The sequence below is a fragment of the Nocardioides sp. genome, from assembly GCF_035697785.1.
Lineage (GTDB): Bacteria > Actinomycetota > Actinomycetes > Propionibacteriales > Nocardioidaceae > Nocardioides_B.
The window spans coordinates 1-48,600 of the sequence record NZ_DASSCL010000007.1; the positions used below are offsets into that span (position 1 = coordinate 1).

Annotated in this window: 47 protein-coding genes and 1 tRNA gene; 30 read left to right on the forward strand and 18 right to left on the reverse strand. The window is 72.0% G+C overall.

The features are described 5' to 3' along the window. A partial coding sequence (locus VFH10_RS00870; protein ID WP_325125059.1) for a CoA-transferase occupies positions 1–507 on the forward strand: 507 nt, incomplete at its 5' end. Positions 508–667: 160 nt separating this feature from the next. On the opposite strand, the gene VFH10_RS00875 is transcribed toward VFH10_RS00870, so the two are convergent. The 3 genes from VFH10_RS00875 to VFH10_RS00885 all read right to left on the reverse strand — a co-directional run bounded on the left by VFH10_RS00875 (position 668) and on the right by VFH10_RS00885 (position 4,432). Next, positions 668–1,618 carry a type IV toxin-antitoxin system AbiEi family antitoxin domain-containing protein gene (locus VFH10_RS00875; RefSeq protein WP_325125061.1) on the reverse strand — a complete coding sequence of 317 codons (951 nt, stop codon included), beginning with the start codon at positions 1,616–1,618 and terminating at the stop codon, positions 668–670. A gap of 131 nt (positions 1,619–1,749) precedes the next feature. Beyond that, on the reverse strand, positions 1,750–3,468 hold the full coding sequence (locus VFH10_RS00880) for a flavin reductase (protein WP_325125063.1): 1,719 nt from the start codon (positions 3,466–3,468) through the stop codon (positions 1,750–1,752). 181 nt (positions 3,469–3,649) lie between these two features. Continuing rightward, positions 3,650–4,432: an alpha/beta hydrolase gene (locus tag VFH10_RS00885; RefSeq protein ID WP_325125065.1), complete on the reverse strand. Its 783-nt coding sequence runs from the start codon at positions 4,430–4,432 to the stop codon at positions 3,650–3,652. A 46-nt stretch (positions 4,433–4,478) separates the two neighbouring features. Between VFH10_RS00885 and VFH10_RS00890 the strand changes: the two genes are divergently transcribed. From VFH10_RS00890 to VFH10_RS00905, 4 genes are read left to right on the forward strand one after another with little or no spacing between them, the layout of a single operon-like run. Continuing rightward, positions 4,479–4,643, forward strand: a complete 165-nt coding sequence (locus VFH10_RS00890; RefSeq protein WP_325125067.1) for a DUF4177 domain-containing protein — start codon at positions 4,479–4,481, stop codon at positions 4,641–4,643. Beyond that, on the forward strand, positions 4,640–5,110 hold the full coding sequence (locus VFH10_RS00895; protein ID WP_325125069.1) for a RidA family protein: 471 nt from the start codon (positions 4,640–4,642) through the stop codon (positions 5,108–5,110). The genes VFH10_RS00890 and VFH10_RS00895 overlap by 4 nt, the downstream gene beginning before the upstream one ends. Before the next feature lie 6 nt (positions 5,111–5,116). Next, positions 5,117–5,995, forward strand: coding sequence for an NUDIX hydrolase (locus VFH10_RS00900; RefSeq protein ID WP_325125071.1), 879 nt, complete (start codon positions 5,117–5,119; stop codon positions 5,993–5,995). Further along, positions 5,992–6,792, forward strand: coding sequence for an MBL fold metallo-hydrolase (locus VFH10_RS00905; protein ID WP_325125072.1), 801 nt, complete (start codon positions 5,992–5,994; stop codon positions 6,790–6,792). Before VFH10_RS00900 ends, VFH10_RS00905 begins: the two co-directional genes overlap by 4 nt. Before the next feature lie 98 nt (positions 6,793–6,890). On the opposite strand, the gene VFH10_RS00910 is transcribed toward VFH10_RS00905, so the two are convergent. Next, entirely contained in the window at positions 6,891–7,568 is a 678-nt protein-coding gene (locus tag VFH10_RS00910; RefSeq protein WP_325125074.1) for a Crp/Fnr family transcriptional regulator, read from the reverse strand. A gap of 120 nt (positions 7,569–7,688) precedes the next feature. Here VFH10_RS00910 and nth point away from each other — a divergent pair, with 120 nt between their 5' ends. Genes nth through VFH10_RS00930 form a run of 4 tightly spaced genes read left to right on the forward strand, consistent with a single transcriptional unit; the run spans position 7,689 to position 10,991 of the window. Continuing rightward, positions 7,689–8,405 carry an endonuclease III gene (nth, locus tag VFH10_RS00915; RefSeq protein ID WP_325125076.1) on the forward strand — a complete coding sequence of 239 codons (717 nt, stop codon included), beginning with the start codon at positions 7,689–7,691 and terminating at the stop codon, positions 8,403–8,405. Then, entirely contained in the window at positions 8,402–9,028 is a 627-nt protein-coding gene (locus tag VFH10_RS00920) for a TlpA disulfide reductase family protein (protein WP_325125078.1), read from the forward strand. The genes nth and VFH10_RS00920 overlap by 4 nt, the downstream gene beginning before the upstream one ends. A gap of 56 nt (positions 9,029–9,084) precedes the next feature. Then, the gene (locus VFH10_RS00925) at positions 9,085–9,822 is read left to right on the forward strand and encodes a CoA pyrophosphatase (RefSeq protein ID WP_325125080.1); all 738 of its coding nucleotides are present in this window, start codon (positions 9,085–9,087) and stop codon (positions 9,820–9,822) included. Beyond that, positions 9,819–10,991 carry a MarP family serine protease gene (locus VFH10_RS00930; RefSeq protein ID WP_325125082.1) on the forward strand — a complete coding sequence of 391 codons (1,173 nt, stop codon included), beginning with the start codon at positions 9,819–9,821 and terminating at the stop codon, positions 10,989–10,991. The genes VFH10_RS00925 and VFH10_RS00930 overlap by 4 nt, the downstream gene beginning before the upstream one ends. A 94-nt stretch (positions 10,992–11,085) precedes the next feature. Here VFH10_RS00930 and VFH10_RS00935 read toward each other — a convergent pair whose 3' ends face one another. After that, positions 11,086–12,015, reverse strand: coding sequence for an alpha/beta hydrolase (locus tag VFH10_RS00935; protein WP_325125084.1), 930 nt, complete (start codon positions 12,013–12,015; stop codon positions 11,086–11,088). A gap of 15 nt (positions 12,016–12,030) precedes the next feature. After that, complete coding sequence (locus VFH10_RS00940) at positions 12,031–12,459, reverse strand: phage holin family protein (protein ID WP_325125086.1); 429 nt, start codon at positions 12,457–12,459, stop codon at positions 12,031–12,033. 95 nt (positions 12,460–12,554) lie between these two features. On the opposite strand from VFH10_RS00940, the gene VFH10_RS00945 reads away from it, so the two are divergent. Then, complete coding sequence (locus VFH10_RS00945) at positions 12,555–12,971, forward strand: hypothetical protein (protein ID WP_325125088.1); 417 nt, start codon at positions 12,555–12,557, stop codon at positions 12,969–12,971. Between the two features lie 48 nt (positions 12,972–13,019). On the opposite strand, the gene acs is transcribed toward VFH10_RS00945, so the two are convergent. From acs to VFH10_RS00985, 8 genes are all read right to left on the reverse strand, one after another. After that, on the reverse strand, positions 13,020–14,993 hold the full coding sequence (gene acs, locus VFH10_RS00950; RefSeq protein ID WP_325125090.1) for an acetate--CoA ligase: 1,974 nt from the start codon (positions 14,991–14,993) through the stop codon (positions 13,020–13,022). A gap of 136 nt (positions 14,994–15,129) precedes the next feature. Next, positions 15,130–16,737 (reverse strand): cation acetate symporter, encoded by a 1,608-nt coding sequence (locus VFH10_RS00955; protein ID WP_325125092.1) that lies wholly within the window; start codon positions 16,735–16,737, stop codon positions 15,130–15,132. After that, positions 16,734–17,087, reverse strand: a complete 354-nt coding sequence (locus tag VFH10_RS00960; protein WP_325125094.1) for a DUF485 domain-containing protein — start codon at positions 17,085–17,087, stop codon at positions 16,734–16,736. The genes VFH10_RS00955 and VFH10_RS00960 overlap by 4 nt, the downstream gene beginning before the upstream one ends. 374 nt (positions 17,088–17,461) lie before the next feature. Continuing rightward, entirely contained in the window at positions 17,462–18,991 is a 1,530-nt protein-coding gene (locus VFH10_RS00965) for a cation acetate symporter (RefSeq protein WP_325125096.1), read from the reverse strand. Between the two features lies 1 nt (position 18,992). After that, positions 18,993–19,376 carry a DUF485 domain-containing protein gene (locus VFH10_RS00970; RefSeq protein WP_325125098.1) on the reverse strand — a complete coding sequence of 128 codons (384 nt, stop codon included), beginning with the start codon at positions 19,374–19,376 and terminating at the stop codon, positions 18,993–18,995. Then, positions 19,373–20,140: a LytTR family DNA-binding domain-containing protein gene (locus tag VFH10_RS00975; RefSeq protein WP_325125100.1), complete on the reverse strand. Its 768-nt coding sequence runs from the start codon at positions 20,138–20,140 to the stop codon at positions 19,373–19,375. The genes VFH10_RS00970 and VFH10_RS00975 overlap by 4 nt, the downstream gene beginning before the upstream one ends. Before the next feature lie 13 nt (positions 20,141–20,153). Next, positions 20,154–21,278: a sensor histidine kinase gene (locus VFH10_RS00980; protein ID WP_325125101.1), complete on the reverse strand. Its 1,125-nt coding sequence runs from the start codon at positions 21,276–21,278 to the stop codon at positions 20,154–20,156. A 10-nt stretch (positions 21,279–21,288) separates the two neighbouring features. Continuing rightward, entirely contained in the window at positions 21,289–22,116 is an 828-nt protein-coding gene (locus tag VFH10_RS00985) for a class I SAM-dependent methyltransferase (RefSeq protein ID WP_325125102.1), read from the reverse strand. Positions 22,117–22,546: 430 nt separating this feature from the next. Here VFH10_RS00985 and VFH10_RS00990 point away from each other — a divergent pair, with 430 nt between their 5' ends. Next, the gene (locus tag VFH10_RS00990) at positions 22,547–23,068 is read left to right on the forward strand and encodes a hypothetical protein (protein ID WP_325125104.1); all 522 of its coding nucleotides are present in this window, start codon (positions 22,547–22,549) and stop codon (positions 23,066–23,068) included. Between the two features lie 20 nt (positions 23,069–23,088). After that, positions 23,089–23,808: an oxidoreductase gene (locus VFH10_RS00995; RefSeq protein ID WP_325125106.1), complete on the forward strand. Its 720-nt coding sequence runs from the start codon at positions 23,089–23,091 to the stop codon at positions 23,806–23,808. Positions 23,809–24,094: 286 nt separating this feature from the next. Here the strand turns inward: VFH10_RS00995 and VFH10_RS01000 are convergent, their stop codons facing one another. Continuing rightward, positions 24,095–24,907, reverse strand: a complete 813-nt coding sequence (locus tag VFH10_RS01000) for an HAD-IB family hydrolase (protein ID WP_325125108.1) — start codon at positions 24,905–24,907, stop codon at positions 24,095–24,097. A 356-nt stretch (positions 24,908–25,263) separates the two neighbouring features. Here VFH10_RS01000 and ssd point away from each other — a divergent pair, with 356 nt between their 5' ends. From ssd to VFH10_RS01035, 7 genes are all read left to right on the forward strand, one after another. Then, positions 25,264–26,385: a septum site-determining protein Ssd gene (ssd, locus tag VFH10_RS01005; RefSeq protein ID WP_325125110.1), complete on the forward strand. Its 1,122-nt coding sequence runs from the start codon at positions 25,264–25,266 to the stop codon at positions 26,383–26,385. Then, positions 26,382–27,566 (forward strand): TadA family conjugal transfer-associated ATPase, encoded by a 1,185-nt coding sequence (locus tag VFH10_RS01010; protein WP_325125112.1) that lies wholly within the window; start codon positions 26,382–26,384, stop codon positions 27,564–27,566. Before ssd ends, VFH10_RS01010 begins: the two co-directional genes overlap by 4 nt. Continuing rightward, positions 27,563–28,393, forward strand: a complete 831-nt coding sequence (locus tag VFH10_RS01015) for a type II secretion system protein (protein WP_325125114.1) — start codon at positions 27,563–27,565, stop codon at positions 28,391–28,393. The genes VFH10_RS01010 and VFH10_RS01015 overlap by 4 nt, the downstream gene beginning before the upstream one ends. Continuing rightward, on the forward strand, positions 28,390–29,118 hold the full coding sequence (locus tag VFH10_RS01020; RefSeq protein WP_325125116.1) for a type II secretion system F family protein: 729 nt from the start codon (positions 28,390–28,392) through the stop codon (positions 29,116–29,118). Before VFH10_RS01015 ends, VFH10_RS01020 begins: the two co-directional genes overlap by 4 nt. A gap of 152 nt (positions 29,119–29,270) precedes the next feature. After that, entirely contained in the window at positions 29,271–29,483 is a 213-nt protein-coding gene (locus VFH10_RS01025; protein ID WP_325125118.1) for a DUF4244 domain-containing protein, read from the forward strand. Continuing rightward, positions 29,480–29,896, forward strand: coding sequence for a TadE family type IV pilus minor pilin (locus VFH10_RS01030; RefSeq protein ID WP_325125120.1), 417 nt, complete (start codon positions 29,480–29,482; stop codon positions 29,894–29,896). Before VFH10_RS01025 ends, VFH10_RS01030 begins: the two co-directional genes overlap by 4 nt. Continuing rightward, the gene (locus VFH10_RS01035) at positions 29,893–30,261 is read left to right on the forward strand and encodes an Rv3654c family TadE-like protein (RefSeq protein ID WP_325125123.1); all 369 of its coding nucleotides are present in this window, start codon (positions 29,893–29,895) and stop codon (positions 30,259–30,261) included. The genes VFH10_RS01030 and VFH10_RS01035 overlap by 4 nt, the downstream gene beginning before the upstream one ends. Positions 30,262–30,275: 14 nt before the next feature. On the opposite strand, the gene VFH10_RS01040 is transcribed toward VFH10_RS01035, so the two are convergent. After that, complete coding sequence (locus VFH10_RS01040; RefSeq protein ID WP_325125125.1) at positions 30,276–30,710, reverse strand: hypothetical protein; 435 nt, start codon at positions 30,708–30,710, stop codon at positions 30,276–30,278. A 74-nt stretch (positions 30,711–30,784) separates the two neighbouring features. Further along, a complete protein-coding gene (locus VFH10_RS01045) occupies positions 30,785–33,100 on the reverse strand; it encodes a DEAD/DEAH box helicase (protein WP_325125149.1) in 2,316 nt (771 codons plus the stop codon). A gap of 168 nt (positions 33,101–33,268) precedes the next feature. On the opposite strand from VFH10_RS01045, the gene VFH10_RS01050 reads away from it, so the two are divergent. The 9 genes from VFH10_RS01050 (at position 33,269) to speB (ending at position 46,951) form a co-directional block, all read left to right on the forward strand. Then, entirely contained in the window at positions 33,269–33,607 is a 339-nt protein-coding gene (locus VFH10_RS01050; protein WP_325125127.1) for an anti-sigma factor antagonist, read from the forward strand. A gap of 11 nt (positions 33,608–33,618) precedes the next feature. Beyond that, a complete protein-coding gene (locus VFH10_RS01055) occupies positions 33,619–34,017 on the forward strand; it encodes an ATP-binding protein (protein WP_325125129.1) in 399 nt (132 codons plus the stop codon). A 213-nt stretch (positions 34,018–34,230) separates the two neighbouring features. Further along, positions 34,231–36,531, forward strand: a complete 2,301-nt coding sequence (locus tag VFH10_RS01060) for a sodium-translocating pyrophosphatase (RefSeq protein WP_325125131.1) — start codon at positions 34,231–34,233, stop codon at positions 36,529–36,531. 115 nt (positions 36,532–36,646) lie between these two features. Beyond that, entirely contained in the window at positions 36,647–38,122 is a 1,476-nt protein-coding gene (locus VFH10_RS01065) for a DUF7059 domain-containing protein (protein ID WP_325125133.1), read from the forward strand. A 101-nt stretch (positions 38,123–38,223) separates the two neighbouring features. Next, positions 38,224–40,932 carry a type I DNA topoisomerase gene (topA, locus tag VFH10_RS01070; protein WP_325125135.1) on the forward strand — a complete coding sequence of 903 codons (2,709 nt, stop codon included), beginning with the start codon at positions 38,224–38,226 and terminating at the stop codon, positions 40,930–40,932. 67 nt (positions 40,933–40,999) lie between these two features. Continuing rightward, complete coding sequence (tmk, locus tag VFH10_RS01075) at positions 41,000–43,135, forward strand: dTMP kinase (RefSeq protein WP_325125137.1); 2,136 nt, start codon at positions 41,000–41,002, stop codon at positions 43,133–43,135. Then, positions 43,132–44,298: a DNA polymerase III subunit delta' gene (locus VFH10_RS01080; protein WP_325125139.1), complete on the forward strand. Its 1,167-nt coding sequence runs from the start codon at positions 43,132–43,134 to the stop codon at positions 44,296–44,298. The genes tmk and VFH10_RS01080 overlap by 4 nt, the downstream gene beginning before the upstream one ends. Before the next feature lie 72 nt (positions 44,299–44,370). Continuing rightward, on the forward strand, positions 44,371–45,933 hold the full coding sequence (locus VFH10_RS01085) for an alpha/beta hydrolase (RefSeq protein WP_325125141.1): 1,563 nt from the start codon (positions 44,371–44,373) through the stop codon (positions 45,931–45,933). Between the two features lie 16 nt (positions 45,934–45,949). Beyond that, a complete protein-coding gene (speB, locus tag VFH10_RS01090) occupies positions 45,950–46,951 on the forward strand; it encodes an agmatinase (RefSeq protein WP_325125143.1) in 1,002 nt (333 codons plus the stop codon). 25 nt (positions 46,952–46,976) lie between these two features. Here speB and VFH10_RS01095 read toward each other — a convergent pair whose 3' ends face one another. Next, entirely contained in the window at positions 46,977–47,903 is a 927-nt protein-coding gene (locus VFH10_RS01095; RefSeq protein WP_325125145.1) for a LysR family transcriptional regulator, read from the reverse strand. A 103-nt stretch (positions 47,904–48,006) separates the two neighbouring features. On the opposite strand from VFH10_RS01095, the gene VFH10_RS01100 reads away from it, so the two are divergent. Together VFH10_RS01100 and VFH10_RS01105 are read left to right on the forward strand one after the other, a co-directional pair. Then, a complete protein-coding gene (locus VFH10_RS01100) occupies positions 48,007–48,189 on the forward strand; it encodes a hypothetical protein (protein WP_325125147.1) in 183 nt (60 codons plus the stop codon). A 98-nt stretch (positions 48,190–48,287) separates the two neighbouring features. Then, positions 48,288–48,360 (forward strand) — tRNA-Thr (locus VFH10_RS01105). Positions 48,361–48,600: the final 240 nt, after the last annotated feature.

Here is a 48,600-nt window from a genome sequence, read left to right on the forward strand (position 1 = left end):
GCGTACCCGACCGAGGATGCGGTGGACCCGGACCTGATCAACGCCGGCAAGGAGACGGTGACGCTGCGCAAGGGCGCGTCGTTCTTCGACTCCGCGACCAGCTTCGGGATGATCCGCGGCGGCAAGATCGACGCCGCGATCTTGGGCGCGATGCAGGTCTCCGCGCACGGCGACATCGCGAACTGGATGATCCCGGGCAAGATGGTCAAGGGCATGGGCGGCGCGATGGACCTGGTGCACGGCGCCAAGAAGGTGATCGTGCTGATGGAGCACGTCGCCAAGGACGGCTCGCACAAGATCCTGACCGAGTGCGACCTGCCCTACACCGGCCGCGGCGTGGTGCAGCGGATCATCACCGACCTCGCCGTCATCGACGTGATCGACCCCGAGACCGGTGAACCCGCCGCCCCCGGCACCCACGGCGAACGCGCCCTCAAGCTCGTCGAGCTCGCCCCCGACGTCACCGAGGACGAGGTCCGTAAGAAGACCGAACCGACCCTTCTCTGACAGCGAGACCGCCGAGGAGTCAGATGTTCAGGCCTCTCGGCGGTGTGTCGGTGCACGAGTGACCCCTCGCCGGGGAGGTTGCGGTGGTCTGTCGGTCGGTGAGGCAGGTGCACCGCCACGGTGACCGGGGTGTGGTCCGGTCGCGATGCGGGGTCTTCGCTCAGGCGGTACGACGCAACCGCCGCTCGGCGTGCGCGACGCCGGCCCGGAACATCTCGACGGCCCGCCCCGGGTGCCGGAACACCTCGTCGGCGCCGACCACGTCGATGATCCAACCGCGCTCGTCGCGCAGCCAGGCACGACGCCGCCGGTCGCGGACGCGCTGGGCCGGCGAGCTGTGCCAGGCGAGACCGTCGTACTCCGCGGCGTACCGGATCTCCGGCAGCCCGAGGTCGAGCCGGTAGGCCTCCCAGCCGTCGTCGTCGGTCACCGGGATCTGCAGGACGGGCGGGGGCAGGCCCGCATCGAGCCACAGCAGCCGCATCACGGACTCGGCCGGCGACTCCGCCCGCCAGTCGGCCAGCGGTGCCAGGGTGCGCAGCCGGACCACGCCGCGGAATCCCTTGAAGCGCCCGACCTCGCGCAGCATCTCCTCGCGGGTGAAGTCGCGGGTGCGCAACATCGCATCGAGGGCGGCGATGCCGCGCGCACGGGACCGCGTGCGGGCCAGGTCGAGCCCGGTGCGCAGTGCCGTCGTGGCCCGGACACCGTGCAGGTGCTCGACATCCCGCGGCAGCAGCAGGCGGCGACCGCCGTCCGCGCCGGGCTTGCGCACCCGGGTGCGTTCGAGCGGCTGCACGATCGACAGCGGTGGCGGGATCACGTGGTCGCCCCGGGCGACCAGGTCGACTCCGCGCAGCCAGGCGGCGCACTCGTCGGTGACCACGGCGGTGGGAGGTACGACGAGGGACAGGGCCCGGGCCCGGAGCAGCAGGTCGTCCTCGGTGGCCGCGTCGACGTACACGCCGCGGAACACGCGTCGCAGCACGCCTTCCCGGGTGAGCCGGTAGAGCTGGGTCCGGGTGACGCCGTGGTGGAGCGCCTGGGCCGCGGTGAACGGTGCGCCGAGGGGCAGCCGGCCGTAGGCGACGAGGGGGAGCATCGAGTCCATGGCGGCACGATGCCGCGGCCGGGCGGCGCGTGCGGGTTGTCCACAGGCGCGGTTTCGGCGAGGGGTCAGCTGTGCAGCGACACGCCGGCCACGAGGCTGATTACCTGACTCCTCGGCGGACAGAGTCAGGGTCAGAGGTCGGGGTGCTTGGTGGCGAGGTGGTAGAAGCCGGAGTGGAAGACGAGCGGCTCGCCGCCGGGGGCGTCGTAGCTCTCGATCTCGCCGAGGAACACGACGTGGTCGCCGGCGTCCACGCGCCCGCGCTCGCCCGGCAGCCGGCGGCAGACGAAGTGCGCGACGGTGCCCTCGAGCAGCGGCGGGCCGTCGCCTGGGAGCAGGCGCACCCCGTCGAACTTGTCGGGACCGGAGGTGGAGAACTGCCGGGACAGGTGGTGCTGGTCGGAGGCGAGCACGTTGACCGCGAACCGCTCGGCCGCCTCGAACGCCCGCAGGCTGGGCGAGGACCTGGCGGCGGCCCACAGCACCAGCGGCGGGTTCAGCGAGACCGAGGTGAACGAGTTCGCCGTCATCGCGTAGTACCCGCCGTCGACCTCGGTGGTGACGACGGTGACGCCGGTGGCGTACTGACCGAGCGCCCGGCGCAGGTCGCGGGTGTCGAACGGCCCGGCCGCGGCGGCGCGCTGCTCGTCGAGGAACGTCCGGGCGGCCGCCGCGTCGTACCACCAGGGGTCGAAGAGCCGGGCGTCGTCGAAGCCGGCGGCGATGCGTTCGGCGACCCCGGGCACGGTCGTGGCGGCGAGCAGCGCCTGGCGCTGGTGCGGGGCCGGCGGTCGCAGCCAGTCGTTGGTCCACCTGGTCGCGAAGTGCGCCCAGCCGCGCCAGAAGTTCGCGAACGTTCGCTCCATCCAGCCGGCGTCGAACGCGCCGCGATGGGTGGTGATCGCGTCGAGGTAGAACGCCGCGGACTTGATCGCGTTGTTGGACCCCTGGCTGGTGAGCGCGTCGTTGAGCACGACGACGTCGGCCATGCCCAGCGCGTGCGCGCCCGACGGGAGGGTGCCGACCGGGTGGCGTACGACGGGGGTGAAACGGCCGCGCAGCGTCGAGCCGGGATCGACGAGCTCCGCCCGCCCGAGCCGCTCCGCCTCGCCGGGGAAGTGCTCGGCCAGCACGGTCCGCAGCCGGGACAGGTGGTCGTCGGGCGACGCGACGTCGGCCCAGACGTCGAGCGGGCCACCCGGGACGCCGGTCACCACGACGATGTCGCACGGGCCGTCGACGGTGAGCGCGGGACAGGTGAAGCACTCGCCCACGCCTTCGACGAGGTGGTACCGGAAGCGCGTGTCGCTCGACCCGCCGCGCAGGTAGGTGAGGGCCGCGGTGCGTTGCGGCTCGGCGTACGGCGACCGGTCCTGGTCGACCGGGAACAGGTCGACGAGCCCGCCGCGTCCGGTCGACACCACGACCAGGTCATGGCTCGCGGCGAGCTCCTCGACGTCGTCGACACCGGCGCTGCGGACCACCACCTTGCCGCCGAGCCGTTCGACCGCCTCGAGCAGGGCGGGCACCTTCACGCGGAGGTCGACCGAGCGCGCCGCCGCCGGCAGGGGTACGTCGAACGCGGCGGACGTCCCGTCGCCGAAGCGCACGTCGAACGCCATCCGCTCGATCCGCGGTGCCGGTGGCAGCAGCGCCGGGATGCCGAACGCCGCCTCGACCTCGAGCGCCGACTCGAACGTCACCTGGCTCGACATCACCGAGCCGCCCCGGATCTCCTCGGCGGTCCGGTCCGTCATCAGCGTGACCGTGCAGCCGTGCTGGAGCAGGCCGAGCGCCAGCGTCGTACCGGCGGGACCGGCTCCGACGATCGCGACACTCGGGCTGCTCACGGCACCAGCGTCTCACCCACCCGCGCCACTGGGGGTTGACCGTCCGGCCGGGGCCACGGGCGAGGAGTCACTCGTGCAGCGACACACCGCCCACGAGGCTGAAGAGCTGACCCCTCGCCGGAGCTGTCCGGGCGTCGGCGACCATGAGGCGGTCGCCGAACGGGACCTCCGTCGTCATGGGTCAGCCGTCGCCCTGGCCGGTGATCGCGACGAGCACCTGCGGCCACACCTGCGACGTCGGGTCGATGACGTCGAAGTGGTCCGCGTCGAGGACCCGCAGCTCCACATGCGGGTGCCGGTCGGCGAGAGCGCGGCTCTGCGACAGCGGTACGACGTCGTCGCGGCTGCCGTGCAGGATGACCAGCCCGGCCGTGCGCGGTGTGGTGTCGAGCAGGCGCATCGGGTCTGCGTCGGCGTACGCCTCGGGGACCTCCTCCGGCGAGCCGCCGAGGAGGGCCTGGGTGGCGCCGTCGCCGAGGCGCTCGCGGGCGGCCGCCCGCAGGTCGGCGACCGGGGCGAGCGCCACCACCCGGTCGCAACGGTGGTCGAGCTCGTCGAGACCCGCCAGCCAGAGCGCCAGGTGGCCGCCCGCGGAGTGCCCGACCACCGTCGTGGTGGTGGTCGCGACGCCGAGCCCGGTGAGCAGCCCGGGCAGGCTTGTGAGCGCGGCGGCGAGGTCGTCTCCGGTGGCCGGCCACCCGCCGCGGCCGCCCACCCGGCGGTACTCCGGCGCGGCGACGACACAGCCGGCGTCGACCAGCGCGCGCGCCATCGGACGGATGTGTCGGCGGTCGTACTCCTGCTTCCAGAAGCCGCCGTGGACCAGCACCACCAACGGCCGCGGCAACGCTCGTGCGGGCAGGTGCAGCTCGACCACGCCGTCCTCGTGGTCGGCGTACCGCAGCACCGCGTCCGGCATCGCCGCCGCGCGGGTCAGCACGTCCTGGGACGGCGGAGGGGTCACGGGGGACACCGTAGTGCCCGGCGGCGCGTGCCCTAAGGTCAACCGCATGAGCGAGACGACCAAGTGGGAGTACCTCACCGCCCCGGTGCTGGTGCACGCGACCAAGCAGATCCTCGACAACTTCGGCCAGGACGGGTGGGAGCTCGTGCAGGTCGTCCCGGGCATGAACCCGGAGAACCTGGTGGCCTACTTCAAGCGGCCGGCCCAGTGAACAGCACCGGCAGCACGCCCGAGGAGCGCCTCGCGTCGTTGGGGCTCAGCGTCCCCGACGTCGCCAAGCCGGTCGCGGCGTACATCCCGGCGCTCCGCACCGGCAACTACGTCTTCACCTCCGGCCAGCTGCCGATGCGCGACGGGCAGCTGATCACCACCGGCAAGGTCGGCGGCGACGTGAGCCCCGAGGAGGCGGTCGAGTGTGCCCGCCTTTGCGCGCTGAACGCGATTGCCGCGGTCCGCGCCGTGATCGGCGACCTGTCCCAGGTCAAGCGGATCGTCAAGGTGGTCGCGTTCGTCGCCTCCACCCCCGACTTCACCGGCCAGCCGGGCGTCGCCAACGGTGCGTCCGAGCTGTTCGGCGACGTGTTCGGCGAGGCGGGCCAGCACGCCCGCTCGGCCGTCGGCGTACCCGTCCTCCCCCTGGACGCGCCGGTCGAGGTCGAGCTCATCGTCGAGGTCTAGGCCCCGATGGACCCGGCCACCCGGCTTCCCGACCACCTGGTCGAGGACGCGCTGGCCTTCGAAGGCGGCGAGCGCACCCCGGTCGAGCCGAAGCACGCGTCGACGGTCGTGCTGATGCGTGCCGGGTCGGGCGGTCCCGGCTCGCTCGAGGTCTACCTGCTGCGACGGCACGTCGACATGGCGTTCGCGGCGGGCATGTGCGTGTTCCCCGGCGGCGGCGTGGACCCGCGCGACTTCGACCACGCGATCGGCTGGGCGGGGCCGTCCCCGGCCCAGTGGGCGGGCCTGATGGGAGTCGACGAGGCGCGCGCCCGGGCGCTGGTGTGTGCGGCCGTGCGGGAGACGTTCGAGGAGTCCGGCGTCCTCCTCGCGGGGCCTTCCGCCGGCGAGGTCGTCGCGGACACCACGGGTGCCGACTGGGAGGCGGACCGGATCGCTCTGGAGTCGCGCGAGACGTCGTTCACCGACTTCCTGTCACGGCGCGGGCTGGTGCTGCGCACCGACCTGCTCCGGCTGTGGGGCTCGTGGGTGACGCCCGCCTTCGAGCCGCGGCGCTACGACACCCAGTTCTTCCTGGCCCGGCTTCCCGAGGGGCAGGTGACCCGCGACGTGTCCACCGAGTCCGACCGGGTGCTGTGGTCGCCGGTGCGCGAGGCGATCCGGATGGTCGACCGCGGCGAGATGTTCATGCTGCCTCCGACGTACATCACCTGCGCGGAGCTGTTCGAGTACGACGACGTCGGGGCCGCGCTCGCGGCCGCCGAGCACCGTGACCTCACGCCGGTCCGGCCCGCAGCGGTGCGCGACGGCGACGCGGTCTACCTGTCGATGCCCGAACAACTCGTCCAGGTCGGCCGCGACGTGTCCGCGCGGATCCGGGGATGACGGCGGAGATGAGCTGGTCCGGAGGCGCGTTCGGCGACCGTGCGCGGTGCGTGCTCGCGCCGAACCCGGACATCATGACGCTCGACGGCACCAACACCTGGGTGCTCCGCGAGCCGGGCGCGCGACGGTCGATCGTGGTCGACCCAGGGCCGGAGATGCTCGAGCACCTCGACGCGGTCGCGGAGGCGGCCGGTGACGTCGCGGTCGTCCTGCTCACCCACGGCCACCTCGACCACGCCGAGGCGGCCCGGCCGTTCGCCGAGCGGATGCGCTGCGGCGTACGCGCTCTCGACCCCGGGCACCGGCTCGGCGAGGAGGGCCTCGTGGACGGTGACGTGGTCGTCGTCGACGGCCTGGAGGTGCACGTGGTCGGCACGCCCGGCCACACGTCCGACTCGCTGTCGTTCTTGCTGCCGCAGGAGCGGGCCGTGCTCACCGGCGACACCGTGCTCGGCCGGGGCACGACGGTGGTCGCGCACCCCGACGGCAAGCTCGGCGCCTACCTCGGGTCGCTCGAGCGGCTGCACGCGCTGGCCGAGGCGCGCGAGGTGACCGAGGTGTGGCCCGGTCACGGCCCGGTCATCACCGACGCGCTCGCCGCCCTCGACTTCTACCTCGCGCACCGCCAGGAACGCCTCGCCCAGGTCCGCGACGCGCTGGCGTCGGTGGAGGACCGGGCCGCGGACGACGTCGCACGCCAGGTGGTGGAACGGGTGTACGTCGACGTGGACCCCGTGCTGTGGGGTGCCGCGGAGCTGAGTGTGCGCGCCCAGATCGAGTACCTGCGCGGGGGGTGAATTACCACGGGACCGTGGTAATCCCCCGCTTCCCGGTGTGAACTCTCCGCGGGGAGCGGCCAATTACCACGGTCCCGTGGTATTTGGCCCCAGGGGCCTCAGCGGGCCCGACGCGACAGCCGCTCGATGTCCATGATCACCACGGAGCGCGGCTCGAGGCGGACCCAGCCGCGCGACGCGAAGTCCGCAAGCGCCTTGTTGACGGTCTCGCGGGAGGCACCGACGAGCTGGGCGAGCTCCTCCTGCGTCAGGTCGTGGTGCACGTGCACGCCGTCGTCGGCGGTGCGGCCGAACCGGTCCGCGAGGTCGAGCAGCGCCTTGGCGACCCGGCCGGGCACGTCGGAGAACACCAGGTCGGCGACCACGTCGTTGGCCTTGCGCAGCCGGCCGGCGAGCTGCGCGAGCAGGCCGCGCGCGACGGCGGGTCGGCCCTCGAGCCAGCGGAGCAGGTCCTCGTGGGACAGCGAGGAGAACGTCGTGTCGGTCACGGCGGTGACCGTGGCCGAGCGCGGGCCGGGGTCGAAGAGCGACAGCTCGCCGAACATCTGGCCCGGGCCGAGGATCGCCAGCAGGTTCTCGCGCCCGTCGGAGGAGGTCCGGCCGAGCTTCACCTTGCCGTCCGTGACGACGTACAGCTTGTCGCCCTCGTCACCCTCGTGGAACAGCACCTCGCCGCGACGCAGCCGGGTGTCGGCCATCGACGCACGCAGGGCGGTGGCGGCCTCGTCGTCGAGTGCGCTGAACAGGGGCGCCTGACGCAGCACGTCGTTGTCCACGGGTGGTCCTCCTCGTCGACGCCACGCCGGATGCGGGGCGGTTGTGCAGGTCACAGTCTGTCGTATACCCGCTCGGATGGCGAAGAAGCCCGTGTCGGCACGGCCTCGTACTCTGGCCTCGTGCCCGCCACCCCCGCCCTCCCGCGCCCCGCCACGTCTCTCGTCCGCCGGGCGCGCAAGATCGACCGGGTGCTCGCCGAGACCTACCCCGACGCCCGGTGTGAGCTCGATTTCGACAACCCCTTCGAGCTGCTGGTCGTCACCGTGCTCTCCGCCCAGACGACCGACAAGCGCGTCAACGCCGTGCGGCCGACCCTGTTCGCGGCCTATCCCGACGCGCACGCGATGGCCGCCGCCGAGCGCGAGAAGCTCGAGCAGATCATCCAGCCCACCGGGTTCTTCCGCGCCAAGACCGAGTCGCTGCTCAAGCTCTCGCAGGCACTCGTGGAGCGGTACGACGGCGAGGTGCCGGCCCGGCTCGAGGACCTCGTGACCCTGCCCGGGGTCGGCCGCAAGACGGCGAACGTCGTGCTGGGCAACGCGTTCGGCATCCCCGGCATCACCGTCGACACCCACTTCGGCCGGTTGGCGCGACGGTTCGGGTTCACCGAGGAGACCGACCCGGTGAAGGCCGAGCACGAGGTCGGCATGCTGTTCCCCCGCAAGGACTGGGTGCTGCTCTCCCACCACCTGATCTGGCACGGCCGGCGCGTGTGCCACGCCCGCAACCCGGCCTGCGGCGCCTGCCCGGTCGCGCGCTGGTGCCCGGCGTACGGCGAGGGGCCGACCGACCCGGTCAAGGCCGCCAAGCTGGTGCGCACCGAGGGCCGCGCATGATCCGAGCCCTCGCCACCGCGGGGTGCGTCGCGCTGCTGGCCGGCTGCTCGGTCGGCGTACCCCCGGTGGACGACGACCGCGCCGGCACGTCACCGCCTCGGAGCAACGTCGACGTCGACACCCCCGAGCTGCGCGAGGCCAAGGCCGTGGCCGGGATCGAGCCGTGCCGGCCCGGACCGGCCACCAGCCCCCCACCTAGCGACCCGCTGCCGGACGTCACGCTGCCGTGCCTCGGCGGCGGCCCGGCCGTCGAGCTGAGCGACCTGCGCGGCCCGGTGGTGGTCAACCTGTTCGCGCAGTGGTGCGAGCCCTGCCGCGACGAGCTGCCGTACTACCAGCGGCTCCACGAGGAGGGCGGCGACGACGTCAGCGTGCTGGGCATCGACTACCTCGACACCCAGCCCGAGGGGGCGATCGAGCTCGCGAGGGCGACCGGTGTCACCTTCCCCCTGCTCGCCGACCCCGACGGGGCCCTGCGCTCCGAGCTCCGGGTCCGCGGGCTGCCCGGTGTGGTCCTCGTCGACGCCGACGGCCAGGTCGCCCACGTCGAGTACACCGTGATGCGTTCCTACCGGCAGCTCACCGAGCTCGTCACCGAGCAGCTCGGCGTCACCGTCAGTTGAACCCGCCGCACGGCCGCAGACGTCTTGCGTCAGACACACTAGGTACCCTCGATCGCGTGTCCGAGAGTGCGCCAGGCGAGCCATCCGCCCTGCCTGCCTGGCTGGAGCCGGTACGTCGGGCCGCTCGGGAGATCACCCCTGAAGAGCTGACCCGGTTCGTGCCGCCCGAGGACGCGGAGGCCCGCGAGGGGGCGGTGCTGATGCTCTTCGGAGAGGGTCCCGCCGGCCCCGACCTGCTGCTCACCGAGCGCGCCCACGACATGCGCTCGCACCCGGGCCAGGTGTCGTTCCCCGGCGGCTCGTCCGACCTCGAGGACCCGGGGCCCGAGGCCACGGCGCTGCGCGAGGCGCAGGAGGAGACCGGCCTGGATCCGGCCGGGGTCGACGTGTTCGCCACGCTGCCGCGGCTGTGGCTCCCGCCGAGCAACTTCGCGGTCACCCCGGTGCTCGGCTGGTGGCACACCGCCTCGCGGGTCTCGGTCGTCGACCCGCGCGAGGTGCACACCGTCCTGCGCGTGCCCATCGACGAGCTCCTGGACCCCCAGCACCGGGTCACGGTCCGACACCCGTCGGGCTGGCGCGGTCCGGCGTTCCTCATCGGCGACGACAAGGACCTGATCCTCTGGGGGTTCACCGCCGGCATCATCTCGAGGCTGTTCGACTTCCTGGGCTGGACGCGCGAATGGGACGAGGACGTCATGCGCGACCTCCCCGACCACATGCTGGTGGCCACCCGTGAGCCGGGCGCCGCGCCGCCCCCAAGCGCGCGCTTCGATGAGCGGGGTGGCCGGTGAACTTCCTCGACTGGTTCCTGGTCGTGCTGGTGCTGGCGTACGCCGTCTCCGGCTACTGGCAGGGCTTCATCTCCGGCGCGTTCGCGACCGCGGGCCTGCTCCTCGGCGGGCTGCTCGGCATCCTGGTCGCGCCCAGACTCCTCGGTGACGCCGCGCCCGCCCTGTGGGTGTCGCTGGCCGCGCTCTTCGTGGTCCTGGTCTGCGCGTCGTTCGGCCAGGCCCTGCTGCAGTTCGCGGGCGCGCGGATCCGCGACCGGATCACCTGGCAGCCGGTCCGCGCCCTCGACGCGGTCGGCGGGGCGGCGCTCAGCATGGTGGCCGTGCTGGTCGTCTCGTGGGCGCTCGGCGTCGCGGTATCCGGCGCCAAGCTGCCGTGGGTGAGCACGCAGGTCCGCGAGTCGACCGTGCTCGGCCGGGTCGACGACATGATGCCGACGCGGGCCGTGAGCGCCCTGGACTCCTTCAACGATGTGGTGGGCTCCAGCTTCTTCCCGCGCTACCTCGAGCCGTTCGCGCCCGAGCGGATCATCGAGGTCGGCCCACCGCCCGGGAAGATCGCCCGGGACGCCGACGTACAACGCGCCGCGGCCAGCGTGCTCAAGGTGCGCGGTGAGAACTCCTGCAACCGTGGCGTCGAGGGCACCGGGTTCCTGTACTCGCCGACCCGGGTGATGACCAACGCCCACGTGGTCGCCGGTGTCGACGAGCCGAGCGTCCTCGTCGGCGAGACCGAGATACCCGCCCGGGTCGTCTACTACAACGAGGACCTCGACATCGCGGTGCTCGCGGTCGACAACGTCGGTCGCCCGTTCCTCCGCTTCGACACCGAGGGCAGCGAACGACAGGCCGGCGCGGTGCTCGGGTACCCCCAGGACGGGCCGTACGACGTCCAGTCCGCCCGGATCCGCAGCCAGCAACGGCTGCGCAGCCCCGACATCTACGGCGAGGGCACCGTGATCCGCGAGGTGTACTCGCTCCGCGCCCTGGTCCGCCCCGGCAACTCCGGCGGGCCTATGGTCTCGCGCGACGGGGACGTCCTCGGCGTGATCTTCGCGGCCTCCGTCACCGACGACGACACCGGCTACGCGCTGACCGCCGAGCAGGTGCAGCGCAGTGCCGCGCAGGGCGCCACCTCCGGCGTCACCGTCGACACCGGCCGCTGCGCCTGACCCCCCACCACCGGAACACCCGGATACGACGCGACGTACTTGTCGTGATCGGGCGTGGAAAACAGCAATCCTGTCGCGTCGTATCGGGAGGGGGTCAGAGGTTGTCGAGCCACCGGACCAGCAGGCCGCTGAACGTGGCCGGGGCCTCCTCGGGCGGGAAGTGCCCGACTCCCCGCAGCACGTGCTCGGTCAGCGGCCCGGAGACATGACGGCGGGTGGCCCGCATCGCCCCCCGCGGCAGCGCCGGGTCGTCGGCCCCGTAGACGGCCAGCACCGGCTGGGTCACCGGAGCACGCATCGCCCGGTCGAACGCGCGCCCGTCGCCCCGCACCCGCGACCGCACCAGCCAGCGGTGGTACTCCAGCGCGCAGTGCGAGGACGGCCAGACGCCGATCGCCGACTGGTAGGTCTCCACGGAGGCCGCGTCCGGGAACGCCGATGCCGGGGACGACCACGCCTCCAGGTGAGCGCCGACGTACCCGCGCCGGGCGTCCGCGAGCCGCCGCTCCGGGAGGTACGGCACCTGGCTCGCGAGCACGTGCCGCAGCGCCGCCGCGCCCGGCTGCCGGCGCAGCCCGCTGAGCATCGCGGCCGGATGCGGGGCTGCGGCCACCGCCAGCGCGGACACCTCGCGAGCCCGGTACGTCGCGGTCGCCCACGCGACGTACCCGCCCCAGCCGTGCCCGACCAGCACCGCGCTGCGCCTCCCGAGCGCCTTGACCACGCCGGAGACGTCCTGCGTGAGCGTCACCGGGTCGTAGCCGTTGGGGGTCTTGTCGGAGCCGCCGTAGCCGCGCAGGTCCATCGCGACGCCGTGGTAGCCGGCCGCGGCCAGCGCCGGCAGCTGGTCGCGCCAGCACCACCAGTGCTCCGGGAACCCGTGGAGGAGTACGACGAGCGGGGCGTCGGCGTCGCCGGACGCAGGAGCCGACTCGACGACGTGGAACCGCGCACCGTTCGCGGCGACGTACCGGTGGCTCCACGGCCCCGCGATCTCGACCGCGCGGTCACCAGGACGCGCCACGGCCGGCTCTCTCGGTCAGGAGCGCTTGAGGAGGGACTTCGCCTCCTGCGCCTGGTGGATCGCGCGCTCCGGTGCCTTCACTCGCTTGACCTTCTGCATGCCGAGGAAGCCGAGGAGGGCCGCGACCAGCAGGTAGACGCCGAACACGATCAGGAAGCTCCAGGCCAGGTGCAGCCCGGTCATGGAGACGAAGTAGGCGAGCGCGACCGAGAACATGATGATCGCGAGCAGGGCGATGAACGCCGCGCCGGCGAACAGCCCGGCGCCGGTGCCGCCGGCCTTGATGCTGACCTTGAGCTCGGACTTGGCCAGCGCGATCTCGTTGCGGACCAGGCTGGACATGTCGCGGCTGGCGTCGGCGAACAGCTTGCCGATCGTCGGGTCCTCCGGGGAGGGCACAGCGGGTTTGCGGTGGCGGGCCGGTTCGGGTGCGTTGCTCGTCATCGGGTCTCCCTTCCCGGGCGACCCTACCGGTGCGCCGCGCCGATCCGCTGCCGCGGCACGGAACCCGTCCGGGGGTGTGCTTCGTTGGACTCCTCATGCGGCTGCCACGCCAGGACCCGCCGTGGCCGGTGCTGGTCTACCACCAGCTCCGGGGCGACGACGACGACCGCTACCGGCGGGCGCGGCTGCGCGAGCTCGCGGCCGGCCTGCCGGGCGACGTCGTCGGGTCGTACGTCGACCGGCCGGGTGAACGCAGCCGGTGGCAGCAGTACCTCAACGCGCTGTGGCGCTGGCCCGGACCGCACCGCGTCGTGCTGACCTTCGACCTCGAGGACGTCGGAGTCGGCGCGCCGGACGGTCGCTTCGAGACCGCGCTGCAGGTGTGGGAGCAGACCGGCGGAGGGGTGGGCGTCACCACCCGCCTGGTCCTGGAGCTCGACGACCCCACGGGAGAGGACGCGACGATGCTGACCGCACTGCACGCCCAGCGCTGCCGCGAGCAGCACGGCTAGGGCGGAGCTGCGCCGCCCCGGACGCCACCGCTCACCCCGCCGCTGGCGTCACTCCTCCGTGCCGCTGGTGCTTTCCAGGTTCTTCGAGATGAGGTCCATGACCGTCGAGTCGGCCAGCGTGGTGACGTCGCCGACCTGGCGGTGCTCGGCGACGTCCTTGAGCAGGCGACGCATGATCTTGCCCGAGCGGGTCTTGGGCAGCTCGGGCACGACCATGATCTGTCGCGGCTTGGCGATCGCGCCGATCTCGTGGGCCACGTGCTTGCGCAGCTCCTCGACGATGTCGGACCCGCCGTCGCCGGCCTCCTCCCGCAGGATCACGAAGGCGCACACGGCCTGTCCGGTCGTCTCGTCGGCGGCGCCCACGACGGCGGCCTCGGCGACCTTTGGGTGCGAGACCAGCGCGGACTCGATCTCGGTGGTGGAGAGCCGGTGGCCGGAGACGTTCATGACGTCGTCCACGCGCCCGAGCAGCCAGATGTCGCCGTCCTCGTCCTTCTTCGCGCCGTCACCGGCGAAGTAGTAGCCCTGGCTCTTGAACCGCGACCAGTAGGTGTCCTTGTACCGCTCGTCGTCGCCCCACAGCGTGCGGAGCATCGCGGGCCACGGCTCGGTGAGCACCAGGTAGCCCCCGGACCCGTTGGGGACCGGCGCGCCCTCGTCGTTGACCACCTCGGCGCCGACGCCCGGGATCGGGGTCATCGCGGAGCCGGGCTTGCCGTGCGTCACGCCCGGCAGCGGGCTGATCATGATCATGCCGGTCTCGGTCTGCCACCAGGTGTCGACGACCGGGACGTTGTTGCCGCCGATGTGCTCGCGGTACCAGATGTAGGCCTCGGGGTTGATCGGCTCCCCGACCGAGCCCAGCACCCGCACGCTCGACAGGTCGAACTTCGCGGGGATCTCGTTGCCCCACTTCATGAACGTCCGGATCGCGGTCGGCGCGGTGTAGAAGATCGTCACTCCGTACTTCGCGATGATCTCCCACCAGCGTCCCTTGTGCGGGGTGTCCGGCGTGCCTTCGTACATCACCGAGGTGGCGCCGTTGGCGAGCGGGCCGTAGACGATGTAGCTGTGGCCGGTGACCCAGCCGATGTCGGCGGTGCACCAGTAGACGTCGTTGTCGGGCTTGAGGTCGAAGATCGCCCAGTGCGTGTACGCCGTGCCGACCAGGTAGCCGCCGGTGGTGTGCAGGATGCCCTTGGGCTTGCCGGTGGTGCCCGACGTGTACATCACGTACAGCGGGTGCTCGCTGTCGAAGGACTCCGGTCGGTGCTCGGTGGACGCGCCGTCCACGACGTCGTGCCACCACACGTCGCGGGAGTCGTCCCAGTCGACGTCCTGGCCGGTGCGGCGTACGACGACGACCTTGCGGACCACATCGCCGGACTTGGTGACCGCCTCGTCCACGGCCGGCTTCAACGCCGACGGGGCGCCGCGCCGGTAGCCGCCGTCGGCGGTGACCACGACGTGCGCATCGCAGTCGGTGATCCGGCTGGCCAGGGCGTCGGCCGAGAAGCCGCCGAAGACGACCGTGTGCGGGGCGCCGATCCGGGCGCAGGCCAGCATCGTGAAGACCAGTTCCGGGATCATCGGCATGTAGATCGCGACCCGGTCGCCCTTGCCGACGCCGAGGTCGGTCAGGGCGTTGGCCGCCTTGCAGACCTCGTCCTTGAGCCGGGCGTAGGTGATGGTGCGGGTGTCGTCCTCGGGCTCACCCACCCAGTGCAACGCGACCTTGTCACCCTTGCCCGCCGCCACGTGCCGGTCGACGCAGTTGACCGAGGCGTTCAGGCTGCCGCCCACGAACCACTTCGCGAACGGCGGGTCGTCCCAGTCGAGCACGCGGTCCCACTTCTGGTCCCAGTCGAGGCGCTCGGCCTGCTCGGCCCAGAAGCCGAGGCGGTCGTCGTCAGCCCTGGCGTACCAGTCCTCGGTCGCGTTGGCGTTGGCGGCGAGGGCATCCGGCGGCGCGAACCGACGCTCCTCGTGCAGCAGGTTGGACAGGGTCTCGTCGCTCACGAAAACTCTCCTCGGCGTCGTCAGGTGTGTCTGGTCTGGCCGGTTGGTTCGCAACCTACCCGTCGACCGGTGCCCGCACGACCCTCCCGTGGGGCGGCGGAGGGTGCGCGCGGGCACCGGTGCGGGTGTTCCTCGATCAGTGCGTCGTCACCACACCCTCGGCGCCCGCACCGGTCAGCGACCGGACCTCGAGCTCGGTGTACGCCGCTGCGGCCTCCGGCTCGTTGGACGTCACGGTGCCGAGCCAGCCGAAGAAGAAGCCGGCCGGGATCGAGATGATGCCGGGGTTGCTCAGCGGGAACCACGACCAGTCGTGGTTCACGAACAATGCCGTCTCCGACCCGGAGACCACCGGCGACGAGGCCACGAGCACCAGGCAGGTGACCAGTCCGCCGTAGATGGCCCACGTCGCGCCGCGGGTGTTGAACTTCCGCCAGAACAGGTTGTAGATGATCGACGGCAGGTTGGCCGACGCCGCCACCGCGAACGCCAGGGCCACCAGGAACGCGATGTTCAGCTTCTGCGCCGGGATTGCCAGGGCGATGGCGATGCCGCCGATCACGAACGCCGCGATCTTCGCGACCCGCACCTCGTCCTTCTCCGACGCGGTCCCCTTCTTGAAGACGTTGGCATAGAGGTCGTGCGCGACGGATGACGCCGACGTGAGGGTCAGGCCTGCGACCACCGCGAGGATGGTGGCGAAGGCTACGGCCGAGATCAGCGCCAGGAGCACGGCGCCGCCGGTCGAACCGGCACCGCCTCCGACTGCCTCGGCGAGCAGCGGCGAGGCCAGGTTGCCGCCGCTGGTGGCGACGGCGCTCTCCGGGCCGGTGTCGAGCAGCGCGGCCGCACCGAAGCCCAGCGCCAGCGTCATCAGGTAGAAGGCGCCGATGAGGGTGATCGCCCACAGCACCGAGGTTCTCGCGTCCTTGGCGGTCGGGACCGTGTAGAAGCGGATCAGGATGTGCGGCAGTCCGGCCGTCCCGAGCACGAGAGCCAGCGAGAGGCTGATGAAGTCGATCTTGCTGGTCATGTCGATGCCGTACTTCAGCCCGGGGTTCAAGAAGGCCTCGCCCTTGCCAGTGTTGTCGGCGGCCGCACCGAGCAGCTCGGAGAGGTTGAAGTTGAACTGGGCCAGCACGAGCACGGTGATCAAGATGGTGCCCGCCATCAGCAGCACTGCCTTGACGATCTGCACCCAGGTGGTGCCCTTCATGCCGCCGACGGTGACGTAGAAGATCATCAGCAGGCCGACGCCCACGATCGTCAGCGCCTTCAGGGTCTCGCTGTCGACGCCGAGCAGCAGTGCCACCAGGGCACCCGCGCCGACCATCTGCGCGAGCAGGTAGAAGATCGAGACCACGACGGTCGACGTCGCGGCCGCGGTCCGCACCGGCCGCTGCTGCATCCGGTAGGCGAGCTGGTCTGCCATCGTGTAGCGGCCGCTGTTGCGGAGCAGCTCGGCGACGAGCAGCAACGCGACCAGCCAGGCGACGAGGAACCCGATCGAGTACAGGAAGCCGTCGTACCCGCTGAGCGCGATGGCGCCGGAGATGCCGAGGAACGACGCCGCGGACATGTAGTCACCGGAGATGGCGAGACCGTTCTGCACGCCGCTGAACGAGCGCCCGCCGGCGTAGTAGTCGGTGGCGCCGTGGGTCTGCCGGCTCGCCCAGAAGGTGATCCCGACGGTGACGAGGACGACGAGGACGAACAGGACTGCGGTGAGGGTTTCGCTGCTCATCGTCCGACCTCCTGGTTGTAGCGCAGCTCGAGTCGACGGGCCAACGGATCGAGGGCCTTGCCCGCGTGCCGGGAGTACAGCCAGGCGATGAGGAACGTCGACGCGAACTGGAGCAGTCCGAAGACCAGCGCGACGTTGATGTTGCCGACGAGGCGGATGCTCATGAAGTCCGTGGCGAAGATCGAGAGGACGACGTAGAGCAGGTACCAGACGAGGAAGGCGACGGTCCAGGGGATGGCGAAGGCGCGGTAGCGCGTTCTCAGCTCTTTGAAGTCGTCGGTCGCGGACAGCTCCTCATAGATCGCGTGTCCGGAAGTCTGATGCGGTTGCTGGTGGTTGGTGTCACTCACGGGCTTCACCTCGAGGGGTATCGGGCCGGTGACGCCCACCGGCCGGTCCAGCTGTGATCGCTGTCACCGTAGGAAGGTGGCTTCTTTCCGAGTACCCCGTGAGTCAGAAGGTTCGCCCAGCGGCGACTGAGTTTGCGACGACCGGCATGCCCCGCACGATGAACGGTCGCCGCGGTGCGTCCGACGCGGTCCGTCCGCCCACCGGGCCCGTCGCTGCGGCGGCGCGTCGGCCGGACGCTTCCTGCCGAGGGAACCTGGGCGGCGACCGCCGCGGCCAAGCCGCTTGACGCTCCCGGGCCCGGCAGTCGGCCGACCCGCGTCGGCCAATCCCGTGGTCGGGACGCAACCCGGGGGTCGAGCCCGTCGAGACCTGGCTACAACGGCCAGGGGCCGCGGTCGAGCTCGACGGCCTCAGGGGTGTGCAGCCTGACCATGGTGCGGCTGACATGGCGGGGCAGCCGGTGCTGGGTGGCGAGGGAGACCAGGGTCATGGTGAGAAACGTGAGCGGCACGGTGACCGCCGCTGGCTGGGTGAGGATCGCGCCGGCCCAGCCGCTGGGGGTGACTGCGAGCAGGGTCGCGACCACGGCACCGCCGGACAGCAGGCCGCCGACCAGCAGACCGGCGATCGCACCGGCGTCGGTGAGCCGTCGCCACCAGATGCCGAGCACGAGCAGGGGGCAGAAGGTGGAGGCCGCGACCGCGAAGGCCAGGCCGACCGCCCGGGCCACGCCGACGCCTTCGGCGGCGACCGCGAGCAGGAGAGGAACAGCGACCGCGACCACTGCGGCGGCCTGGAACGCACGCACACCGCGGAAGCGACGGCCCATCACGTCCTGGCTGATCACGCCGGCCACCGCGATGGTGAGTCCGGACGACGTGGAGAGGAACGCCGCGTACGCGCCGGCAGCCGTGAGGGCGGAGAGCAGCTCGCCACCGAGACCGCCGACCATCCGCGCCGGGAGCTCCAGCACGACGGTGTCGGTGGCCCCGGAGGCGATCAGGTCGGGCGTGTACAGCCGCCCGAGCGCGCCGTACAGCGGTGGCAGCAGGTAGAAGACGCCGAGCAGCGCGAGCACGATCAGCGTCGTGCGGCGGGCGGTGCGGCCGTCGGGGTTGGTGTAGAAGCGCACCACCACGTGCGGAAGCCCCATCGTGCCGAGGAAGGTGGCGATGATGATGGAGTACGTCGTGAACAGCGGATGCTCGCTCGCCGATGTCAGCGGCGACGACCACAGGTCGCCCGGGACGCCGCCGGAAACCACCGAGGGGTCGGCCGGCGACGTGGCGCCGTCGCCGACCCACACCGACAGCAGGAACATCGCGGGGATGAGCAGCGCGGTGAGCTTGAGCCAGTACTGGAACGCCTGCACGAACGTGATGCTGCGCATCCCGCCGAAGAACACGTTGACCAGCACCACCGCGCCGACGACTGCGCCGCCGACCCACGGCTCGGTGCCGGCGACCGTGCCGAGCGAGAGTCCGGCGCCCTGGAACTGGGGCATCAGGTAGAGCCAGCCGATGCCGACGACGAGCAGCGACGAGAGGCGGCGCACCGACCGGGACTCCAACCGTGCCTCGGCGAAGTCGGGGAGGGTGTAGGCGCCGGACCGTCGCAGCGGGGCGGCCACCAGCACCAGGAGGATGAGGTAGCCGGCGGTCCAACCGACCGGGTACCACAGCATGTCGGTGCCGAAGGCGAGCGCGAGCCCGGCGACGCCGAGGAAGGACGCCGCGGAGAGGTACTCGCCGCCGATCGCCGACGCGTTCAGGGCCGGCCGCACCGAGCGGGATGCCACGAAGAAGTCGCTTGTCGTGCGCGAGAACCGCCAGCCGTAGGCGCCGATGCCGAGGGTCGCGAGCGCGACGAACGTCACCGCTATCAGGCCATACGTCGAGTTCACGTCAGGACCGTTCGACCACGTCGGTGAAGTCCTGCTCGGTGCGCTCGGCCGCGCGCACGTAGAGCCAGCCCAGCAGGAACAGGAACGGGTAGACGGCGAAGGCCAGCAGCACCCACGACAGCGGCATGCCGAGCACGTGGGTGTCCATCAGGTCGGGGAAGACCCGGAACGCCAGCGGCAGGCCACCGATGAACACCACGACGGCTCCGATGACGAGCGCCGCGAGACGGAGCTGGGCCCGCAGCAGGGAGGTCATGTAGATCTCCCCGAGCTGGGTCTGCGCGTCGATCTCGGACGTGCCGGTGACACGGCGGCGCACCGCCCCCGTGCGCGGGCTGGTGACTCGCACCCGCCGCGGCGGCTCCTGGCTCCCCGTCGGGGTCATGTCTTCGCCGCGCCCCCGGGGCGCGCCCTGCGCACCAGGAGGTCACGCAGCTCGCGGGTGTGTCGTCGGCTGACCGCGAGCTCCTCGTCGCCGACGACGACGGTGCAGCGTCCCGAGTCGATGCGCACCTCGACCACGTGCGGCAGCGCGACGAGCAGCGACCGGTGGATCCGTACGAAGCCGGCCTCGCGCCACTGCTCCTCGAGCGTGGTGAGCGGGCTGCGGATCAGGTGGCTCCCGTGGGCCGTGTGCAGACGCGCGTAGTCGCCGTGCGCCTCGACGTACTGCACCTCGGACCGGGGGATGAACCTGGTGACCCCGCCGAGCTCGACCGGGATCTGGTCCGCGGCGACCTGCGAGTCGCCGCCGTGGAACTCGCAGACCCGGCGCACCGCCTCGGCCAGCCGATCCTCGCGCACCGGCTTGAGCACGTAGTCGACCGCGTTGAGCTCGAACGCGTCGACGGCGTGGTCGTCGTGGGCGGTGATGAACACGACCGGCGGCGGGGCCTTGAACCGGGAGAGCACGCGGGCCAGCTCCAGGCCGGTGAGCCCCGGCATCCGGATGTCGGTGAAGACCGCGTCGACGCCGCCCTCCTGCAGCACCCGCAGCGCCTCGGCCGCATTGTCCGTGGTGGTGACCCGGCCGATGCGAGTGTCGCGGCGCAGCAGCCAGGCCAGCTCGTCGAGCGCTGGCCGCTCGTCGTCGACGACGAGCACGCGCAGGCTGTCGGCGGAGGGGGCGGTCGAGACCCTGCTGCTCATCAGGGGACCCTGTTCATGAGTGGACTCCGGGAGCGTACTTCGGCACCCGAACGATAACCCTGGTGCCGGCTCCCGGGGCGGTCTCGACGACGAGGCCGTAGTCGTCGCCGAACGTCGACCTCAGCCGAGCGTCGACGTTGCCCAGCCCCACCGAGTCCATCGCCTCGTCGCCCGCCAGCGCCCGGCGTACCCGCTCGGGATCCTCGCCCACCCCGTCGTCCTCCACCGAGATCACCGCCTCGCGGTCGAAGTCCTCGGCCGTGATCTCGATCCGTCCCGGGCCGTCCTTCTGCTCCAAGCCGTGCCGGACGGCGTTCTCGACAAGGGGTTGCAGGGAGAGGAACGGTACGACGACGGGCAGCACCTCGGGCGCCACCCGGAGCGTCACGTGGAGGCGGTCCCCGAACCGCGCCTTCTCGAGGACGAGGTACCGCTCGATGGAGTTGAGCTCCTCGGCCAGGGTGGTGAACTCGCCGTGCCTTCGGAACGAGTAGCGCGTGAAGTCCGCGAACTCCAGCAGCAGATCGCGGGCCCGTTCGGGATCGGTGCGCACGAACGATGCGATCGCGGTGAGCGAGTTGTAGACGAAGTGCGGGCTGATCTGCGCCCGCAGCGCCCGCACCTCGGCCTCCATCAGCCGGGTGCGGGACGCGTCGAGCTCGGCCAGCTCGAGCTGACCGGAGACCCAGTCGGCGACCTCCTCGGCCGCACGCACCAGGCCGGCCGACGCCGAGGGGGCGAAGACCTGGAACGTGCCGATCACCCGCTCGTCAACCGTGAGCGGAGCGACGATCACGAAGCGGAGCGGGCAGGACAGGTCGTCACAAGGGATCCCGCTCTGCCCGAGCACTGCGGTCGCACCGTCGGCGACCACGGGACGCGCGAGGTCGGCGCACTGTTCTGCGTGGTGGTGCTGGCCGCCGTCCCAGGCGAGCAAGGCATCGGTGTCGGTGAGCGCGACGGCCGGTGAGGCGAGCAGGCTCCGCAGGTGCCGGATCGACCGTTGCGCTGACGCCTCGGTGAGACCGCCGCGCAGGGCGGGCGTCGCCAGCGCGGCTGTGTGGAGGGTGCGGAAGGTGGCCCGGTCGGCTTCGGTGCCGAGGTGACGGCGGCGCAGCCAGCCGAACCAGGTGCTCACGCTCGCGGTCTCACTGGAAGTCGATCAACAGGGTGTCGGCGTCATCGTCGTCGGTCGGCGGACCCGGGGGTCGGTCGTCGTCCTCGTCTGGGTCGGCCTGCGCACGCACGACGGCCTTGAAGCAGTGCGTGACGTAGGGCAGAAGCATCCCGTCGTGGCCGCGGCCGTACTCGTCGTACAGCGCGTCGACCTGCGCCATGACAGCCTCCCGCTCGGATGCCTCCATGACCGCGATGTTGGAACGCGACCGCACCAGGTCGCGGAGCCGGTCGCGGTCGAGAGGCTGCCAGAACCGGAACTGCGCCTTCTCCACGAAGCCGAACAGGTGCGAGGACAGCAGGTCCTGCGTCGGGTCGGTGTTCTGCTCCTGGGTCCCGATCAGCCGGCCGAGCCGCTTCACCCACGGGATCCGCTCGTCGCGCAGGTTCCACACCAGCGCGATCCGTCCGTTGGGCTTGAGGACACGGGCGATCTCGGGGAGCGCTCGGTCCAGGTCGAACCAGTGGTAGGCCTGCGCACAGACGACGACGTCCGCCCACCGGCTGCGGACCGGGATCTGCTCCGCGCGCCCGATGGTGGGGATGGCGCCGGGGCAGGAACGCGACAGGTGCTGCAGCATCGGCTCGAGCGGGTCGGTGGCGACGACGCGGTGGCCGGCGCCGAGGATCCCGGAGGTGAGTTTGCCGGTGCCGGCGCCGAGCTCGACGACGCGTGCCGGGTCGGTGCCGGTGAGCCAGGTGGTGGCTTCCTCCGGGTACGACGGTCGGGCCCGCTCGTAGGCGTCCGCCACGCCCGCGAACGACAGGGCGTGCATGGATGGGTCGGCGGGCTGGCTCATTGCCCGGAGAGTACAGCGACACGGGTCGTGAGCACGTGAGGGCGCCTGACATGAAACCGGTAGCCGAGGGGTCCGTTGGTCATCCGGGGGAGCGCAGCGAAGGAGCGGGAGCAACTGATCACTCGGCGACTCGACCCGCGGGCACCGCACTTCTGCGCGGAGGTCACCACGGCTGCTTGACGGTGGACGAAGCCGCCCACCCAACACGGGCGCGCCGGCCGCCCGCCGACGCGGTCGCTGCGGCGGCGGCCACCACAGGTCAAACGCTTGTGGTTGGTGTCAGGCACCTGTGGTTCCGACCGGCGAGAACGCTCGGGCTGGCGTCGGTCACCCTCGCCGAGACGTCAGTTCGCGATTCCCCGCTCCGCTCCTCCTCGCGAACGGACCTCTCGGCTACCGGTTTCATGTTGAGCGACGTAATGTGGATTACATGATTACAACGGAGCAACAGGAGCGGGTCCGGGGTTGGTTCACCGGGCGGCTCCCGGAGGAGTGGAAGGTGGAGCCGCCGGAGGTGACGGTGGACCGAGACGAGATCACGGTCATCCTCACCATCGACGACGTGGACGTGGCCGACGACGCGTCGGAGGCCGAGCGCGACGAGGCACGTGCAGGGCGGGTGCGGGCGTTCCGCGAGGACACCCGTGAGCGGCGGATCGAGGTCGCCCGGGAGGCGGAGCGTCGCTACGAGCGCAAGGTCTCGTGGGGGGTGAAGGTCGGCGACTACGGCGAGATGTTCACCCATCTCGCCGCGCCCGTGATGACCCGGCTCCGGCAGCCGCAGCGGCAGGTGCTGGATACCCTCGTCGACGCCGGCGTCGCCCGGTCGAGGTCGGAGGCGCTTGCCTGGTGCGTCCGCCTGGTCGGGCAGCACGAGGAGGACTGGCTGGCCGAGCTGCGCGAGGCCATGAGCCACGTGGCCGACGTGCGGACGAAGGGCCCGGCCGCCTGACCCCGTTACGCTTCGCCGCTGTGACGGACTCCGACCCCCTGGCCAGGCTCGCCGCGCTCGAGGGAGTGGCGTCCGCGATGGCCGCGACGCGGGACGGCATCGATGCGTTGCTGCGCGACCGCGGGCTGCGTCGTACGACGCCCGACCTCACCGCGGAGTCGCTGCTGCGCGGGGCCCATGCCAGCGCCGTGCTCGAAGGTTCCGACGCCTCGCTCGACGCTGTCCGCGCCGACGGCGGTGACCACACCTCGCAGGCGGCGCTGCGGGTCAGCACTGAGCTGCTCGGCCTGGTGCCGGTGCTGGCGAAGACGCCGCTGCAGGCCGTCGCCCGGATCCACACGCTCGCCGCGAAGGGCGTCGTCGACGACATCGACCTCGGCCGTCCTCGGGACGCCGTCGCCGCAGCTCGCCTGCAGGACCTGGGCGGCACCCTGTCCCGACCCACGACCGGGCCAGCACTCGTCGTGGCCGCGGTGGCGCATGCGGAGATCGCCACGGTGGCGCCGTTCGTGTCGCACAACGGGATCGTGGCCCGCGCGGTCGAGCGGCTCGTGCTCGTCGCCCGCGGCGTGGACCCCACCTCGCTGACCGTTCCCGAGGCGGGACACCTCAGGCTGCGCCGGGAGTACGAGTCGAACCTGCGCGGCTACGACCAGGGCGGCGCCGCGGGCGTGCACGGGTGGCTGCTCTACGCGGCCGAGGCATACGCCGCCGGCGCAGAGGCGAGCCCGCTGTCCTGACGGGCGGCACCACATGCGAGCGGCACCCGTGGGAGATCCCAGGATGCCGCCGCTGACACATGAGACCGATGGCTACCAAGCGTGCACCGGATAGTTGTCGTCCCGGGTAAACCCAAAGATCGACGCCCAATAGGAAGGGTAGGTCGCCGCGTGGGTACCTGGCTCATGTGCGGGTCTGGAGTTGTGTCTCCTTTGTACGCCGCGCCTCCGGCACGGGACAAGGGCCCTCGGAGATGGTCTAGGTGGAGTTACGAGGGATTGCGGCCAACTGGTCTATGACCGCCCGTCACGCTCCGCGTGCGACACGCCGACGGGCTGCGAGGTACACCGCGCCGCCGACCGCGGCCGCCGTACCGACAGCCAGCGCAGCCAGCGTCGGCTTGCTCTGCGGCAGCCGCATCCGTGCTCTTAGTGCCACCGGGCGGGTGAACACCAGCACCGGCCAGCCGCGCTGGGTGGCCTGCCTGCGGAGCTCCTTGTCGGGGTTCACCGCGTAGGGGTGGCCGACGATCTCGAGCATGTGCATGTCGGTGATCGAGTCGCTGTAGGCATAGCTGCGGGACAGGTCGTAGCCCTTGTCCTCGGCCAGCCGCGCGATCGCCGTCGCCTTGTTCTCGGCGTAGGCGTAGAAGTCGATCCGGCCCGTGTAGCGGCCGTCGACGATCTCCATCCGGGTGGCGATGACGCCGTCGGCACCGAGCATCTCGCCGATCGGCTCGACGACCTCCGCCCCCGAGGCGGACACGATCACCACGTCGCGGCCGGCGAGCTGGTGCTCCTCGATCAGGGACACCGCCTCGTCGAACACGAGTGGGTCGACGATCCGGTGCAGGGTCTCCGCCACGATGTCGCGGACCGTCTGAACCTCCCAACCGGCGCTCAGGTCGGAGAGGAAGCCGCGCATCTTCTCCATCTGGTCGTGGTCGGCGCCGCCCACCAGGTAGACGAACTGGGCGTAGGCGCTGCGCAGCACCGCCCGCCGCGAGATCAACCCCCCGGCCTGGAACGACCTGCTGAACGCGAGCGTGCTCGACTTCGCGATGATCGTCTTGTCGAGGTCGAAGAATGCGGCCGGCCGACCGGTGGCCCGAGGAGCCATCGTCCGCCTCCGTCTCGTGAGTCGTCGCCCGCTGCCCGGACCGATATCCGTTCGTAGCATAGTGACGACGACAGCGGGTAAAGGCCGCGCTACCATCGATCTGCGCCCGGGGGTCACCCCGAGACGACCAGTTTCCAGGATCCCAGCGGCATCCCCCCAGTCGCTGGTCGAGGGTCGGGCTCTCCCCCGAGCCCGGACCCGAAGCGGCCCCCGGTCATTCCCCCCGATCGGGGGCCGCCCCGTCCCCGGCCGGCTCCAGGCCGGGTTCCGTCCACAACAGGTGTCCGCCGCGCCGCGTCCCCAGGTCGGTCCGGGACGCCGCCCCCAGGGCGGCACTCGCGGGCATTGTCGCGCGCATGACCACCGCCATCCCGACCACCGCCGCAAGGTCCCACCCCGGGGCACCGACAACCCTGCCGGTCCTGCTCGCCACCCGTGACGACGGGCTGCTCGACGACGTCCTCCGGCTGGCCGCCGCGGCAGGCGTGACCCTCGACGTGGCGCACGACACCGGCAGCGCAATCCGCTCCTGGTCCGCCGCGGCCCTCGTGCTCGTCGGGTCCGACCTCGTCGAGGAGCTCGCGGAGCGCCGGCCCTCCCGCCACGACGACGTGCACGTCATCGGCGTCGGACCCGTGCCCGACCGGACCTTCCGTGCCGCGCTCGGTGTCGGTGCGCGAGCCGTGGTCGAGCTTCCGGAAGGGGAGTCCTGGCTGGTCGAGCTCCTCGGTGACGTCGTCGACGGTGGTCGCGCCCAGGGTGGTGTCCTGGGCGTGATGCCCGGCTCCGGCGGTGCGGGAGCGAGCACGTTCGCGGCGGCCGTCGCCCAGGTGGCCGCCCGGTCCGCGCCCGCAGTCCTGCTCGACCTCGACCCGTGGGGGCCGGGACTCGGCCGGACGCTCGGGTTCGACGAGGTCGAGGGCATCCGCTGGGACGTTCTCACCGCGGCGAGCGGGCGGCTCGCCTCCCGGTCCCTGCGTGCCGCGCTCCCCACTCGTGACGGACTGTCCCTCCTGACGTACGGCGCCGGACCGCCGCCGACGGTCGACGAGGGATCGGTGCGCGAGGTGGTTGCGGCCGCCCAGCGGGCCGGGGACCTGGTCCTGCTCGACCTGCCCCGCACATCCGCCGGCGCGACGACGGGCGCAGACCCGGCCGCGGCCGCGCTGAGCCGCTGCGAGCTGCTGGTGCTGGTCGTGCTCGGGACGGTCTCGGGGGTGGCGTCCGCGGCGCGCGTCGCCACTCGGCTGGCGGCCGAGCGCGCCGAGGTCGGCGTCGTCGTGCGCACAGTCAGCGGCGCGGTGGCACCGGAGGCCGTGGCCGGCGCGCTGGACCTCAGTTTGGTGGCCGACTACCCCAGCCGGAGACGAGTCGTGGAGCAGGTGGACCTCGGGCTCGGACCGGTGCGGTCCTCACGCTCGCCTCTCGCCCGGGCGGCCCGCGACGTCCTGGCCTGGGCCGCGCAGGTCGGGCCGTGAGACCCGCCGACGGGCGGCTCGCTCCGGGCGGTGACGTGGTCGAGGCGGTCCGCGAGCAGCTGGCCCGCCAGGGTGCCGAGGTCACCCCCGCACGGGTCGCCGCCGCCCTGCGCGACCAGGGTCGACCCGTCGGCGACGCCGCCGTCCTCGCCGTGCACGACCGGCTGACCGCGGACGTCCTGGGCGCCGGCCCGCTCGAGCCGCTGCTCCGCACACCCGGCGTCACCGACGTCCTGGTCAACGGACCCCATGCGGTCTACCTCGACCGCGGCGAGGGGCTCGAGCTCACCACCGTTCGGTTCCCCGACGACGACGCCGTCCGGCGGCTCGCCCAGCGCCTGGCGGCCGCGGGCGGCCGGCGCCTCGACGACGCCACCCCGTACGCCGACCTCAGGCTCCCCGACGGCACCCGCTTCCACGCGGTGCTGGCACCGCTGTCCCGCCCCGGCACCAGCGTGTCGCTCCGGGTGCCGCGCCGCCGGGTGTTCACTCTCGACGAGCTCGTCGCCGCCGGGTCCCTCGATCCACTCGGGGCCCGGTTGCTGCGCCGGGTGGTGGCCGCCCGCCTCTCGTTCCTGGTCAGTGGCGGCACCGGCACCGGCAAGACGACGCTGCTCTCCGCCCTGCTCAGCCTGGTCGACCCTGGCGACCGGTTGGTGCTCGTCGAGGACGCCAGCGAGCTGCGGCCCGACCACCCGCACGTCGTCGGTCTGGAGAGCCGCCCGGCCAACGTCGAGGGCGCGGGCGAGGTGCCGATGCGCGTGCTGGTACGGCAGGCGCTGCGGATGCGGCCGGACCGTCTGGTCGTCGGCGAGGTGCGAGGCGCCGAGGTCGCCGATCTGTTGGCAGCGCTGAACACCGGTCACGAAGGCGGCTGCGGCACGCTCCACGCCAACTCCGCGGCGGACGTGCCGGCCCGGGTGGAGGCGCTCGCGATGGCCGCCGGGCTGCCGCAGGCAGCGGTGCACTCCCAGCTCGCGTCAGCCGTCGACGTCGTCGTTCACCTGGGCCGCGACCGCGCCGGGCGACGACGGCTCGTGGAGGTGGCCGTCCTCGACCGCGCGGCCGACGGTGCGGTGCGGGCGATCGCCGCCGCTCTTGCCGGCGGCGACGGCGCCACCGTCGAGGGTCCGGGAGCGGGACGCCTCGGCATGCTCCTCGACGACCGGTCGAGCACGTGACACCCGTCTCGGCGACCGGGCCCGGTGTGCCGGCTGCGCTCGGGCTGGTCGCGGCCCTGCTCGCCGCCGGGTCGGTGCTCGCCCTCGTCCCCCGGCCGCCTGCGCTCCGGAGCGGTCCGGCCGCCGGGGTGGCGCCGGGCGGCGCGCCCTCGGTGCGCTGGGTGGTCCTCGGTGTCTGCACGGTTGCCGCGGCGGCCGTCCTGCTCGACGGTGCCGCGCTGGTGCTCTCCCTCGTGGTGGCCGGCTGCGCGCTGGCGACGGCACAGGCTTGGCGTCGTCACGTCGGCGCCAGGGTCCGCGACGAGCGTCGCGCCCGCGTGGTCGAGGTGGGCGAGGCGATGGTCGGCGAGCTGCGTGCCGGCCAGCCTCCCCAGATCGCGCTGGCCCGCGCGGGCGAGGTGTGGCCGGACCTCTCGCCCGTGGTGGCCGCGGCCAGGCTCGGTGCCGACGTCCCCGAGGCCCTGCGTGACCGCGCTCGGCTCCCCGGCGCCGAGGGACTCACCGACCTCGCCGCCGCCTGGCAGGTGTCCCAACGTTCGGGTGCCGCGCTCACCACGTCGCTCGGCCAGGTCGTGGCGTCGGCGCGGGCGCGCCAGCTCGCGGGGCACCTGGTCCGCGGCGAGCTCTCGTCCGCACGCGCAACCGCCCGGCTGGTCGCCCTGCTGCCGGTGGGCACCCTGGCCATGTCGACCGGGATCGGCGGCGATCCGTGGGCGTTCCTCTTCGGGCACCCGGTCGGCCTGGGCTGCCTTGCGGCCGGGGCGACGCTGGTGTTCGCCGGCCTCGCCTGGATCGATCGGATGGCCGCGGCCGTGGACCGGACGTGACCGGCATCGTGCTCGCCGCAACTCTCGCTGCCGTCCTCGCCGCGGCGGCCGTGCTCCTGTCGACCCCGCCCGGGGCCGCGCTGCCCGCGCGGTCCCGGGACGCTCCTGGCCCGTCGCCCGACCGAAAGCGGCTGCTGCCCGTGCTGGCCGGGGCGGGCGCGATGCTCGCGGTCACCCTCTTCATCGGCGGCCCGGTCGGCCTCGGCATGGGCGCCGTTGCCGCGGTCGGCAGTCACCTCGCCGTTCGCCGGATGGAGCCGCCGGCCGCCCGGCGACGTCGGGAGGCGTTGGTCGCCGGCCTCCCGCACGTCGTGGACCTGCTCGCGGCCTGCCTCGCCGCCGGGCAGTCTCCCGGCACCGCCATCGACGAGGTGGCGGCCGTCGTGACCGGCCCGCTCCGTGACGAGCTCGCGGCGGTGTCCGCGCGGCTGCGCCTGGGCGTCGACCCGGTCACGGTGTGGCGTGAGCTGTCACGACACCCAGAGCTCGGGGTCTGGGGGCGCTGCATGTTGCGCGCCGCCGACAGCGGTGCCTCGGTGGCGGACGCGATGGCCCGCCTGGCCGAAGACCTCCGGCTGAGCGCTCGGGCAGCTGTCGAGGCCCGGGCCCGCGCCGTCGGCGTCCGTGCGGCGCTGCCGCTCGGTGCGTGCCTGCTGCCGGCGTTCGTGCTGCTCGGCGTGGTTCCGCTGGTCGCCGGCTCGCTGTCGGTGCTGTCGCTTCCGTGACCGCCCGTTCCCGTCCACAGCGGGGCGCGTCGTCGCCCGGTCCCCAGCCGACCCGACGGCCGCCCGCCGACCGCCTCGCCGCGACGAGAGTCGGACTCACACATCCACCGCCCGCCCGGCAGCGGCCGGGCAGGCCCTTCGAGGAGGAACACATGACCAGGTCACCCGTCGCACACATCCGCCGGATGCCCGCCGGCCGGCGGCGCCGCAACCAGCGCGGAGTCGCCAGCGCGGAGTACGCCGTGGCCACCGCCGCCGGCTGCGGCCTCGCCGCCGTGCTGATCAAGCTGCTCACCAGCGACTGGGGGCAGAGCCTGCTGAAGACGCTGTTCGACCTGATCTTCAAGGTCATCGGCCTCGGATGACGCAGCCTCACGTGCACAGGGCGGCGCGGGCGGACCGGATCCGGTCCGCCCGCGCCGCGGGGCAGCGTTCCCAGCGCGGTGCGGTGACAGCCGAGACCGTGATGGTCATGCCGGTCCTCGTGCTGCTCACCCTGGCGCTGGTCTGGCTGCTCACGCTCGCGGCGGCCCAGACCCGGGTGGTCGACGCGGCCCGGGAGGTCGCCCGCGCGGTTGCCCGTGACGAGCCGCGGGGGGCGGCGCTGGCACTCGGGCGCCGGGTCGCACCGCCCGGAGCCGACATCCGAGTGCGCACCGGCGACGGGCAGGTCGTGGTCGACGTCTCCGCGGCCGTTCGCGGGCCAGGCGGGCTCGTCCGCTTCGTTCCCGGCGTCACCGTTGCCGGACAGGCCGTGGCCGCGACGGAGACGCCATGAGGCAGCCGCGGCGGAGGGACGAGCGTGGATCGGCGACCACGATGGCGATGCCGTTCCTCGGGATCCTCGTCCTCGTGACCGTATTGATGGCGTTCCAGGGCGGCGTGGTGGTGGCACAGCGCAGGGTGCAGGCGGCCGCCGACCTGGCCGCCCTCGCCGGCGCGGCGGCAGCTCAGAGGGGCGACGACGCCTGCGCGGCCGCGGCGACGGTGGCAGCACGCAACGCGGCCCGGCTCTCGACCTGCAGCGTCGAGGGGCCGACCGCCCTCGAGGTGCTCGTGGCGGTGAGCCGCGACGGCCCGCGGCTGTTTGGCCGCTCCGTGGTGGTGCATGCCTCGGCGCGTGGCGGCCCGGTGCCGCCGTGACACTGTTCGGCCGATCAGGTCCGGGTGGCGCCGTTTCCGTCGGTCCGGGTCCCGGTGCCGGAGTCGGTTGCGGTGTCCTGCGCGGTGTCGCCGGCCGCGGGCAGGGTCTGGGTCTCGGACGTGGCCCGGGTGCTCGTGTCCGTCTGGGAGCCTTCCCCCGTGCCCGCGCCGGCGGGCGCCTGCCCGGTCCCGGGTTGCTCCCGCTTGAGCCGGTCGAGCTCCTTGCGGTCCTTCCGACGTTGGCCGGCCCGACGGGTGCCGACGCGCAGCAGCGCCAGGCCGGCGACCAGGAGCAGCAGGGTCAGGGCGCCGAGCAGGTAGATCGTCAAGGTGTTCACGGTGACGTCGAGGACACCGCTGTCGAACGTGACCTCCTGCGTGCCGGAGGAGAGAAAGCCGATCAGCAACGCCGCCGCCAGCAGCAGCAGGATCAGTCCGAGAACGAGCATCGTCTTCCCTTCGTCGCGAGCGCGGCTGCGCTCACCGGACTCTAGGCCTTACAGGGTTCCCGCACGCGACGCGTCTACGCCTGGGACAGCAGCAGGTCGAGCAGGTCGACGGCGGCGGCCTTGTCGAGCGGCGCGTTGTTGTTGCCGCACTTCGGGGACTGCACGCAGGAGGGGCACCCCTCGGGGCAGCGGCACCCGGCGATCGTCTCCCGGGTGGCGGCGAGCCACTCCCGGGCGGCGCGGAAGCCTCGCTCGGCGAACCCGGCGCCGCCCGGGTGCCCGTCGTACACGAACACCGTGAGCCGCCCGGTGTCCGGGTGCAGCGCCGTGGAGACGCCACCGATGTCCCAGCGGTCGCAGGTCGCGAACAGCGGGAGGAGGCCGATCGACGCGTGCTCGGCCGCGTGCGCCGCGCCCGGCAGGTCTCGGCCCGCCAACCCGGCTCCGGCGAGCGCGCCGGCGGGCAGGGTCCACCACACCGCCTTGGTCTGGAGCACCCGCTCCGGCAGGTCGAGCTCCTCCTCGTCGAGCACCTCACCGCTGCCGATCCGCTTCCGGAGGAACGACACCACCTGGTGTGACACGCGGACGTCACCGACGACGACGTCGGCCAGCCCCCACGCCTGGCGCTCGGACTCGCCCGTGATCTCGATGTCGGTGACGTCCCGGGCCGAGGTGGAGTAGTCGGGGTCGGCGGCCTCGAGGACCGCGACGTTGTCGTCGAGGTCCAGCTCGTTCACGAGGTAGGTCTCCCCCTGGTGGAGGTAGACCGCGCCGGTGTGCACGGTGCCGTGGGCGGAGCCCTGGTCGACGGTGCCGACCAGACGCCCGGTCGAGCTCTCGACGAGGCGCACCGGGGGGCCGCCCGACGAGCGGATGTCGGCGAGGTCGCTGGCCCGTCGACGGTCGGTCCAGAACCAGCCGGCAGCCCGGCGGCGCAGCAGGCCCGCGGAGGTCAGCGCGTCGACACCCTCCCTGGCCCCTGGGCCGAACATCGGGAAGTCGGCCTCGGTCAACGGGATCTCCTCGGCGGCGGCGCAGAGGTGCGGCCCGAGAACGTAGGGGTTGTCGGGATCGAAGACGTTGGCCTCGACCGGCGCTCCGAGCAGTGCCTCCGGGTGCGTGACCAGGTAGGTGTCGAGCGGGTTGTCCGTCGCGACCAGCACGCCGAGCGCATCCTGCCCGCCACGACCGGCCCGGCCCACCTGCTGCCAGAACGCCGCGCGCGTGCCGGGGAAGCCGGCGATGAGCACCGCGTCGAGGCCGGCGACGTCGATGCCCAGCTCGAGCGCGTTGGTCGCGGCGACGCCGAGGAGCCGCCCGCCGCGAAGGTCCTGCTCGAGCACCCGCCGGTCCTCGGGGAGATAGCCGCCGCGGTACGCCGCCACCCGATCGCCGAGCCCCGGCTGGACCTCCTCCAGGAGGCGCCGGGCGTTGAGGGCCACGGTCTCGGCACCGCGGCGGGACCGGACGAAGGCCAGCGTGCGCACCCGGTCGACGACCAGGTCGGTCATCAGGTCGGCGACCTCGGCATTTGCGGAGCGACGCACGGGAGCCCCAAGCTCGCCCGTCCACGCCGTGAACGGCGGCTCCCACAGCGCCACCGTGACCGCTCCCCGGGCGGACCCGTCGCCCGTGACCGCCTCGACCGGCAGCCCGGTGAGCCGCCCGGCCGAGACCTCCGGCTCCGCGACCGTGGCCGAGGCCAGCACGAAGGTGGGCGAGGCGCCGTAGGCCGCGCAGACCCGCCGGAGCCGACGCAGGATCTGCGCGACGTGGGCACCGAACACGCCGCGGTAGTGGTGGCACTCGTCGACGACGACGTACGACAGCGAGCCGAAGAACCTCGACCAGCGGGCGTGACCGGGCAGCAGCGACCGGTGCAGCATGTCGGGGTTAGTGAAGACGTACTCGCCGTGGTCGCGCGCAAACTCCCGCTGCTCCCGCCCGGAGTCGCCGTCGTGGGTGGTGGCCGCCAGGCCGGGGACCTCCAGCGCCAGCAGGGAGGAGAGCTGATCCTGGGCGAGCGCCTTGGTGGGGGAGAGGTACAGCGCCGTCGCGCCGCGCCGGCCGAACCGGTCCCGGGACTCGAGGATCTTGGTGAGCACGGGCATCAGGTAGCCGAGCGACTTGCCGGACGCGGTGCCGGTCGACAGCACGACGTGGCGTCCGGCGCGTGCCGCTTCGGCCGCCTCGACCTGGTGAGTCCACGGGCGGGCGACTCCGCGCGCCGACCACGCCTCGCGGAGCGGAGCCGCGAGCCACTCCGGCCAGTCGGCGGCAGCGCCCGGACGGGCCGGCAGCACCTCCAGATGGGTCAGCCGCTCGTCGTCGGCGTCTCGAGCCGACAGGCTCCGCAGCAGGCGGCTGGGCCCGGCTTCGGCGTACATCGGCACCTGGGAAGTCTCGCAAACGGCACCGACCGACGCGCTGCACGGACCTCGATCCATCTGGCAGAGTGATCGTCGGGCCGCTCGGGTGCATGATTGAATGCACGGTGGGGGGTCCGGGATCCGGACATGACCGTTTTTGTACGGCGAGTTTCTAGGGAGTTGGGCGTGGACCTGTCACTTGAGACGCGCCACGAGGGTGGGCAGACCATCATCGAGGTGGGCGGCGAGATCGACGTCTACACCGCGCCCAAGCTGCGCGACAAGATCACCGAGCTTGTCGGCAACGGCGAGTACAACCTGGTGATCGACATGGAGAAGGTCGACTTTCTCGACTCGACCGGTCTCGGGGTCCTGGTCGGCGGTCTGAAGAAGGTGCGGGCACACGACGGCTCGATGCGACTCATCTGCAACCAGGAGCGGTTGCTCAAGATCTTCCGGATCACCGGCCTCGCCAAGGTGTTCGTGATCCACGGCTCCCAGGCCGACGCGCTCGCCGAGCGCTGATGAGGCGCGGGGTGACACGCACCTCCACCGGCATCACGGTCTCGATCGCTCGGGACCCTGCCCTGGTGCGGACAGTGCGGCTGATCGCGGCGGCGGTGGCGCGGCGCGCCTCCCCCGACGAGGAGTTCGTCGAAGAGGTACGCCTCGCGGTCGGGGAGGCGTGCGCCCTGATGGTCGGTGAGAGCGCCTCCGATGCCGGTCCGGTCACCGTCCGGCTGGCGCTCGACACCCGGTTGTGCGTCGACGTCGTCGCCGCCGGGCCGGTCGCGATGGCCGACTCCTTCGACAGCGACGTCGACGGTGTCGAGCCGTGGGCGCTGCTGCGCGGCCTGATCGACGACCTGTCGATCGAACGGGACGGGGACAGCACGACGCTCTCCATGTCGTGGCCCGTGTCTGCGGTGGCCTGAACGGCTCTCGCCGGGCCCGAACGCCCGCCTGTCACGCGAAATGTGGCAGATGCCACACACCCCTCCGTCCCATAGCGCCGGGACGTGCGTAGACTCCCGCACACCAACGCGCGTGAGGCAGGTCACGTCCTGCTCACACCCGGGTGGAATCAGGCCTCTGGGTGTGCGCGCCAAAGTCTCGTTGGGCTCTAGCGCCCATGCGGAGGAGGACGTATGTCCAGGCACATCTTTGCTGCCGAGATCGGCGGCGAAGCTGCGACCGTGGACCTGTCCGGCGGCAACATCACCTTCGTCTACATCGTCCTCGCCATCGCGGTCGTCGCGCTGGTGCTGGGGTCGATGTTCCGGAGGCAGGTGCTCGCGGCCGGTGAGGGCACGACCAACATGCAGAACATCGCGCAGGCGGTGCAGGAGGGGGCGAACGCCTTCCTGGCCCGCCAGTTCCGGACTCTCGGCGTCTTCGCCGTGGCGGCCTTCGTGCTGCTGTTCCTGCTGCCCGCGGAGGGCGGCACGGACGTGCGCATCGGGCGCTCCATCTTCTTCCTGGTCGGGGCCGGCTTCTCGGCGGCGATCGGCTACCTGGGGATGTCCCTCGCGGTGCGCGCCAACGTGCGGGTCGCGGCGGCGGCCCGTGAGGAGGGTCGCGACCCGGCGATGCGGGTCGCGTTCCGCACCGGTGGGTTCGTGGGCATGGCGACGGTGGGCCTCGGCCTGCTCGGTGCCGCCCTCGTCGTACTGCTCTACAAGAACGACGCACCGACCGTCCTCGAGGGCTTCGGCTTCGGCGCGGCGCTGCTCGCGATGTTCATGCGGGTCGGCGGCGGCATCTTCACCAAGGCCGCCGACGTCGGCGCCGACCTGGTCGGAAAGGTCGAGAACAACATCCCCGAGGACGACCCGCGCAACGCCGCCACGATCGCCGACAACGTCGGCGACAACGTGGGCGACTGCGCCGGCATGGCCGCCGACCTCTTCGAGTCCTACGCCGTGACGCTCGTCGCCGCGCTGATCCTCGGCAAGGCGGCGTTCGGGGCCGAGGGCCTGGTCTTCCCGCTGATCGTGCCGGCGCTCGGTGCGCTGACGGCCATCCTCGGCGTCTTCATCACCAAGCCGCGGCCGGGCGAGAACGGCCTGACCACGATCAACCGGTCGTTCTACATCTCGGCCGGGGTCTCGGCGGTGCTGTGCACGATCGCCGCCTACGCCTACCTGCCCGGGTCCTTCGCCGAGCTGACCGGGGTCTCCGACAGCCTCGCGGCGTACGACGGTGACCCGCGCCTGATCGCCACGATCGCCGTCCTGATCGGCATCGCACTCGCCGCGGTGATCCTGTCGCTGACCGGCTACTACACCGGCACCGACCATCGTCCGGTGAAGGACGTCGGCCTCACCTCGCTCACCGGCGCCGCGACCGTGATCCTGTCGGGTCTCTCGGTCGGGTTCGAGTCCGCGGTGTTCACCGCGCTGGTGATCGGCGGTGCGGTGTACGGCGCGTTCCTGCTCGGCTCCGGTGTCGTGGTCATCTCGCTGTTCGCGGTCGCGCTCGCGGGCTGCGGCCTGCTCACCACCGTCGGGGTCATCGTCGCGATGGACACCTTCGGGCCGGTCTCCGACAACGCGCAGGGCATCGCAGAGATGTCCGGCGACGTGGACGGCGAGGGGGCGCAGATCCTCACCGAGCTCGACGCCGTCGGCAACACGACCAAGGCGATCACCAAGGGCATCGCGATCGCGACGGCCGTGCTGGCCGCGACCGCGCTGTTCGGCTCCTACACGCAGGCGATCGAGACCGAGCTCGGCGAGACGTTCACCGCGAACGTCTTCTCCGCGGACGTGCTGGTCGGGCTGCTGATCGGTGCCGCGGTGGTGTTCCTGTTCTCCGGCCTGGCCATCAACGCCGTCGGCCGCGCGGCCGGGGCCGTCGTGTTCGAGGTGCGCCGCCAGTTCAAGGAGATCCCTGGGATCATGGAGGGCACCGGCCGCCCCGAGTACGGCAAGGTCGTCGACATCTGCACCCGGGACTCGCTCCGCGAGCTCGCGACGCCGGGTCTGCTCGCGATCTTCGCGCCCATCGCCGTCGGCTTCGGCCTCGGCGTGGCCCCGCTGGCCGGCTACCTGGCGGGTGCGATCGGCACCGGCACGCTGATGGCGATCTTCCTCGCCAACTCCGGCGGCGCCTGGGACAACGCGAAGAAGCTCGTCGAGGACGGTCACCACGGCGGCAAGGGCTCTGAGGCCCACGCCGCGACCGTCATCGGGGACACCGTCGGCGACCCGTTCAAGGACACCGCCGGTCCGGCCATCAACCCGCTGCTCAAGGTGATGAACCTGGTGTCGCTGCTGATCGCGGCGGCGGTCGTCCAGATGAGCGTCGGCAGCGGCGAGAACGACGCCCTGCGCATCACGATCGCGCTGGTCGCGGCCGGCATCATCGCCGTCGCGGTGTACATCTCCAAGCGCCGTCCGATCGCCATCGGCGACTCGGAGCCGGCCGAGGAGACCGTCTCCGCCTGAGCCAGCGCCGAGAGGCCACCGACCCACCCCGCCCGACGGCGTGTGGTGCGGGAGGTGGCCTCTCGGCCTGTCCGGCGCCGGGCACGAGGTACGACGGCGGCTAGAGTCGCCTCGCGTGGACCTGCTGAGCCCCGCCGACGTCGACCGCCTGCGGGCGTCCCTCGCCGCGGCCGGCTACGACTACGAGGGCGTCGCGGAGCTGCTCGGGCCGACCGCCCACCGCGCCCTGTTCCGCAACGAGACCACCCCCGGCCTGCGCGCCACCGGCGACGGGTCGCCGCTGGCCACCCTCACCCGGCTCTGGCTGCTCCAGGCACCGGTGCCGCTGGCCCGGGCGGAGGCCGCGCTCCCGGGGCTGCTGGGGCCGCTCGGGTCCGCCGGCCTCCTCGAGGAGAGTGCGGGAGCGGTCCGGGCCCGGATGGACGTGCGGCCGTACGCCGACGACCGTCGCGGTTGGTGGGTGGTCAGCGACCTCACCCCGGGGCTCGACGGATCCGGTCACCGGGTCGGGCCGGACCACGTGCTCGGCGTCAGCTCCGCCTCCTCGTCGCTGGCCCAGCTCACGGTGCGCGAGCCGGTCGACCGGGCCCTCGACCTCGGCACCGGGTGCGGCGTGCAAGCGCTGCACCTCGCCGAGCACGCCGGTGACATCGTCGCCACCGACGTGAACCGGCGTGCCCTGGCGATGACCCGGCTGAACGCCCGGCTCAACGGGGTCATGGTCGAGGACCGGGCCGGGAGCCTCTACGAGCCGGTGGCCGCCGACACGTTCGACCTGATCGTGACCAACCCGCCGTTCGTGGTGTCGTCCGCGACCGACGAGCGCCTGGTCTACCGCGACTCCGGGCTGCCGGGAGACGAGATGGTCCGACGCGTCGTCACGGGCGCCACCGAACACCTCGCCCCGGCCGGTCGTGCCCACGTGCTCGCCAACTGGGTGCACCGGACCGGAGAGCCCTGGGAGGACCGGGTGGCCGGGTGGCTCGAGGACCGCGGCGTCGACGCCTGGGTGGTGCAGCGCGAGGTGGCCGACCCCGCGGAGTACGTCGAGCTGTGGCTCAAGGACGCCGGCCTGCACGGGACGCCGGAGTACGCCGCCCGCTACGACACCTGGCTCGGCTGGTTCGCCGACCAGGGGATCGAAGGTGTCGGGTTCGGCTGGCTCCACCTGCGCCGGGTCGACCGGCAGCCCGTGCTGCACCTCGAGGAATGGCCCTACGAGATCGAGCAGCCGCTCGGCCCCGAGGTGGCCGACCGCGGGCGGCGTACCGACCTGCTGGCCGCCCACCCCGACCTCGCCGACATCCGGCTGGTCACCCGTGACGACGTGCGGCAGGAGACGTCCGGGATGCCGGGTGCAGCGGACCCGGAGACGATCGTGCTCCGCCAGCAGCGCGGGATGCGGCGCGCGCACCGGGCCGACACGGTGGTGGCCGGGCTGGTCGGCGCGTGCGACGGGGACCTCACGGTGGGCCAGATCCTGGACGCCCTGGCGAGCCTGCTGGACGGCGACCCGGCGGACCTGCGCGCGAGGTACGCCGACGAGATTCGCGCGCTCGTCGCCGACGGCTTCCTCGAGTCCGCTGGGTAACCGGGGGAGGAACCGCGTTGACACGGCGCGTTACCGTGTCTGGCGCGGAAGCCTGGCCGGGGGCCGGGGCCGCCTTTCAACACTTGAGGAGCAGGACAGACGTGGCAGGAAACAACGGGGCCGGCCGCAAGCTGGTCATCGTGGAGTCGCCAGCCAAGGCGAAGACCATCGGTGGCTACCTGGGCGGCGACTACGTGGTCGAGTCGTCGATCGGCCACATCCGCGACCTCCCGCAGAGCGCTGCCGACGTCCCAGCGAAGATCAAGGGCGAGCCGTGGGCGCGCCTCGGAGTCGACGTCGACAACGACTTCACGCCCTACTACGTCGTGTCCCGCGACAAGAAGTCGCACATGACGAAGCTGAAGAGCCTGCTCAAGGACGCCTCCGAGCTCTACCTCGCCACTGACGAGGATCGTGAGGGGGAGGCCATCGCCTGGCACCTCCTCGACGAGCTCAAGCCCAAGGTGCCGGTACGCCGGATGGTGTTCCACGAGATCACCAAGTCGGCCATCCTCGCCGCGGTCGAGTCGCCGCGCGACATCGACATGGACCTCGTGGAGGCCCAGGAGGCCCGGCGCATCCTCGACCGGCTGTACGGCTACGAGGTCTCGCCGGTGCTGTGGAAGAAGGTCATGTCCGGCCTGTCCGCCGGGCGGGTGCAGTCGGTGGCCACCCGTCTCGTGGTCGACCGGGAGCGCGAGCGGATGGCGTTCCGCACCGCGGCGTACTGGGACCTCGAGGGCACCTTCGACGCCGGTGCCAAGCACGACGAGCGGATGTTCCCGGCCAAGCTGCACTCCGTCGACGGCGCTCGGGTGGCCCGGGGCTCGGACTTCACGCCGCAGGGTCAGCTGAAGTCAGGCGCCGGTGGTGCCCAGGGGGTGGTCCACCTCGACCGGGCTCGGGCAGAGGCGCTCGCCAGCGGGCTCAGCGAGACCACCTTCGAGATCCGGTCGGTCGAGGCGAAGCCCTACACCCGCAAGCCCTACGCGCCGTTCCGCACCACGACGCTGCAGCAGGAGGCCTCGCGCAAGCTGGGCTACGGCGCCTCCCGGACCATGTCGATCGCACAGCGGCTCTACGAGAACGGCTTCATCACCTACATGCGCACCGACTCCACGACGCTGTCGGAGTCGGCAGTGGCCGCGGCCCGGGACCAGGCCCGCGAGCTCTACGGTGCGGAGTACATCCCCGACAAGCCGCGCACCTACGCCTCGAAGGTCAAGAACGCCCAGGAGGCCCACGAGGCGATCCGCCCCGCCGGCGAGACCTTCCGCACCCCCGCGCAGACCGGGTTGAGCGGCGACGAGTTCCGCCTCTACGAGCTGATCTGGATGCGCACGGTCGCGTCCCAGATGAAGGACGCGGAGGGCCGTTCGGTCACCATCCGGCTCGGCGGCGTCGCGAGCACCGGCGAGGATGCGGTGTTCTCCGCGTCCGGTCGGGTGATCACCTTCCACGGCTTCCTCAAGGCGTACGTCGAAGGCCGCGACGACGAGGGCGACGCCGAGAACGGTGGGCCCGACGACCGCGAGAACCGGTTGCCGGCCGTGACCGAGGGCGATGCCGTCTCCGCCGCGGCGATCCGGGCCGCGGGCCACGAGACAAAGCCGCCGGCGCGCTACACCGAGGCGACGCTGATCCGCGAGCTGGAGGAGCGCGAGATCGGCCGGCCGTCGACGTACGCCTCGATCATCGGCACCATCCTCAACCGCGGATACGTCTACAAGAAGGGCACCGCGCTGGTGCCAGCGTGGCTGGCGTTCTCGGTGATCCGGCTGCTCGAGGAGCACTTCTCCCGGCTGGTGTCCTACGAGTTCACCGCCTCGATGGAGGACGTGCTCGACGAGATCGCCGCGGGTCGCCGCGACCGCAACACCGAGCTCGCCGGGTTCTACTTCGGCGACGGTGACGTCGACGGGCTCAAGGAGCTCGTGTCCGGGCTCGGCGACATCGACGCCCGCGACCTGGCGACCTTCCCGGTGGCGGACGGCATCGACCTGCGCGTCGGCCGCTACGGCCCGTACATCGAGACCACCTCGGCCGACGGCGAGTCCGTGCGTGCCAACGTGCCCGAGGATCTGCCGCCCGACGAGCTCACGCAGGAGAAGGCCAAGGAGCTGCTGGCCAACCCGGCCGGCGAGGAGACCCACCTCGGCAACCACCCGGAGACCGGGCTTCCGGTCGTGGCGAAGAACGGCCGCTACGGCCCCTACGTCACCGAGCTGCTGCCCGAGGACGCGCCGAAGGGCAAGAAGCCGCGGACGTCGTCGCTGTTCAAGTCGATGACGCTCGACACCGTCTCGCTGCAGGACGCGGTCCGGCTGCTCACCCTGCCGCGGGTGGTCGGCACCGACCCCGAGTCCGGCGACGAGATCACCGCGCAGAACGGCCGCTACGGCCCGTACCTCAAGAAGGGCACCGACTCCCGGTCGATCGATTCCGAGGACCAGCTGCTCACGATCACGCTCGACGAGGCCCTCAAGATCTACGCCGAGCCCAAGCGGCGCGGCCGCGCCGCGGCCGACCCGGGTCGCGAGATCGGCAAGGACCCGGAGTCGGGAGCAACCGTCACCGTGAAGAGCGGCCGGTTCGGCCCCTACGTCACCGACGGCGAGTACAACGCCACGCTGCGCCAGGGCGACGACGAGTCGACCATCACGATCGAGCGCGCGGCCGAGCTCCTCGCGGAGCGGCGCGCCAAGGGGCCGGCGAAGAAGGCCGCCAAGAAGACCGCGAAGAAGACGGCCAAGAAGGCCACCAAGAAGACGGCCAAGAAGGCCGCGAGCAAGGCGGCCAAGAAGTCCTGACTCGGGGCTCGACGGGCTCGGCCACCGGGAGCCTGAGCCCGAGCGACCGAACGCCTAGGGTGGCCCCGTGAGCGAACAGCCCCACGCGTCGGCGGTCGAGGACCTCCGGCACGCTCCGACGCACTCGCTCGCGGCGGTGCTGCGGATCCCCGACTTCCGCCGACTCTGGATCGGGCTCGGCCTGTCCAGTCTCGGCGACTGGATCGGGCTGCTCGCGCTCACCGCGATGGCCAACGCGAGCGCGGACTCGTACGCCGGCAAGAACTACGCGATCGCCACCGTGCTGTTCCTGCGCGTGCTGCCCGCGCTCATCATGGGCCCGATCGCCGGCTACATCGCGGACAAGCTGGACCGACGGTTGACGCTGATCTGGGGCGACTACGTCCGCGGCGCGCTGTTCCTGACCATCCCGCTGGTCGGCGAGCTCTGGTGGATCTTCGTCGTCACCGTGCTCGTCGAGGCGGTCTCGCTGGTCTGGGGGCCGGCGAAGGACGCGACGGTGCCCAACCTGGTGCCGCGGCACCGGCTCGAGGCGGCCAACCAGATCAGCTTGGCCACGACCTACGGCTCGGCGCTGCCGGCCGCTGCGATCTTCACCGGCCTGACCCTGGTCGACAAGCTCTACCGCAACCTCTTCGACTGGTTCGACCGCGGGCCGATCGACCTGGCGATCTACGTCAACGGGGTCACGTTCATCGTCTCCGGCCTCGTCATCGCGACCCTGAAGAACATCCCGCGCGGGCCCGCGGACGTCGACGCCGAGGACACCGTGTGGAGCGTGGTCGTCGACGGCTGGAAGTACGTCGCCACCACCCCCGTCGTACGCGGCCTGGTGATCGGCATCGTCGGCGCGTTCGCGGCCGGCGGCGTCGTGATCGGCCTGGCCCGCACGTTCGTCGCCGACCTCGGCGGAGGTGACCCCGGGTACGGCGTCCTGTTCGGCACCGTCTTCCTCGGCCTCGGGCTCGGCATGTGGCGCGGCCCGCGGCTGCTGCACGGGCTGTCTCGGCGCCGGCTGTTCGGCATCGCGCTAACCACCACCGGACTGCTGCTGTTCCCGCTCGCGCTGGTGCAGCAGCTCGAGATCGTCACCGCGCTCACCCTGGTGCTGGGGTTCTTCGCGGGCGTCGCCTGGATCACCGGCAACACGCTGCTCGGGCTCGAGGTGCCCGACGAGGTCCGGGGCCGGACGTTCGCGTTCGTCGGCTCGATGATCAGGCTCTCCCTAGCGCTGGTCCTGGCCGCGGCGCCACTCGTCGCCGGCACCATCGGCACCCCCCGGATCCCGTTCGAGGACGAGAACGGTGACCCTCTGCTGGTCTACAACGGCGCGGCGATCACCTTCCTGATCGCGGCCGTGCTGATGACCGTCGTCGGTGTCACGGCCTACCGTCAGATGGACGACCGGAAAGGGATCTCGCTGGTGAACGACCTGCGCCACTCCTTCAGTGGCACGCTCGGCGTCTACTCCGCGACGGGCTGCTTCGTCGCACTCGAGGGCGGCGAGGGGGCCGGCAAGTCCACCCAGGCCACGCTCCTCGAGTCCTGGCTGCGCGACGAGGGCTACGAGGTGGTCCTCACCCACGAGCCCGGTGACACCGAGGTCGGGCAGAAGCTCCGCAGGATCGTGCTCGACCCGGCCACCGGCAACATCTCGCACCGCACGGAGGCCCTCCTCTACGCCGCCGACAAGGCCGAGCACGTCGACTCGGTCGTCGCACCGGCGCTGGCGCGTGGTGCGGTGGTCGTCACGGACCGCTACGTCGACAGCACGCTCGCCTACCAGGGTGCGGGCCGGGCCCTCCTCGACCGCGAGGTGGAGCGGATCGCCCGGTGGGCCACCGGCGACCTGCGGCCCAACCTGACCGTCGTCCTCGACCTGCCGCCCGCCCAGGGCCTCACCCGGTTCGAGGAGCGGGACCGCATCGAGGGCGAGTCGGTCGAGTTCCACGAGCGGGTGCGCGACATGTTCCTTCAGCTCGCCTCGGGCCAGCCGGAGCACTACGTCGTGGTCGACGCCCGCGCCCCGATCGACGCGATCGCCGCGGAGATCCGGACCCGCGTCGAGCCACTTCTCGAGGCGGCGACCCGCACCCGCCCCGAGGGCGGCACCGAGTCCACCACCGAGTCGACCCACCCGACCGCCCAGTCGGCGACTCGGCCGGCCGGCTCGTCCCTCGTCGAGGGGGGGAACCAGCCGTGACCACCGCCGCCGCGTCCGCCACGCAGCCGGGCGCAGTGTGGGGCTCCCTGGTCGGGCAGCGCCATGTGGTCAAGACCCTGGCCCGCGCCGTCGCCGGGCAGGGGATGACGCACGCCTGGCTGTTCACCGGCCCGCCAGGCTCCGGCCGGTCCAACGCCGCGCTCGCATTCGCCGCCGCGCTGCAATGTCCCGACGCCGGCTGCGGTACGTGCCGCACCTGTCAGACCGCGCTCGCGGGCACCCATCCCGACGTCAGCGTCACGCGGTCCGAGACCTCGGTCCTCTACATCGACGACATGCGTGACCTGGTGCACCGCTCGGCCCTCGCCCCTGCCGAGAGGCGATGGCAGATCATGGTCATCGAGGACGCCGACCGGCTCGGTGAGCGCACCGGCAACACCCTGCTCAAGGCCATCGAGGAGCCCACCCCCAAGACGGTGTGGCTGCTGTGCGCACCGACCCTGGAGGACGTGCTGCCGACTATCCGGTCGCGGGCGCGCAACATCTCCCTGACGACGCCGACCGCCGCGGAGGTGGCGCGGTTCCTGATGGAGAAGGACGGCGTGCCCGAACCGGTCGCGGCGTTCGCGGCCCGCGCCAGCCAGGGCCACATCGGGCGGGCCCGGGCGCTCGCGCGTGACGAGGCGACCCGCAACCGGCGCCGCGAGGTCGTCGCGCTCCCCGGCCGGCTCACCTCGCTCGGCGCCTGCATGAACGCCGCCGCAAACCTCGTCGAGATCGCCAAGGACGAGACCGAGTCGATCACCGACAGCACCAACACCCGCGAGATGGCCGAGCTCGACGCGACCTACGGCGACGACCGCAAGGCGAAGCAGTCCCGGTCCTACAAGGCGGCGCTGCGTGAGCTCACACACAGCCAGAAGCAGCGCCAGAAGCGTCGCGAGATGGATGTCATCGACCGCAGCCTGATGGACATCATGTCGGTCTACCGCGACGCGATCGCCATGCAGTCAGGTGCGCCGGGCGCCCTGGTCAACGAGGAGGTCCGTCGCGAGATCGAGGACATTGCGCGCCGTTCCACACCGGAGGAGAACCTCCGCCGCATCGACGCGATCTTCCTGGCTCGGGAGAACATGTCCGAGTTCAACGCCACGCCATTGATGACGCTCGAGTCGATGATGGTGACGCTGCGCATCCGCTGACTCCCCGGATGACGAGCCCGTCGAGATCTGGCTCCGACGACCCGACCACCGGGCGCCACCTACAGTTGTCGCGTGGCTCCCCTCGCACCGCGCCGCGCTCCAGGGCGTGCCCTCGTCCTCGCTCTCGCCTTGTGCGCGCCGTTCGTGCTGTCCGGGTGCGACGCGTTCACCTCCGACGACCCGGCGCTGCCGGAGCCGTCGCTGTCCGCGAGCCCCGTGCAGCCGGCCGACCCTGAGGAGGAGGCGGAGCCCGACCTCACCCGCTACTACGAGCAGGAGCTCGACTGGAAGCGGTGCGGCGGCAACGACTGCGCCGAGCTGGAGGTCCCGCTCGACTACGCCGAGCCCGAAGGCGAGACGATCACCCTGGAGGTGCTGCGCGTCCCGGCTCGCGACAAGGACCGACGGGTCGGCTCCCTGGTGGTCAACCCGGGCGGACCGGGTGGCTCGGGTGTCGACTACGCCACCAACGCCGCGGCGTACTTCGGACCGGAGCTGCAGCGGGCCTTCGACATCGTCGGCTTCGACCCGCGCGGTGTCGGACGCTCGACTCCGCTCGACTGTCTCTCCGACAGCCAGCTCGACACCCTCGTGGCCGCGGACCCCGACCCCGACACGGCAGCGGAGGTCGCGCGCTCCGACCGGCTCGTCCGGGGACTCGGCGAAGGGTGCCTCGACCGGACCGGCGCGCTGGCCGAGCACATGTCCACCGCGGAGGCGGCCCGGGACATCGACGTGCTGCGCGCCGCCCTGGGTGACGGGAAGCTGAGCTACTTCGGGGCGTCCTACGGCACGTTCCTCGGCGCCACCTACGCCGACCTGTTCCCGGACCGGGTCGGTCGGATGGTGCTCGACGGTGCGCTCGACCCATCGCTGAGCTCGCTCAGGCTGAACCTTGTGCAGGCCAAGGGCTTCGAGACCGCCCTGCGCGCGTACGTCGGCCGGTGCGTCGACCGGGGCGGCTGCTTCCTCGGTGGGTCGGTCGACGTCGGGACCCGGCGGATCCGGCAGCTGCTCGACCAGGTGGACCGTCAGCCGATGGACGCCAACGGGCGCAGGCTGACCGCCGGCAACGCGGTGCTGGGCGTTTGGGCGCCGCTGTACAACGAGAGCTTCTGGGACATCCTCGACAACGCCCTGCGGTCGGCCTTCGGCGGTGACGGTGCGCCGTTGATGGCGCTGTCCGACGCCTACGTCTCGCGCGGGGCCGATGGCTACCTGAACAACTCACTCGAGGCGCTGTACGCCGTGAACTGCCTCGACCACGACGACGCGATCCCGAGCTCCGAGGTCGACCAGTACCTCCCGCGCTTCGAGAAGGCGTCCCCGACCTTCGGCCGGATCTTCGCCTACAGCCTCTCCGGGTGCGAGCAGTGGCCGGTCCACTCCGGCCGGGTGCCCGAGGAGATCGCGGCCGAGGGTGCCGCGCCGATCATGGTCATCGGCACCACGCGCGACCCGGCGACGCCGCTGGAGTGGGCCGAGGCGCTGGCCGAGCAGCTCGAGTCGGGCGTGCTGGTGCGCCGGGACGGCGACGGCCACACCGGCTACCTCGCCGGCAACGACTGCGTGGACACGGCCGTCGAGTCCTACCTCGTCTCCGGCAAGGTGCCGGACGGAACGGTCGACTGTTGATGCATCGGAGGTCGTCATGACGCGCTATGGGCCGCAGTACGGGCCGGACCTGACCTTCCTCGGCGTCGACCGCTGCGACCTCGAGGACCCCGCGTCGTTCGCCGGCGCGGACGTCGTGATCGTCGGCGCACCCTTCGACGGCGGTACGTCGCACCGGCCCGGCGCCCGGTTCGGCCCGCAGGCGATCCGGCAGACCTGCTACCTCGCCCACGACGGCTCGCGACCGCACCTGGCGCTGCGCGTCGACGCCCTGCAGGACATCCGCGTGCTCGACGCCGGCGACGTCGAGATGTACTCCGGCGACGTCGAGCGCTCGATCGCCGCGCTCGAGGAGGCGGTGCACACCGTGTCCGCGGCCGGCGTCGTACCGCTGGTCCTCGGCGGCGACCACACCATCGCCCTGCCCGACGCGACCGGAGTGGCCCGGCACCACGGTTTCGGCCGGGTGTCGATGCTGCACTTCGACGCCCATGCCGACACCGGCGACATCGAGTTCGGCTCGCTCTACGGGCACGGCCAGCCGATGCGCCGGCTGATCGAGTCGGGAGCACTCCGCGGTGACCGGTTCTTGCAGATCGGGCTGCGCGGCTACTGGCCCGAGCCCACCACGCTGTCGTGGATGGCCGAGCAGCGGATGCGCTCCTACGAGATGACCGAGATCGGCGCCCGCGGGCTCGAGGCCTGCCTGACGGAGTCGTTCGAGATCGCCATGGACGACTGCGACGGGGTTTTCCTGTCGGTCGACGTCGACGTGTGCGACCCCGGCCATGCACCCGGCACGGGTACGCCGGAGCCGGGTGGGCTGTCCGCGCGGCAGCTGCTCGACTCGGTGCGCCGGATCTGCCTGGAGCTGCCCGTGGTGGGCATGGACATCGTCGAGGTCAGCCCGCCCTACGACCACGCCGAGATCACGGCGTTCCTCGCCAACCGGGTCGCGCTCGAGGCGCTGTCGGGGATGGCCGCGCGCAAGGTCGGGATCCGCCACGACCCGGCCGGGCCGCTGCTCGAGGGCCGCTGACGCCTTGCCGGTGCGCCTGCGGGTCCTACCGCGGGCTGACCGGCTCGGTCAGTGCCTGGATGCGCTTGGTCGCCAGCTCGATCATCAGCCGTGCGGCCGGGGACAGGGTCGCACCGGAACGGTGGACGATGGCGAGCGTGTCGTACTGGCGCGGGCGAAGTCGGACCCATCCCGCTTCCGGTGCCAGCCGGGACAGCAGCTGCTCGGCGGCCCCGCGCGGGATGACCGAGTCCGCGAGCCCCATCCCGACCAGCTCGACGGCGGTCTCCACGTCCTCGACCTCGATGCGGGTCTGCGGGTTGCGGCCGGTGCTGTGCACCATCTCGCGCAGCACCCTGCGGGTGGAGTCGGTGGCCCGCCAGGTGGTCTCGGGCATCACGAGGGAGGCCTGGGCCAACCGCTGCGCGGTCACCGGCGAGGCCAGCTTCTCCCGATCGGTGCTGATGTAGACGAGCTCGTCGCGGGCAACTGGCGTGACGTGCATGCCCTCGCTGCTCACCGTCGGCACGGCGATCATCGCGGCCTCGATGCGGCCCCGGCGCAGGTCCTCCTGCACGTCGGTGGAGTTCTGGCCGATCAGCTCCACCCGGACGCCGGGATGCCGCGCCAGCACATCGGCGACCAGCCCCGCCCCGGCGTACAACCGGGCTGTGCCGAACATGCCGAACCGGATCGTTCCGGTCTCCAGCGCCGTCGCGCTCGCCACCGCCCGTCGCGCCTCCTCCGCGGCGGCCAGCGTCTTCTCCGCGTGCGGGCGCAGCGAGTCCGCGATGGTCGTGGGTACGACGCCGCGCCCGACCCGCCGGAACAGGTCGGCACCCACCGACTTCTCCAACGACCGGATCTGCTCGGAGACCGAGGGCTGCGCGTAACCGAGCTGTTCGGCGGCCGCGGTCAGGGAGCCCTGCTCGTACGTCGCGAGGAAGCATCGCAGCTGGTGCAGTGAGAGCATAGGTCTCTCCTTGAGAAGGTGAAGGAAAGAGAGGCTACCCCTATAGCCTCGGACCGTCGAACATAGTGGTGAACACATCCAGCATCATCGAGGGAGGTCACCAATGTTCGACCACAAGTGCACCGCGTGCGGCAAGCGGCAGCTCGTCTTCCCCGACCAGGTGACGTCCCTGGTCAACACCGCCCACGGCATCGTCGTCAGCCACGTCTGCTGGTGCGGGGCGGAGCAGAAGTGGGTCACCGGCAAGGCCGCCACGAGCCACGCAGCCGCCGCGATCGCCGCCTGAACACGGCTCCCGCCCGGATTTCATGCCCGGGCGGGAGGAACCGTATACTCGCGGACGTTGCCCGGACCCGGACCCGCTTCCGGACGTCCGGGCAGCGTGCCGCCTTAGCTCAGTCGGTAGAGCGATTCACTCGTAATGAATAGGTCGTCGGTTCGATTCCGACAGGCGGCTCCGTGTGATGTCTCAAGACATCGTGGACGCCCCGAACCCTCAGGTCCGGGGTGTTCTTCGTTGGGTGGGGCCTTTGGGTGCTCCGGTTGGTTGGTAGTTCCTGGTGGGGTCCAGGACGAGCTCGCGGAGGAGTTCTCCGGTGGCGGCGTCGACGATGCGGATGTCGAGGTCGTGGACCAGGAGCAGGACGCGGGTGCCTGCGTGGATGCGGCCGATGCCGATGTGGTGCAGGCGGCCGTG

Excerpts from the sequence above, each read along its gene's own strand:
- VFH10_RS00970 (WP_325125098.1), bottom strand. The coding sequence starts at position 19,376 with ATGACCCCGACGGGGAGCCAGGAGCCGCCGCGGCGGGTGCGAGTCACC.
- VFH10_RS00975 (WP_325125100.1), bottom strand. The coding sequence starts at position 20,140 with ATGAGCAGCAGGGTCTCGACCGCCCCCTCCGCCGACAGCCTGCGCGTG.
- VFH10_RS01000 (WP_325125108.1), bottom strand. The coding sequence starts at position 24,907 with ATGGCTCCTCGGGCCACCGGTCGGCCGGCCGCATTCTTCGACCTCGAC.
- VFH10_RS01035 (WP_325125123.1), top strand. The coding sequence starts at position 29,893 with ATGAGGCAGCCGCGGCGGAGGGACGAGCGTGGATCGGCGACCACGATG.
- ssd (WP_325125110.1), top strand. The coding sequence starts at position 25,264 with ATGACCACCGCCATCCCGACCACCGCCGCAAGGTCCCACCCCGGGGCA.
- VFH10_RS00990 (WP_325125104.1), top strand. The coding sequence starts at position 22,547 with ATGATTACAACGGAGCAACAGGAGCGGGTCCGGGGTTGGTTCACCGGG.
- VFH10_RS00955 (WP_325125092.1), bottom strand. The coding sequence starts at position 16,737 with ATGAGCAGCGAAACCCTCACCGCAGTCCTGTTCGTCCTCGTCGTCCTC.
- VFH10_RS01095 (WP_325125145.1), bottom strand. The coding sequence starts at position 47,903 with ATGCTCTCACTGCACCAGCTGCGATGCTTCCTCGCGACGTACGAGCAG.
- VFH10_RS00905 (WP_325125072.1), top strand. The coding sequence starts at position 5,992 with ATGACGGCGGAGATGAGCTGGTCCGGAGGCGCGTTCGGCGACCGTGCG.
- VFH10_RS00920 (WP_325125078.1), top strand. The coding sequence starts at position 8,402 with ATGATCCGAGCCCTCGCCACCGCGGGGTGCGTCGCGCTGCTGGCCGGC.
- VFH10_RS01030 (WP_325125120.1), top strand. The coding sequence starts at position 29,480 with ATGACGCAGCCTCACGTGCACAGGGCGGCGCGGGCGGACCGGATCCGG.
- speB (WP_325125143.1), top strand. The coding sequence starts at position 45,950 with ATGACGCGCTATGGGCCGCAGTACGGGCCGGACCTGACCTTCCTCGGC.
- VFH10_RS01060 (WP_325125131.1), top strand. The coding sequence starts at position 34,231 with ATGTCCAGGCACATCTTTGCTGCCGAGATCGGCGGCGAAGCTGCGACC.
- VFH10_RS00875 (WP_325125061.1), bottom strand. The coding sequence starts at position 1,618 with ATGGACTCGATGCTCCCCCTCGTCGCCTACGGCCGGCTGCCCCTCGGC.
- VFH10_RS00985 (WP_325125102.1), bottom strand. The coding sequence starts at position 22,116 with ATGAGCCAGCCCGCCGACCCATCCATGCACGCCCTGTCGTTCGCGGGC.
- VFH10_RS01040 (WP_325125125.1), bottom strand. The coding sequence starts at position 30,710 with ATGCTCGTTCTCGGACTGATCCTGCTGCTGCTGGCGGCGGCGTTGCTG.
- VFH10_RS00900 (WP_325125071.1), top strand. The coding sequence starts at position 5,117 with ATGGACCCGGCCACCCGGCTTCCCGACCACCTGGTCGAGGACGCGCTG.
- VFH10_RS01025 (WP_325125118.1), top strand. The coding sequence starts at position 29,271 with ATGACCAGGTCACCCGTCGCACACATCCGCCGGATGCCCGCCGGCCGG.
- VFH10_RS01045 (WP_325125149.1), bottom strand. The coding sequence starts at position 33,100 with ATGTACGCCGAAGCCGGGCCCAGCCGCCTGCTGCGGAGCCTGTCGGCT.
- VFH10_RS00945 (WP_325125088.1), top strand. The coding sequence starts at position 12,555 with ATGCGGCTGCCACGCCAGGACCCGCCGTGGCCGGTGCTGGTCTACCAC.
- VFH10_RS00940 (WP_325125086.1), bottom strand. The coding sequence starts at position 12,459 with ATGACGAGCAACGCACCCGAACCGGCCCGCCACCGCAAACCCGCTGTG.
- VFH10_RS01100 (WP_325125147.1), top strand. The coding sequence starts at position 48,007 with ATGTTCGACCACAAGTGCACCGCGTGCGGCAAGCGGCAGCTCGTCTTC.
- VFH10_RS00890 (WP_325125067.1), top strand. The coding sequence starts at position 4,479 with ATGAGCGAGACGACCAAGTGGGAGTACCTCACCGCCCCGGTGCTGGTG.